We start from the raw sequence: 57,671 nt of genomic DNA, 5'->3' as shown, positions 1-57,671 counted from the left end.
TTTTATTCATCACCAGCAGAGTCGGGATCTCATGCGCATCGATCTCTTCGAGCACCGTGTCGACGGCCTCGATGTTTTCCTGCACACGAAAATCTGCAGCATCAATAACATGCAGCAGCAATGTCGCCTGACGCGTTTCCTGCAGGGTGGCCTTAAACGCCGCCACCAGGTCGTGCGGCAAATGACGGATAAACCCTACGGTATCCGCCAGCACGGTTTCACCGACGTCCGCTACGTCTATACGGCGCAGCGTTGGGTCCAGGGTTGCAAACAGCTGATCCGCTGCGTAAACCCGGGCTTCGGTGATCTGGTTGAACAGGGTGGATTTTCCGGCGTTGGTATATCCCACCAGTGATACGGTTGGGACATCCGCTTTCTTGCGCGACTGTCGCCCCTGCTCACGTTGCTTTTCAACTTTTTCCAGGCGCGACTGTATTTGCAAAATGCGATTACGCAGCAAACGACGGTCGGTTTCGAGCTGGGTTTCACCCGGACCGCGCAAACCAATCCCGCCCTTTTGCCTTTCAAGGTGGGTCCAGCCACGGACCAGACGAGTAGCCATATGGCGCAACTGCGCCAGCTCAACCTGCAACTTACCCTCATGGGTGCGCGCACGCTGGGCAAAAATATCTAAAATAAGACCTGTCCTGTCGATAACAAGACACTGGCACAACTGTTCCAGGTTACGTTCCTGGGCGGGGCTTAGAGCATGATCAAAAATCACCACCGCAGCGCCAGTCGCTTTTACGGCTTCCGCAATTTCGATTGCCTTACCTTCACCAACAAAATACTTCGGGTGCGGTGCTTTACGGCTCCCGGTAATCACCTGCATTGCTTCGACACCGGCGGAAGAAACCAGAGATTCAAACTCCTGGAGGTCTTCCATATCTTTGTCTTGCGAAAAATAGATGTGTACCAGTACCGCCTGCTCACCGGCATCATAACGGTCAAACAAGCGTCAACCCCTTAATATATATCAACGGGGAACGCAGGATCGCTGGCTCCCCGTGTGTAAAACAGCTAACAACCTTATTCGGTTTCTTCGCTGTCCTGTTGCGCAGATGAACCTTGCGCGTTGCTACCGTGATGGTAGTTGCTGCCAGTGCCGCCGGTGGCATTATTGCTGTGATGAGAAACCGGGCGAGACGGGACAACAGTAGAAATCGCGTGCTTATAAACCATCTGGCTGACCGTGTTTTTCAACAGGATCACGAACTGATCAAAAGACTCGATTTGACCTTGCAGCTTAATACCATTCACCAAATAAATAGAAACTGGAACACGTTCCCGACGCAGTGCGTTCAGGAACGGATCTTGTAAAGATTGCCCCTTAGCCATTCTCTCTTTTCCTTATATGCTTATTTGTACTTTGAACCTTTCGATTCTGAAAAATTGCGCACGATACGTTTCAATTGTACACATTCAGTTCGCGATAGCACCAACAACCTGTAATACTTCGTTTCGCGCCTGGTCAGGCTTTTCACTGTCAAGCCAGTGCACCCCTTCCCAACCACGCAACCAGGTTACCTGTCGCTTCGCCAACTGCCTCGTGGCGCAAACACCTCTATAAACCATTTCATCGTATGAAATTTCGCCTTCAATGTATGACCACATCTGGCGATACCCTACACAACGAATGGAAGGCAAATCCGTATGCAAATCTCCACGGGCAAATAGCGCCCGGACTTCTGCTTCAAAACCTGAAGCCAACATCTGATGAAAACGCTGCTCAATTCGCTGATGGAGCAGTTCACGGCTCGCCGGGGCGATAGCAAACTGATGCACCTGATACGGCAAAGCATCTCCTGACGTTTGCGTCAGCTCCGTTAAAGTTTTACCCGAAATGAAAAAAACTTCCAGTGCCCGGGAAAGTCTTTGCGGATCATTTGGATGAATACGCGCCGCAGCCACCGGATCTATTTCCTGAAGCTGTCGGTGTAACACGTCCCACCCATGCTCTGCCGCCTGCTGCTCAATTCTGGCCCTGACTTCCGGATCTGCCGACGGTAACGGCGACAGCCCTTCAAGCAAGGCTTTGAAATATAACATTGTGCCGCCCACCAGCAGCGGAATACGCCCCGCGGCGGTGATATCGGCCATCTCGGCTAACGCATCGCGGCGAAAATCCGCAGCAGAGTACGCCTGGGACGGATCGCGGATATCCAGCAACCGGTGCGGCGCGGCCTGTAATTCATCTGCATCAGGCTTGGCTGTACCGATATCCATCCCCTTGTAAATAAGGGCGGAATCAACGCTTATCAACTCTACAGGCAAAACTTTACGCAATTCAATTGCCAGTGCCGTTTTACCGGAGGCCGTCGGCCCCATCAAAAAAATCGCCTTTGGCAGGCTCGCCTTACGGGTATCACTCATGTTTCAGGGCATTCATTACCGAATGTAAATCAACAGGTTGTAACAAACCACCCGGCGGCGCCTTCACGAGTTGTGGACAAAGCCGCTCAACATCCGCTAACAGCGTAATCGCCTGAGCCATGCTCCACTGCGGATGCTCGCTAATCAGATTACGTGCAATCCACTGTGCAATATTGCCCGGTTCGAATTCGGACTGCTGCGCCAGGTAGCCTATCAGTTCAGGAATCAAGATTTGTAAATTTTGTTGGCGTAAGGGTAAAGGCACCGCCCGGATGGTCACATGCTGTGCATCCAGTTGAAATTCAATACCCAACTCAGCCAGTTGGCTCTGCCCTTTTTGCAGCGCCGCTTTTTCATCAGCGGTCACTTTTAGACGTAAAGGGATCAGTAACGGCTGAGCGCAAACGACGCCCTGGTCCGGCGTTAACTGCGCCTGACGTAGCCAACGTTCCGCCACCGGCAATGCCAGCAACCGAATATGACCATCGCATTCGAGTAATGCGCAGTCCGTACCGACAATGGTTAGCACCCGCCCAAAGCCCTGACCGTTGCCGGTCAGAGGTGCTGATGGCGTTTCAGAAACCGGCGTTTTACGCGGCGGAACCGGCGTCTGTAGCAGTTGCTGATAAATCTCACTCTGCTGCTTTTGATATCCAGGTTGGGCATGAGGCCAGCTGGCCCCCGTCTGACGGCCACCACTACTGCCAGCGCCAGCAGATGCTGAGTAATGCGGCGTCGCAGGTTCACGCGCCGGGGCCGGTTCGGCAAAATGGTTACGCCCGGCCGCGACGCGGTTTTCCGGGATGTGCCTTGGCGCGGGCTCGTCGTCATCAGCCAACGGCAGCGGCGTTTCAAGCTGCTGTTGCAGGACGCTCAACACGCCCTGGTAAATAAAATCATGCACCAGGCGGGACTGATGAAAACGGACCTCATGTTTGGCGGGATGTACGTTAACATCCACCTGATGCGGGTCGATTTCCAGATACAACACAAAAGCGGGCTGCTGATCGGCTCCCAGCTTATCTTCACAGGCCTGACGAATAGCATGATTGATCAACCGGTCGCGCATCATCCGGCCATTCACATAGCAGTACTGGATTTCCGCCAGTGCCGCCGTTGTGTGGTTCGGATCGGCCACCCAGCCGCGCAGCGTTAAATCGCCATGCTGCCATTCAATCGCCAGCGCATGTTCCAGAAATGGCGTGCCGCAAATCGCGCCCAGTCGGCGCTCCTGCTGCCCATCCGCAGCCACTGCCCGGTACTGACGCACCACTTTGCCGTTGTGCGACAAATTAATCGTCACATCAAAACGTGCCAGCGCAATGCGGCGGATTATTTCGTCGATATGATTAAATTCAGTTTTCTCGGTGCGCATAAACTTGCGCCGCGCCGGAGTGTTGTAGAACAGATCTAACACCTCCAGCGTGGTTCCCACCGGATGCGCAGCGGGTTTAACCGTCACATCCATGTCGCGCCCTTCGGCATAGGCTTGCCAGGCTTCAGGTTGTTCTTGCGTACGCGACGTCAGGGTTAAACGAGAAACGGAGCTGATACTGGCCAGCGCTTCGCCGCGAAACCCGAGGCTCACGATGGCTTCGAGATCGTCAAGCGAGGAAATTTTACTGGTGGCATGACGTGCCAGCGCCAACGCCAGCTCGTCTTTTTTAATCCCGCAGCCGTTGTCACGAATACGGATAAGCTTCGCGCCGCCGCGCTCAATATCAATATCAATGCGCGTCGCACCGGCATCGATACTGTTTTCCACCAGCTCCTTCACCACTGACGCAGGCCGTTCTACCACCTCGCCTGCGGCAATCTGGTTCGCCAGCTGTGTCGGTAGAACCTGAATCGGCATGGCTAATCCTTAATTTGTTAACGTGTTACCAGGCGATACCGCACTGGCGGTTTGCGCCTGTGTGCCCTGAGGCCCGGTTTGCATCGGGTGCGCCTGGAAATAGTTACGCAATCCTTTGTAAATTGCCTCGGCCAGCTGCTGCTGGTAGTCATCACTCGCCAACAGACGCTCTTCGCTGTTGTTACTGATAAAGCCGGTTTCAACCAGCACTGACGGGATATCAGGCGAACGTAATACCCCAAGGCTGGCGTGTTCCGGACGACGCTTATGCATCGAGCCAATACGTTCTAACTGGCCGATCATGCTGGTCGCTACATCATACCCAACGCGTTGCGAATGACCGAACTGCAGATCCAACACGGCCTGGCTGAGATAAGGATCGGACTGGCTGTTTGCCAGCACATCGCCCGCCCCCCCCAACAGTTCCGATTGCTTTTCGTGCTGTTCCAGCCAGCCGGCCATTTCACTGTTTGCCCGACGGTTTGACAGTACCCAGACGGAAGCACCTGTGGCATCCCGGTTTGGTGCGGCATCTGCATGTATAGAGACCAGGAAGTTGGCGTTTTGTTTACGCGCAACGTCTGAACGCCCCATCACCGAGATAAAGTAATCGCCATCACGGGTGAGTACGCCTTTAAACATCGGGTCATCATTGAGCAAACTGCGCAGTTTGCGCGCCACGGCAATCGTGACGTTTTTCTCACGTGTGCCACCGGGACCAATAGCGCCAGGATCCTGCCCGCCGTGTCCGGCATCAATGGCGATAACTACTTTTTCGCCGTTACTGGTACTGGCGCGCGCCGCAGGTCGTGTGGAGGTATTACTGTTGGTTACCATCGTGGTGCGATCGTTTTCCGCTTTAAACGGATTACGCGCAGGCTCGGCAGGGCGCGGGGCGATAACCGGCGCTTCAACACGCTTCGCAACCACTGGAGGTGGTGGAGGCGGCGGAGGCGCATCAGCTTTGATGGTAAACACGACGGTATAATTGCCGCCGTTCTGGCGTTTTACGGCTTCGGCTTTGCCGTTCTCGGTTAAATCCACCACCAGGCGCAGAGACTGCGCATCTTTTGGCGTGCCGGAACGGATAGATTTCACCAGATTATTGCCGCTAAACAGCAGCGGTAACCCCTGAATCACACCGGTTTGTTTAATATCCAACGCGACGGTTCGTTTCCCGTCCTGCGAAACTGCGTATTCAGGATCGCCAATAAAGCTCAGCGTAATCCGCGCTTGTTGATCGCCATTGGACACCTGAAGATCGGAGAGGCTGGCGGCTCCTGCCTGCGCGCACAGCAGGACCAGTGTTGCCATCAGCCAGTTTCTGATGCGATAAATCATCCCGCCACCCTTAAGGTTAATCGGCTAAACGCGCCAGCAATAAATCACCCGATGAGGAGACTGCGCTTATGCGCGCCTCTCGACCTTGCGCCTGATATTCAATGTGTATTTCGACGTCCGGGTCTGGCAGTACACCTTTACCTTGTTGCGGCCATTCCACCAGACAGATGGCGTCATTGGCAAAATAATCGCGGATCCCCATAAATTCCAGCTCCTCTGGGTCCGCAAGTCGGTACAGATCGAAGTGATATACCATCAAATTATCGAGCGAATAGGGTTCAACCAGCGTATAGGTGGGGCTTTTTACATTTCCTTTGTGACCTAACGCCTGCAGGAATCCCCGGCTGAAAGTGGTTTTACCCGCCCCCAGGTCGCCGTACAAATAAATTACCGTCGCGCCATCACAGGCTTTGGCTACCCGCAGTCCCAGGTCTAAAGTCGCCTGCTCATCAGGTAGTGGAATTACTCGATTCATCATGATAAACGTCAATCACATCAGGGTTAACAATACGCTGTAGCGTGGTAAAGAGATCTGTTGCCAGCATGCCGCGCGTACCAAAACGCGCCGCCAGCACATCCGCCGCCGCACCGTGCGCGACACATCCCGCACATGCCGCATCATACGGGGTAAGCTTCTGTCCGAGCAATGCGCCAATAATACCGGAAAGCACATCACCCATTCCGCCGCTGGCCATTCCAGCATTGCCGGTATCAATAATACCCAATTCGGCCTGTTCGGCAGCAACAACCGTACCCGCGCCTTTCAGCACGACGACGCCTCCGTACCGTTTTACCAGACGTTGTGCGCAAAGTAATCGATCGTCTTCAATTTCTGCAATGGAACAGCCCAGAAGTCGCGCGGCTTCACCAGGATGCGGCGTGATCACGCGATTGTGACGTTTATCGGGGTTGATTGCCAGCAGGTTCAGCGCATCCGCATCCCAGAGCATCGGTTTGCGAAAATTCTCTACCTTTTGCAGCGCTTTTTTACCCCATTCCTGCTGACCAAGCCCTGGTCCTATCACCACAACATCCGCCCACGCCAGGCTCTCTTCCAGAGTCTGCGGCGTCAGCGCATCGACCATCAGTTCCGGTCTGGCAGTCAGAATAGGCGCAATATTTTCACTTCGGGTTAGCACTTTGACCAACCCGGCTCCTGCACGCAGCGCCGCTTCACCGGCCATGCGTATTGCGCCAGCCGTGCCGTGGTCACCACCGATGATCACCAGCCGACCGTGGGAGCCTTTGTGCGAGGTGGGTCGACGCGGCGTTAACCAGTGTACAAGCTGTTGAGCATCAAACCGTTGCAGCGGCGCGTTCTGCCCCGCCAGCCAGTCGTCCAGACCGAGTGCGTTAACATGCAGGCGTCCGGTGACATCGCGCGCTTTACCGGTTAGCAGACCTGGCTTCAACGCAATAAAGGTCACGGTGTGCGCAGCATTGATAACCGCACCCGGCGCCGCGCCCGTCTGCGCCAGCAGGCCGGATGGAATGTCTATCGCCACGACAGGGGCAGGATGGTGATTGGCACGTTCGATCAATGCCGAGAGAGGCTCACGCGGCGCGTGTTTTAAGCCCGTGCCTGACAGCGCATCAATAATGACATCCACGCGATCTGGCCAATTGATATCCGCAGCATGAATGACGCCACTGGCGTTAAGCCAGGCGTCGCGCGCCTGCTGTGCTTCCTCGGGGAGCGCTTTATCACTCTCCTGCGCCAGCAACGTAATATCAAGCCCCTGAGCTTTGGCAAGCCTTGCCACCACGTAACCATCACCACCGTTGTTGCCATGGCCACATAGCACCAGCCAGTGCTGAGCGTTTGGATATGTCTCGCGGGTGACCTGAAACGCCGCCTCTCCCGCCCGTTGCATCAGCTCGTACAGCGTCAGTCCTAAACTGTCTGCCGCCTCTCGCTCCATCCGCCTGATGTCATCGGCGTGCCAAATGGAGTGTGGTATACTTGCGGGGTTTTTCTTCATTGTATGGTCCGTCATGTCAGAGCCCCTCGATCTCAATCAGTTAGCGCAAAATATTAAGCAGTGGGGGCTGGAGCTTGGCTTTCAGCAGGTCGGTATTGCCGATACCGACCTCAGCGAAGCGGAGCCCAAACTGCAGGCCTGGCTGGATAAACACTATCACGGCGAGATGGACTGGATGGCCCGTCACGGCATGATGCGCGCCCGACCTCACGAATTATTACCCGGTACGTTACGTGTCATCAGCGTACGTATGAACTATCTTCCTGCCAATGCGGCCTTTGCCAGCACGTTAAAAAACCCCTCTCTGGGTTACGTCAGCCGTTACGCGCTTGGGCGCGACTACCATAAACTGCTGCGTAACCGCTTAAAAAAGCTGGGGGAGAGGATTCAACAGCACTGCGTTTCGCTGAATTTTAGACCTTTTGTCGATTCTGCGCCCATTCTTGAGCGTCCATTAGCGGAAAAAGCCGGGCTTGGCTGGACAGGTAAGCACTCACTTATCCTCAATCGCGAAGCTGGTTCATTTTTCTTCCTCGGGGAATTACTGATCGATTTGCCCCTGCCGGTCGACAACCCAGTAGAAGAAGGATGCGGGAAATGCGTCGCCTGTATGACCATCTGTCCCACCGGGGCCATCGTTGAACCCTACACGGTAGATGCGCGCCGCTGTATCTCTTATCTCACTATCGAACTGGAAGGCCCGATCCCGGAAGAATTTCGTCCTCTGTTGGGGAATCGAATTTACGGCTGCGATGATTGCCAACTCATTTGCCCGTGGAACCGTTACTCTCAGTTGACGACAGAGGATGACTTCAACACACGCAAACAGCTTCATGCTCCGGAGTTAATAGAGCTGTTTAGCTGGAGCGAAGCGTGGTTTTTAAAAGTCACGGAGGGGTCTGCTATTCGTCGTATTGGTCACCTGCGCTGGCTGCGAAATATCGCCGTTGCGCTGGGTAATGCCCCATGGGATGAAGCCGTTATTCACGCGCTGGAAAGTCGCAGAGGTGAGCACCCACTTCTCGACGAACACATAGAGTGGGCGGTTGCTCAGCAAATCGAGAAGCGAAATGCCTGCGTAGTTGAAGTGCAGTTACCGAAGAAACAACGTTTGGTCAGGGTCATTGAAAAGGGTCTGCCGCGTGACGCTTAAGTCATCCACAGCTTGTGTATAAAAATAAAAACACATTGATATTCAAGAGGGAAAAAATCGTCAAGTGATCGTATTAACAATTTGAAATGATAATTAATTCAATATTTTCAAAGAGTTAAAATGATACTATTCACCCGACTAAGTTTTTTGCATTCCAGGAATAATACCCGAACCTGTGGATAAGTCTGTTTACAAGAGTATGTCAATGACGAAACAAAACTTCCCCAACGTATTTATTCGCTGTGGATATTTTTATTGGGGTAAGAATTTGGAGCGGGAAACGAGACTCGAACTCGCGACCCCGACCTTGGCAAGGTCGTGCTCTACCAACTGAGCTATTCCCGCTTGGGTGTGTCTGTGCTTTGTAGACATAAGCACTTTCAAATTTTGGAGCGGGAAACGAGACTCGAACTCGCGACCCCGACCTTGGCAAGGTCGTGCTCTACCAACTGAGCTATTCCCGCTTAATCTTCGTCTTTCGAACCGCTACTGCGTTGGCTGCCTTCATTCGCCTAAGTCACTTACTTTAGTAAGCTTCTAAGGACTCATTCAGTTGCCGCCTTGTCGCAATTCGAAATTCTGCGATTGGTGGTCTGTGCTTTACAAGCACTTTCAAATTTTGGAGCGGGAAACGAGACTCGAACTCGCGACCCCGACCTTGGCAAGGTCGTGCTCTACCAACTGAGCTATTCCCGCAAATTTGTACTGCTTTTGCTGCTGCCGTAACGTGTAATTCTCTGTCGTTACGGGAGGCGCATTATACGAGAAATCCGTTTAGCTGCAACCCCCTTAAAAGCGATTTTTTCGTTTTTCTGTTTAAGTGCTGAATTTATCGGCAAGTCGTCTAATTTAGCGACAATCCTACCTCAGTGCAAGCACGCAGGAACGATATTCGTAGGTCGGGTAAGCCACAGCGCCGCCCGACCATCCACAAAATCAAAGCTTAATAAAATGTTCGCGATAGTAAGCAAGCTCAGCAACAGATTCACGAATATCGTCCATCGCCTGATGCGTTCCCTGCTTGGTGAAGCCAGCAAGAATTTCCGGCTTCCAACGACGCGCCAGTTCTTTCAGCGTACTGACGTCAAGATAGCGATAATGGAAATACGCCTCCAGCTCCGGCATGTATTTAAACAGGAAACGACGATCCTGACCGATGCTGTTGCCGCAGATAGGTGATTTCCCTTCTGGAACCCACTCTTTCAAAAAAGCCAGCGTAGCCAGTTCAGCTTCACGATCCCCCATGGTGCTCGCCTTCACGCGATCCACTAGCCCACTACCGGTATGCGTACGTACGTTCCAGTCATCCATTAATGCCAGCTGTTCGTCGGACTGGTGCACCGCAATTGTCGGTCCTTCAGCCAGAATATTCAGGTTGGCATCCGTCACCAGCGTGGCTATCTCAATTATGCGATCGCGCTCGGGATCCAGACCTGTCATCTCCAGATCGATCCAAATCAGGTTGTTTTCATTGGCACTCATGCTATTTTCCACCCTTCAGCGTCACATTCAGTGTGACTATATTCATCTAAAATTGCGTGTATCATAAATGTTTTGCCCATTATGGGCGACCAGGAGTCAGTCCGATTGAGTAAGAATAAACTCTCCAAAGGCCAACAGCGCCGTGTGAACGCCAATCACCAGCGTCGTCTGAAAACGTCCACGGAGAAGCCAGACTACGACGACAACCTGTTTGGCGAAACCGCTGAAGGCATCGTTATCAGCCGTTTTGGCATGCATGCCGACGTGGAATCTACTGACGGTGAGATTCACCGCTGCAACATCCGCCGTACAATTCGCTCGCTGGTGACCGGCGATCGCGTTGTCTGGCGCCCGGGAAAAGCAGCAGCAGAAGGCGTGAATGTCAAAGGCATCGTTGAGGCGGTACACGAGCGTACCTCGGTACTGACACGTCCCGACTTTTACGACGGGGTAAAACCCATTGCCGCCAACATCAACCAGATCGTTATTGTCTCAGCCATCTTACCCGAGCTGTCACTCAATATTATCGACCGGTATCTGGTAGCCTGTGAAACGCTACACGTTGAACCGATTATCGTATTGAATAAGATCGATCTGCTGGATGACGAAGGCATGGCCTTTGTTAACGAACAGATGGATATTTATCGCCACATTGGCTATCGCGTGTTGATGGTATCAAGCCGCACTAAAGACGGCCTGAAACCGCTTGAAGAAGCATTAACCGATCGCATCAGCATTTTTGCCGGTCAGTCGGGCGTTGGTAAATCTAGCCTGCTCAATAATCTTCTCGGCCTGCAGGAAGAGATCCTGACCAACGATGTCTCCGACAACTCTGGCCTTGGACAGCACACCACCACTGCCTCTCGCCTGTATCATTTCCCGCACGGTGGTGACGTTATCGACTCCCCTGGCGTACGTGAGTTCGGGTTGTGGCATCTGGAGCCGGAACAAATCACACATGGTTTTGTCGAATTCCATGACTACCTGGGCCACTGCAAATACCGCGACTGCAAGCATGATACCGATCCAGGCTGCGCTATCCGTGAGGCCGTAGAAAAAGAGGCAATAGCCGAAACTCGGTTTGAAAATTATCACCGCATCCTGGAAAGCATGGCGCAGGTAAAAACACGTAAAAACTTTTCTGATACAGACAACTGACAACTAAGCTAAGCATCGCTAGAATCGTCCCCCTTTTTTCAGGATCCGGCCCATATGCCGGATCGGGAACAAATTATGGCCTGGAGGCTACCTTGTTAAACTCATTTAAGCTTTCGCTACAATACATTCTGCCGAAACTATGGCTCACTCGCCTAGCGGGTTGGGGTGCGAGCAAACGAGCAGGATGGCTGACTAAACTGGTTATCGATCTGTTCGTGAAATATTACAAGGTCGATATGAAAGAGGCGCAAAAGCCGGACACCGCCAGCTATCGTACCTTTAACGACTTCTTTGTTCGCCCACTGCGCGACGACGTTCGCCCGATTAACACCGATCCAAACGTACTGGTCATGCCTGCTGACGGCGTGATTAACCAGTTAGGAAACATCGAAGAAGACAAACTGCTGCAGGCCAAAGGACACAGCTATACCCTTGAAGCACTGCTGGCCGGCAACTACCAGATGGCGGACAAATTCCGCAACGGTACGTTTGTGACCACTTACTTATCTCCACGCGATTACCACCGTGTACATATGCCGTGTAACGGTATCCTGCGTGAAATGATGTACGTGCCAGGCGATCTCTTCTCTGTAAATATCCTGACTGCGCAAAACGTTCCAAACCTGTTTGCACGCAACGAACGCGTAATCTGTCTGTTTGATACCGAATTTGGCCCGATGGTGCAGATTCTGGTCGGCGCGACCATCGTCGGCAGTATTGAAACCGCATGGGCTGGCACCATTACCCCACCGCGTGAAGGCGTCATCAAACGCTGGACCTGGCCGGAAGGTGAAAGCGAAGGGTCGGTGGCGCTGCTGAAAGGTCAGGAAATGGGCCGCTTTAAGCTCGGTTCCACCGTTATCAACCTGTTCGCGCCTGGCAAAGTTAACCTGGTTGAGCAGTTGCAGGACCTTTCAGTGACCAAAATCGGCCAGCCAATGGCCATCTCGACCGAGACATTCGTGACGCCAGAGGCAGAACCAGCCCCGCTTGCGAAAGAAGAGATTGAAGCAGAACACGACGCCAGCCCGCTGGTTGACGACAAAAAAGACGAAAGTTAAACATAGGAATCGCTGCTGTGCGCCTGATTATCACTTTTCTGATGGCCTGGTGCCTCAGCCTGGGGGCGTACGCTGCGACGGCCCCCGATGCCAAACAACTCACCCAGGAACTGGAGCAGGCAAAAGCGGCGAAACCTGCTCAGCCAGAAACCGTTGAGGCTCTCCAGTCCGCGCTGAATGCCCTCGAGGAGCGTAAAGGTTCTCTCGAGCGTGCCCAGCAATATCAGCAGGTTATTGATAACTTCCCCAAGCTGTCCGCAACATTACGCGCGCAGCTTAGCAACCTGCGCGACGAACCGCGCAATGTGCCAACCGGACTCACCACCGATGCGTTAAACCAGGAGATCCTCCAGGTCAGCAGCCAACTGTTGGAAAAGAGTCGTCAGGCCCAGCAGGAGCAGGATCGCGCCCGGGAAATCGCCGACTCGTTAAGCCAGCTTCCTCAACAGCAAACCGATGCTCGCCGCCAGCTAAATGAGCTTGAGCGACGTATCGGTACCGCCAACTCTAATCCCGCGCAGAATCAGGCGATGCAGGCTGAATCCGCCAAACTCAAAGCCCTGGTCGATGAACTGGAGCTGGCGCAGCTTTCCGCTAATAACCGCCAGGAACTGGCGCGTATGCGCTCAGAGCTGGCGGAAAAACAGAGCCAGCAACTCGATACTTACCTGCAGGCTTTGCGCAACCAGCTCAACAGTCAACGTCAGCGTGAGGCAGAGCGAGCGCTGGAAAGCACCGAACTGTTGGCGGAAAACAGCGCGGGACTGCCGGAAGGTATTGTCGACCAGTTCAAGGTTAACCGCGAACTGTCTCAGGCATTAAACCAGCAGGCGCAACGTATGGACCTGGTCGCCTCGCAACAGCGTCAAGCCGCCAGCCAAACGCTACAGGTGCGCCAGGCATTGAATACGCTGAGAGAGCAGTCTCAGTGGCTTGGGGTCTCAAATATGCTGGGAGAAGCGCTGCGCGCGCAGGTATCCCGTTTACCGGAAATGCCCAAGCCTCAGCAGTTGGATACCGAAATGGCGCAGCTTCGCGTGCACCGTATGCGCTATGAGGATCTCCTCAACAAACAGCCGCAGTTGCGTCAGATTCATCAGGCCGATGGACAACCGCTGACCGCTGAACAGAGCAGCATTCTCAACGCCCAGTTACGCACCCAACGTGAGCTGCTGAACTCTTTGTTACAGGGTGGCGATACGCTGATCCTTGAGCTGACCAAGCTCAAAGTCTCTAATAGCCAACTGGAAGATGCGCTAAAAGAGGTCAACGAAGCAACGCACCGCTATCTGTTCTGGACCTCGGACGTTAGCCCCATCTCCCTCTCCTGGCCTGTCGACATCGTCCAGGATCTGCGGCGTCTGATCTCATTAGATACGTTTAATCAGTTGGGCAAAGCCAGCATCATGATGCTGACCAGCAAAGAAACGCTGCTGCCGCTTTTCGCGGCATTGGTGCTGGTTGGCTTTAGCCTCTCTTCGCGCAAACACTTCACCCGTTTTCTGGAGCGTTCATCTGCGCGGGTCGGGAAAGTCACCCAGGACCACTTCTGGCTGACGATACGCACGGTGTTCTGGTCGATACTCGTCGCTTCTCCGTTGCCGGTGCTGTGGGCAACGCTCGGTTACGGATTGCAGGAAGCCTGGCCTTATCCATTAGCTGTCGCTATCGGGGATGGCGTTACCGCCACGGTGCCCATGCTGTGGGCAGTAATGATTTGCGCCACCTTTGCGCGCCCCAACGGTCTGTTCATTGCCCACTTTGGCTGGCCGCGTAACCGCGTCGCGAAAGCCATGCACTATTACCTGATGAGTATCGGGCTGATTGTGCCGCTGATCATGGCGGTGATTATGTTTGATAATCTCAATGACCGGGAATTCTCCGCCTCACTGGGGCGTCTGTGCTTTATTCTGATTTGCGGTGCGCTGGCGGTCGTGACCCTGAGCCTGAAACGCGCCGGGATACCGCTGTACCTCGATAAAGAAGGCAACAGCGATAACATGGTCAACAGCATGCTGTGGAATATGCTGATGGGCGCACCGCTGATTGCCATTCTCGCTGCGGCAGTGGGCTATCTCGCCACGTCGCAAGCTTTACTGGCGCGTCTGGAAACGTCCGTAGCTATCTGGTTCTTGTTACTGGTGGTGTATCACGTTATCCGCCGCTGGATGCTGATCCAGCGCCGCCGACTGGCGTTTGACCGCGCCAAGCATCGACGTGCCGAAATGCTGGCGCAGCGCGCACGGGGTGAAGAAGAACCAGCGCATTCCACCAGCCTTGAAGGCACGATTGATGTTGATGAAAGCGAAGTGGATCTGGATGCTATCAGCGCGCAATCACTGCGCCTGGTGCGCTCTATCCTGATGCTTATCGCCCTGCTCTCGGTCATTGTGCTGTGGTCAGAAATTCATTCCGCTTTCGGCTTCCTGGAAAACATCTCGTTGTGGGATGTCACCTCCACGGTGCAGGGTGTGGAAAGTTTAGAGCCGATAACGCTGGGTGCGGTGCTTATCGCAATCCTGGTGTTTATCATCACTACCCAGTTAGTGCGCAACCTGCCCGCGCTGCTGGAGCTGGCGCTGCTGCAACATCTCGATTTAACCCCCGGCACCGGTTACGCCATCACCACCATCACCAAGTACCTGCTGATGCTGATTGGCGGTCTGGTTGGCTTCTCAATGATCGGTATTGAGTGGTCCAAACTGCAATGGCTGGTAGCGGCTCTCGGTGTCGGTCTGGGCTTTGGTTTGCAGGAGATCTTCGCCAACTTTATTTCCGGCCTGATTATCCTCTTTGAAAAGCCAATCCGCATTGGCGACACGGTGACGATTCGCGATCTTACCGGTAGCGTGACGAAAATTAATACCCGCGCCACGACCATCAGCGACTGGGACCGCAAAGAGATCATCGTGCCCAACAAAGCCTTTATCACCGAGCAGTTTATCAACTGGTCGTTATCTGATTCGGTCACCCGTGTGGTATTAACCATCCCGGCACCGTCGGAGGCTAACAGCGAGGAGGTTACGCAGATCCTGCTTACTGCCGCACAACGCTGCTCGCTGGTTATCGATAACCCGGCGCCAGAAGTCTTCCTGGTTGACCTGCAGCAAGGGATTCAAATCTTCGAACTGCGTATTTATGCCGCTGAGATGGGGCATCGTATGCCGCTGCGCCACGAAATCCACCAGCTGATTCTGGCTGGCTTCCGTGAGCACGGTATCGATATGCCGTTCCCACCGTTCCAGATGCGTCTGGAGAGCCTCGGCGGTAAGCAAACGGGAAGAACCTTAAGTTCTGCGGGCAGAAGCAGTCGCCCGGCGGGGAGTTTGTAAACAAAAATGATGCCGGATGGCAGCTTCGCCGAATCCGGCCTACGAAGAATCATTTTTGTAGGCCGGATTCAGCAGGAAGTTTACTCCACCGCCCACTCAGGCTCGTTGGCCGTGCGGCGGCTGTAGTTCTGATAAATCGCCATTGCCAACAGCGAGAAGAAGATCGGGCCTCCGGTCATCCACAATGCGCTGTTCCAGTCCCCAGCTTCAATCACCGGCTGGATGATGGTGAACAAATTGGCAAACGTCACCACCAGCACAACCACAGATGTGGCCAGTAACGTCGCCGCTCGGGTTTTAAAGACAACAAACGGTCTTTCCAGGCCCGTACGGGCTTTAAAGAACGGAAACGCCAGCGCGAGGAACAGATACGGTAGCGTCATCGAGACGTTCGCCATCAGCGTCAGTTTGTTATAGAACGCTGAAGCCGTATCGCCGCCAAACGAAACCAGCAGGATAAACAGGCTCACCAGCAGGCACTGCAACCACATTGCCGTCGTCGGCATCCCCACGGCATTCAGTTTGGTCATCGGCGCTGGCCACAGCGCCTTCGGCGTTCCCTGAATAATCGCTTTTAGTGGCGAATAGCTGAGCGTGAAAAAAGCGCCGGTATAGGCGAGAAACATAGAAAGCCCGGTGATACGCGCGAACCACACCCCCGTCACCATCGCGGTTTCAGGAGAAACATGCAGCGCGTTACCTAACGTCATCCCGAGGCTTTTCATCAGGATATACGTTATATTGCCGAGGTTGACCGAGCTATTGCTTAATACTTGCTGCCAGTTGGTGCTAACGCCCCATAAAAATATGGCCAGTGAATAACCGACAGAAATGACAATCGCGGCAAAGACAATGCCTTTCGCAAAGTTCTTTTCTGGCTTTTCTGTTTTATCAACTAATCCACCCACGGCTTCTATTCCGCCGTAAGCAAAAATAGCAAACACAACAAATGACAACATGGCCAGACCGGACTGATATCCCGGATTAGGCGAGGAGATGAAATTAATATCCTGCGCAAAGTGACCACCAGTTAATAACAAAATAGCGACACTCACTAACAACAGAACTAAATTAAGACACATTACGGCAATTCCGCCTACTGCCGTAATACGAGCAATCTTATTAATACCCCGGGAGGCCACGCAGGTTACCAGAATCATCCAACCGACGGCGAGCAACCCGACGACCTGCGTAGGCTCAAGCCCCGCAAAACGCCAGTGCTGCGTCATGTCTGCGCCAAATAAGAAGGTTGAAAAAGGTACCCAAACTTTCGCTGCGGTGCTTACCATCCATATCACATAGGAAGAAAATCACATAAACGTGCCGATAAACGCATAGCGTGGCCCAACGCTATTATTCATCCACGAATAGATTCCGCCCTCTTCTTTCCGATAGGCAGCCCCCATTTCCGCCATCATTAAAGCAAATGGGATAAAGAATAATAATGCAGAAAATATATACCACGGAATCGCGCTATACCCCATTAGATAGAATGCGGAGGGGCTATTCGCAAAACCGAAAACAGACGTAAATATCATGAGGATGAGACCTATAAGGCTCATCTTTTTTATTGTTTGGGTCATTAAACCATCCCTTACTCTGGCAAGCGTTTAACAAACGCCACTCACCGGTTGGCACTGCCCTCTTTTCAGAGTTCAGCGATAGAAAAATCAACACAGAATTGATACCTGAACGATATCAAATATCCAGGAGTAAATTGTGGCTATTAGAGGGTAAATGAAAAAATATGCTACAAAGTGGCTATTTCACCGCCACTTTGTATTGAAGGAGAGACGTTACGCGCGATCGACGGTAAATGCGATAACCTCGGCCAGGCTCTCTGCACCCAGCGCCAGCATCACCAGACGGTCAACGCCCAGCGCCACGCCAGAGCAATCCGGCATACCCACTTTTAACGCTTCAAGCAGGTTGGAGTCGATAGGCTGCTGCGGCAAGCCACGCGCGGCACGTTTGCGGTTATCCTGTTCAAACCGCTGCTGCTGTTCGCGCGCGTCGGTCAATTCATGGAAACCATTCGCCAGCTCAATACCTTTGTAGTAAACCTCGAAACGTTCAGCCACGCGGTGATCTTCGGTACTGATTTGCGCCAGTGATGCCTGGCTGGCCGGGAAATGATACACAAACGTCGGTTTGTCTTTGCCAATATGCGGCTCAACGCCCATCGTAAACAGCAACTGCAGTAAGGTGTCCCGGTCTTCTTCGGTATCGGCGATATTACTGAGATCCAATTTCGCCGCCACTTCCCGCAGTTGGGTTTTATCAGCAGACAGCGGGTCTATCTCCAGATGGCGCTGGAAGGCTTGCTGGTAAGAGAGACTTTCCGCAGGTGAGCAGTCCAGCACCTGCTGGAGCAAATCATCCACTTCATTCATCAGGCGATACATATCGTAGTGCGGACGATACCACTCGAGCATGGTGAATTCAGGGTTATGATGACGCCCCATCTCTTCATTACGGAAGCTGCGGCACAATTGATACACCGGGCCGCATCCTGCCACCAGCAGGCGCTTCATATGGTATTCCGGGCTGGTCATTAAATAGAGATTCATTCCCTGGGCGTGTCCAGGGCCGACGAAACGCGTTTCGAACGGGAACAGATGGATGTCCGTTACCGTTGCCTGACTCATACAAGGGGTCTCAACCTCAAGCACGCCACGATCGGCAAAAAAGCGGCGAATCTCCGCTATAATTGCTGCACGTTTTAACAGATTGGGGATGGACGCGCTCGGCTGCCAGGTTGCCGTTTCGCTCATGGTTGTTTCTCCGATTTAAGACAAGGGCACGAAGTCTACTCGTATCGCGTTAACGAGACAAATTTCGCGCGCCAATAATCCACACTGGCAATTGGATAAAAAAAGCGACATGGGGTGGTTTAGTAATTAAATTAATCAAATTCAATGATAATTCCCCCCTTTGACACGCTAAAAAAATCGAACACGTCAAATTTCCCGCACATCCCTGAGACTATACTATTGTACCTATAAAGGAGCAGTGGAAACGCGTTCATAACCTGTTTGAAGCCGATGAAGCATCTGATTTCAGGCAGGAATGAAATAACAACAATCTGGAGGAATGTCGTGCAAACCTTTCAAGCCGATCTTGCCATTATAGGCGCCGGTGGCGCGGGATTACGTGCTGCAATTGCTGCCGCACAAGCAAATCCCAACGCTAAAATCGCACTGATCTCAAAAGTGTACCCAATGCGCAGCCATACCGTTGCTGCCGAAGGCGGCTCTGCTGCTGTCGCGCAGGATCATGACAGCTTTGACTACCATTTTCACGATACGGTAGCAGGCGGAGACTGGCTGTGTGAGCAGGATGTCGTGGATTACTTTGTCCACCACTGCCCAACTGAAATGACGCAACTGGAACAATGGGGCTGCCCATGGAGCCGCCGTGAAGACGGTAGCGTCAACGTACGTCGCTTCGGCGGTATGAAAATCGAGCGTACCTGGTTTGCCGCGGATAAAACCGGCTTCCACATGTTGCATACGCTGTTCCAAACATCTTTGCAGTTCCCGCAGATTCAGCGCTTTGACGAACACTTCGTTCTGGATATCCTGGTTGATGATGGCCATGCTCGCGGCCTGGTTGCCATGAACATGATGGAAGGCACGCTGATGCAGATCCGTGCTAATGCTGTTGTGATGGCAACGGGCGGCGCAGGTCGTGTTTACCGTTACAACACCAACGGCGGCATCGTAACTGGCGACGGTATGGGCATGGCGCTGAGCCATGGCGTTCCGCTGCGTGATATGGAATTCGTTCAGTATCACCCGACGGGTCTGCCAGGCTCTGGTATCCTGATGACCGAAGGCTGCCGTGGTGAAGGCGGTATCCTGGTCAACAAAAACGGCTACCGTTATCTGCAAGACTACGGCATGGGTCCGGAAACCCCGCTGGGCGAACCGAAAAACAAATACATGGAACTCGGTCCGCGCGACAAAGTTTCTCAGGCTTTCTGGCACGAATGGCGTAAAGGCAACACCATTTCCACCCCGCGTGGCGATGTGGTTCACCTCGACCTGCGTCACCTCGGCGAGAAAAAACTGCTCGAACGTTTACCGTTCATCTGCGAACTGGCGAAAGCCTACGTGGGTGTCGATCCGGTTAAAGAGCCGATCCCGGTACGTCCTACCGCGCACTACACCATGGGCGGTATCGAAACCGATCAGCACTGTGAAACCCGCATTAAAGGTCTGTTCGCTGTGGGCGAATGTTCCTCTGTTGGTCTGCATGGCGCTAACCGTCTGGGTTCTAACTCCCTGGCGGAACTGGTGGTCTTCGGTCGTATGGCCGGTGAACAGGCTGCAGAACGTGCTGCAACGGCTGGCGCTGCAAACAGTGCCGCGCTCGATGCGCAGGTTGCTGGCGTTGAAAAACGTCTGAAAGATCTGGTTAACCAGGAAGGTAACGAAAACTGGTCTAAGATCCGTGACGAAATGGGCCTGTCCATGGAAGAAGGTTGCGGTATCTACCGTACACCGGAACTCATGCAGAAAACCGTTGATAAACTGGCGGAGCTGCAGGAACGCTTCAAGCGCGTACGTATCACTGATACCTCCAGCGTCTTCAACACCGACCTACTGTACACCATCGAACTGGGTCACGGTCTGAACGTTGCTGAATGTATGGCGCACTCTGCTCTGGCGCGTAAAGAATCCCGCGGCGCGCATCAGCGTCTGGATGAAGGCTGCACCGAGCGTGACGATGTGAACTTCCTCAAACACACCCTCGCCTTCCGCGATGCTGACGGCACGACTCGCCTGGAATACAGCGACGTGAAAATCACCACTCTGCCACCGGCTAAACGTGTTTACGGTGGCGAAGCGGAAGCAGCCGATAAGAAGGAGAAGGCGAATGGCTGAGATGAAAAACCTGAAAGTTGAGGTGGTGCGCTATAACCCGGAAACCGATACCGCGCCGCACAGTGCTTTCTACGAAGTTCCTTATGATGAAACCACGTCATTGCTGGATGCGTTGGGCTACATCAAGGATAACCTGGCACCGGACCTGAGCTACCGCTGGTCCTGCCGTATGGCGATCTGCGGCTCCTGCGGCATGATGGTCAACAATGTACCTAAACTGGCGTGCAAAACCTTCCTGCGTGATTACACCAACGGCATGAAGGTTGAAGCGCTGGGCAACTTCCCGATTGAGCGCGATCTGGTCGTTGACATGACGCACTTTATCGAAAGCCTGGAAGCGATCAAACCGTACATCATCGGTAACCCGCGTACACCGGATCAGGGTCCAAACACCCAGACTCCGGCGCAAATGGCGAAGTATCATCAGTTCTCCGGTTGCATCAACTGTGGTCTGTGCTACGCCGCGTGCCCGCAGTTCGGCCTGAACCCAGAGTTCATTGGACCGGCTGCGATTACGCTGGCGCATCGTTACAACGAAGATAGCCGCGACCACGGTAAGAAGGAGCGTATGGCTCAGTTGAACAGCCCGAACGGTGTCTGGTCCTGTACTTTTGTGGGCTACTGCTCCGAAGTCTGCCCGAAACACGTCGATCCGGCTGCGGCCATTCAGCAGGGTAAAGTTGAAAGTTCAAAAGACTTTCTTATCGCTACCCTGAAACCACGCTAAGGAGTGCACGATGACGACTAAACGCAAACCCTATGTGCGACCAATGACGTCCACCTGGTGGAAAAAGCTGCCATTTTATCGTTTTTACATGCTGCGCGAAGGCACGGCGGTTCCGGCAGTCTGGTTCAGCATTGAACTGATTATCGGCCTGTTTGCACTCAAGCATGGTGCAGAGTCCTGGATGGGCTTTGTCGCCTTTTTGCAAAACCCGGTGGTGGTGATCCTGAATATTATCGCCCTGGCAGCAGCGCTGCTGCATACCAAAACCTGGTTTGAGCTGGCGCCAAAAGCTGCCAACATCATCGTAAAAGACGAAAAAATGGGGCCAGAGCCGATCATCAAAGGTCTCTGGGCAGTTACTGTGGTTGCGACAGTAGTAATACTGTTTGTTGCCCTGTTCTGGTAAGGAGTCCGGAATGATTAATCCAAATCCAAAACGCTCTGACGAACCCGTATTCTGGGGCCTGTTTGGTGCAGGCGGTATGTGGAGCGCAATCATTGCGCCGGTGATGATCCTGCTGGTTGGCATTATGCTGCCGCTGGGCTTTGTTCCTGATGCTTTCAGCTATGAACGCGTACTGGCATTCGCTCAGAGCTTCATCGGACGTGCGTTTCTGTTCCTGATGATCGTTCTGCCGCTGTGGTGTGGTTTACACCGTATGCACCACGCGATGCATGACCTGAAAATCCATGTGCCTGCGGGCAAATGGGTATTCTACGGACTGGCAGCTATCCTGACCGTTGTAACGGCTATTGGGATCCTGACCATCTAATCGCATGCGTTAATTATCAGGCCCGCCAATGGCGGGCCTTTTTATTAGTGCAGCATCCCGGTCAACCAGCGGGAAAACTCACGCATCGCGGACGTCTCCGGACGAGATTGTAAACGCGTTATCCAGTAACTCCCCAGATCAATCTGCGTTAGAAAAGGCTGCACGATACGTTCACTACTGAGCAAATGCGTGAACATTCTTACCGGTGCAATTGCCACACCAATCCCCGCCTGCGCGGCTTCCAGCATTGAGACGGACGAGTCAAACACCACCACGTTGTGCGTCGGTGACGGAGGCGCTTCTCCGGCGGCCTGCATCCAAAGCGTCCATTCATCACGCCGATACGATCGTAATAACGGAAATTTCAGGATGTCCACAGGTGCTTTAATCTGCGAGGCCAATGTCGGTGAACACAGCGGAGACATCAGCGCGCTACACAAATATTGCGCATCGGTATCGTGCCAGGCTCCTCCTCCGTAGCGAATAGTATAATCCAGCCCTTCGGCGGCGGGATCCACACGGTTATTGTGGGTGGAGATATGCAAATCAATATGCGGACAGTGGCGCTTAAAGTCGCTCAACAGAGGGAAAAGACAGCCGACCGCAAAGGTCCCCACCACGCCAATTTTTAGTTTTTCCTGAGTCTGTTTAGTGGCAAAACGATCCAGCATCCCCGCCATACGATCGAAAGAGTCATTAAGTACAGGTAACAGACTTTCCCCTTCAGTCGTCAACATTAACCCTCGAGAACCACGCACAAAAAGCTGACAATTCAGCTGTTGCTCCAGCGCTTTCACATGTTGGCTTATTGCAGAATGCGTCACGTTGAGCTCAATTGCAGCGCGGGTAAAGCTGAGATGTCTGGCCGCTGCTTCAAAAGCCCGCAGCGAGTTAAGAGGGATATAGCTACGCGTCATTATCTGGCCTGTTAGAAAAACTTATATCTGCTGCTAAATTTAACCGTTTGTCAACACGGTGCAAATCAAACACACTGATTACGTCTGACGGGCCCGGACACCCTTTCGCTTTTAATTACGGAACTGATTTCATGATGAAAAAATCGATATGCTGCGCGCTGCTGCTGACAGCTTCTTTCTCCACGTTTGCCGCCGCAAAAACAGAACAACAAATTGCCGATATCGTTAACCGCACCATCACACCGCTGATGCAGGAGCAGGCAATTCCGGGCATGGCCGTTGCGATTATCTATCAGGGGAAACCTTATTACTTTACCTGGGGTAAAGCCGATATCGCCAATAACCGTCCAGTCACTCAACAAACGCTGTTTGAACTCGGTTCGGTCAGTAAAACGTTCAACGGCGTGCTGGGCGGCGATGCTATCGCCCGCGGCGAAATTAAGCTCAGCGATCCGGTCACGCAGTACTGGCCTGAACTGACTGGTAAGCAGTGGCAGGGTATCAGCCTGCTGCACTTAGCCACCTACACGGCAGGCGGCCTGCCGCTTCAGGTTCCGGACGACGTTACGGATAAAGCCGCGTTACTACGCTTTTATCAAAACTGGCAGCCGCAATGGGCCCCAGGCGCTAAACGTCTTTATGCTAACTCCAGCATTGGTCTGTTTGGCGCCCTGGCGGTGAAACCCTCGGGCATGAGCTACGAAGAGGCGATGACCAAACGCGTCCTGCACCCCTTAAAACTGGCGCATACCTGGATTACGGTTCCGCAGAGCGAACAAAAAGATTATGCCTGGGGTTATCGCGAAGGAAAACCTGTGCATGTATCCCCTGGCCAACTTGATGCTGAAGCCTACGGGGTGAAATCGAGCGTTATCGATATGACCCGTTGGGTTCAGGCCAACATGGACGCCAGCCAGGTTCAGGAGAAAACGCTCCAGCAGGGCATCGAGCTTGCGCAGTCACGTTACTGGCGTGTTGGCGATATGTACCAGGGCCTGGGTTGGGAGATGCTGAACTGGCCGGTGAAGGCCGATTCGATAATTAGCGGTAGCGACAGCAAAGTGGCACTGGCAGCGCTTCCTGCCGTTGAGGTAAACCCGCCCGCGCCTGCCATGAAAGCCTCATGGGTGCATAAAACGGGCTCCACTGGCGGATTCGGCAGCTATGTTGCTTTCGTTCCAGAAAAAAACCTTGGCATCGTGATGCTGGCAAACAAGAGCTACCCAAACCCTGTTCGCGTCGAGGCCGCCTGGCGCATTCTTGAAAAACTGCAGTAACGGACAAGGAGGCCCTGGATATTGGGCTTCCTTTCTTTCTCTCTTTTTCCTGCTGTCATCTACACTTAACAAAAATCCAGCAAGGAAAATCCCATGCGCATTCTGCCCGTCGTTGCTGCAGTTACGGCTGCATTTCTGGTTGTCGCTTGCAGCACCCCAACCCCCCCGAAAGGTGTTACCGTAGTAAATAACTTTGATGCCAAACGCTATCTGGGCACCTGGTATGAAATTGCGCGTTTCGACCATCGATTCGAGCGCGGACTGGAAAAAGTGACTGCTACCTACAGCCTGCGCGACGACGGCGGTATCAATGTTATTAACAAGGGCTATAACCCGGACAGAGGAATGTGGCAGAAAACGGAGGGGAAAGCCTACTTCACTGGCGACCCAAACCGCGCTGCGCTCAAGGTCTCGTTTTTTGGCCCCTTTTATGGCGGGTATAACGTGATTGCCCTCGACAGGGAATATCGTCACGCGCTGGTTTGCGGGCCGGATCGCGACTACCTGTGGATCCTTTCACGGACCCCTACTATTTCAGATGAAATGAAACAGCAAATGCTGGCCATCGCGACCCGGGAAGGGTTTGAGGTGAATAAGCTGATTTGGGTAAAACAGCCTGGCGCTTAGTGGGTGCTCAGCTTGAGGCCAATAATACCGGCAACAATCAGCCCGAGGCTCAGTAACCGCGCCGGGCTGGCAGATTCACCCAGCAGCAGAATCCCTGTAATGGCCGCCCCGACTGCGCCGATACCGGTCCATACTGCATAGGCGGTTCCTACAGGCAACGTACGCATTGCCCAGGAGAGCATGGCGATACTGACAATCATTGCCACAATAGTGATAATGCTTGGCGTCAAACGCGTAAAACCGTGGGTATATTTCAGGCCAATCGCCCAGACAACTTCGAGCAGACCTGCAATTAATAAAAAGATCCAGGACATATCAGGCTCCAGAACAATGGGGCCGTCCCCGGTGAAAGAAGCGTTTGCAGGTCGTCCTGCAAAGCTGATGTGTGAAATGGCATTTTTGCCCGAGAGAAAATGAATTTCAACCTTTTTATTCGCTGCCCGCTAAAAGCAAGAATTAAGCATAATTAGCGGCGTAGTTCCCGCATTTGGCACTCATCGGAGTTCTCTATGATGAAGGGCTTTCTGAATCCAGAAAGTCGATTGCCTCTCTTCTGAATGCGAAAAAGTTATGCTTAAAATTTTAGTGATTGACCGGTGCCACTTTACCCGCACAGGGATTGAGGCCTTGCTTAATCATTCTGGCAGGTTCAGCTCCTCATTTCTTGTGTCAGGGATCAATAATCTCCTGTTAGCAAAAGAGCATATTTTGCAGTGGAAGCCGCATCTGGTGATCGCGGATTTATACAGTTTTATTAGCGAGACGCATACCAGTCCGCCAATTAAACCCTTTTTCATGAGCTGCGGCGTCATCCCGCTGATTTTACTGCAATCAGTTGAAAGACAGCACACCTCAATGGCTTCCTCTCAATCCGTCGCCTATTCGGTCTTAACCAAGCACACCACGCTGAACGCGCTCTCACACACGATTCAGGAGGCGCTACAGCTTCGCCCCACATTAGAAATAGCCGAAAACGCGACTCCGCTGCTTACGCCGCAGGAGGAGAAAGTATTGTCGATGTGGATGGATGGTGTGAGTAACAATGCGATAGCCGCCGCACTCAGCATTCATGGCAAGACGGTCTACACCTATAAACGGAATATCCGCATGAAACTGCACATGGGGAACCGCTTCTCGCCGTTTCTCTCACTCCCCGGGAAGGGGAATTAACGGTACGACGTGACGTCGTACCGTTCATGATTATTGTTGAGCTTTTGTCGCTGCACCAGAGATTGCGCTACCGCCTTCAGAGATATCCTGCCCAACACCTTTCGTGGTATTGCACGCAGTCAACACTGAAGAAAGAACCAACACAGAAAAGATCGCAGCAATTGTCTTTTTAACCATAACGTCTTCCTTTTCTAGCCAATATTGTTTGTGTATAGCTCATTAATAATAGACAAGATCCGCAAGTGTGATGGATAAACAACCGTTTTTAAGACTATGAGAGAGTGTTAGCTGGCGGCGTGAGAGATTGAATTGCCAAGATGTTTGATGTCTTCACCGAAGCCGCGCGCGGTATTACAACCCGCCAGGAGAGTGCTGGTGAAAAGGATGAGCATTACAAGACTGAGAAGACGTTTCATCATTCCTGCCCTGGAAAAAGTATGGCGCAGCAACCTGCGCCATAAGATCAAATAGATATCTTATTTTACGCGAGAAACGTATTCGCCGGAGCGAGTATCCACTTTGATCACTTCACCGATCTGTACGAACAGCGGAACTTTAACGACTGCGCCAGTAGACAGAGTAGCCGGTTTGCCGCCAGTACCAGCGGTATCGCCTTTCAGACCTGGGTCAGTTTCAACGACTTCCAGCTCAACGAAGTTTGGCGGAGTGACGGAGATCGGCTGACCGTTCCACAGGGTCACGATGCATTCAGCCTGGTCCAGCAGCCATTTAGCGTTATCGCCTACCGCTTTCTCGTCTGCAGCCAGCTGTTCGAAAGTGGTGTTATTCATAAAGTGCCAGAACTCACCGTCGCTATACAGGAAGGTCAGGTTCATGTCGGCTACGTCTGCGCCTTCAGCGGAATCGGTAGACTTGAAGGTTTTCTCTACGCGAGTACCGGTCAGCAGGCGACGCAGCTTAACGCGCGCAAATGCCTGGCCTTTACCTGGTTTAACGAATTCGCTGGCTTCAACCGCATAAGGTTCGCCGTCCAACATGATTTTAAGACCAGCACGAAAATCGTTGCTATAGTACGTTGCCATAAGGCCCTCTGAAAATTGTTAACTGGTAGCTAAGCCACAAAATGGCGCATATTGTAACCCTAAATACCCCATCCAGAGAAGATTGGTTATCGCAACTTGCCGATGTTGTGACCGATCCTGATGAACTTCTGCATCTTTTGAATATAGACGCAGATGAAAAACTGTTGGCCGGACGCGACGCGAGACGACTTTTCGCCCTGCGCGTACCGCGCGCCTTTATTGCTCGTATGGAAAAAGGCAATCCGGACGATCCGCTTTTGCGTCAGGTAATTACTTCCCAGGAAGAGTTTGTTGCTGCACCTGGCTACTCGACCGATCCGCTGGAAGAACAGCACAGCGTGGTCCCCGGTTTGCTGCATAAATATCGCAATCGGGCGCTGTTGTTGGTTAAAGGCGGTTGCGCGGTAAATTGTCGCTATTGCTTCCGCCGACACTTCCCGTATGCCGAAAACCAGGGCAATAAGCGCAACTGGCAGGTCGCCCTGGACTACATTAGCGCGCATCCTGAGCTGGATGAGATTATCTTCTCCGGTGGTGATCCGCTAATGGCCAAGGACCATGAACTGGACTGGTTACTCACGCAACTGGAAGCCATCCCGCACATTAAGCGTCTGCGCATTCACAGCCGTTTGCCGATTGTGATCCCCGCGCGCATTACTGAAGGACTGGTCCAGCGCTTTGCGCGCTCCTCCCTGCAGGTTCTGCTGGTCAACCACATTAACCACGCCAATGAGGTCGATGAGGCGTTTCACCAGGCGATGGTCCGACTGCGTACCGCTGGCGTCACGCTACTCAACCAAAGCGTTTTGCTGCGTGGCGTGAACGATAACGCACAAACGCTGGCGAACCTGAGCAACGCCCTGTTTGATGCGGGGGTGATGCCCTATTACCTGCACGTGCTGGACAAAGTGCAAGGTGCCGCCCACTTTATGGTCAGCGACGATGAGGCACGTCACATTATGCGTGAACTGCTGACGTTGGTTTCCGGCTATATGGTCCCCAAACTGGCGCGTGAAATTGGCGGAGAGCCAAGTAAAACGCCGTTGGATCTGCAACTACGCCAACAATAACCATTATTGAGTGTCCGATTCCGGACACTCACCACGATTACTTATTATTTAAATCCTCACAAGTGGAGCCACGCTTTTAATCTGTGCTATTTTAATTAGCGCTATAAAGTCATTAATTCATAATTTGTATAATTAGAGCAAAATCCAGAATATTAATAAATATATGGTTAGGGAGAACCTTTTATGGCTATAAGTATTAAGGGCATCAATACCGGTGTTATTCGTCAAAAGAATGAATTTATTGCTTTAGCATTAAAGATAAAAGAACCAAGGAATAAAGCGTCGTTATTTTTTCTTTCTCCGCTTGGGCTAAGAGATCTGCTTATCGCCCTGGAAAGCAGGCTATCCGTCAAACATAAGCTTAGCGAAGCAGAGCATGCGCAATATGAGAAGGAATGCGATAAAGTCAGCCAAAAGATGCACGAAAATATTCCTTTGATTCAGGAAGATGAGCTAAAAAATGCCGACATTAATCGTCGCATAAATTCGCTGATGTTAGTGGATGACAAAGGCGAAAACTTAACATTTTCTCTGACACTGCATGATGGACAAACGTGTGAATTACTGATTAATGAACTACAGATTCGGGTGCTGATCCATGCTGTTATTCATGCAATAAATAATGCTGGCATGCGGGAATTAGCGCTACGAATTACATCGCTGCTGGATTTCCTGCCGCTGTACGATGTTGATTGCCGGGCAAACGACAATCTGGAATACGACTCTTATACGCACCCGGAATGGAAACAAAGCCTGTTTAATCATTATCTGGCGATTATTTACCGCTATACGGATGATCAAGGAAAAGCCCAGTTCTGTGGTTCGGTAGTAAAAACTCGCGCCCCTTCCGGCAGCAAAGAGGCCGAAGCCATTACTCGCCGTCTTCTCGATTTCAGCCCACGGCTGAAAAAGCTTGCTGGTGTACCGTGCCAGGTGTTTGTCAGAACGTTGACGGGTGATAAGGCGCAAAAGCTCAATCAGGATCAGTGCCTGCGCGCGCTGCATCATTTACGCGCTCAGTCTGTGCATAACGCTCAAAATGCCTGATGTTTCTGCGCTTATCAGGCCGACGAATTTGTATCGTAGGCCTGATAAGACGTTGTAGCGTCGCCATCAGGCATCAACAGTATTTATCAATTTGGGCACTTATAAACCTGCCCAGTCATTTCACTGGCAGTAGGAACAAAGCTGGACAGCATTCCCTGTGATGGGCTGCTGACGCCATAAATCACGTTACCACCCATTGCCGCAGCCTGGTTACGCAGATCGTTTGCTGCGCCACGCATAGAGCCACCCTCTTCGCCGTGCTGGCCAGAAAGCCAGTTGCTTTGCGTACCGGTTGCAGTGCCAATCAGTTGACACTCTGCGCCAGGCTTCTCTTCGACGAAGCGTACGCTTTGCCCGGCTGAACTCAGTTCGTTGCTGGAGCTACAACCCGCCATCAGTAGCGCGGCACCAACGATCCCTGCTAAATATTTCACGTGCATGTCATTCCCCATAATCAATGAGCTGGACGTTATGTCCGTAGCTGAATCATATACTAAAAAGATGACCAAAAGAAAAACCCCCGGACATTTCTGCCCGAGGGTTTCTCATTTTTCGCGAGATACGTATTTAATCAAATAATTCAAGTTGCAGGCAGGCGGCAGGTTCTGAATCCCCCAGTGCTTACATGAGTAAGTGACTGGGGTAAACGAACGCAGCCAATGAACCTGCGGCTTGAAGTATGAAGATTAAATTACATCATGCCGCCCATTCCACCCATGCCGCCCATACCACCAGCAGCACCTAAGTCAGGCGCATCGCCTTTCGGCAGGTCAGTAACCATGCACTCGGTGGTGATCATCAGACCCGCAACAGAAGCCGCGTACTGCAGAGCTGAACGCGTTACTTTGGTTGGATCCAGGATACCCATGTCGATCATGTTACCGTATTCTTCAGTTGCAGCGTTGTAACCGTAGTTACCGTCACCCGCTTTCACGGTGTTAGCCACTACAGACGGCTCTTCGCCGCAGTTCAGTACGATTTGACGCAGCGGAGATTCCATTGCGCGCAGCGCAACTTTGATACCTACGTTCTGGTCTTCGTTCTGACCTTTCAGACCGGCAATCTTAGACGCTACGCGAATCAGCGCAACACCACCACCAGCAACCACGCCTTCTTCTACCGCAGCACGAGTCGCGTGCAGGGCATCTTCAACGCGGGCTTTCTTCTCTTTCATTTCAACTTCAGTCGCAGCACCAACTTTGATAACCGCAACGCCGCCTGCCAGTTTCGCTACGCGCTCCTGCAGTTTTTCACGGTCGTAGTCGGAAGTTGCTTCTTCGATCTGCTGACGAATCTGAGTCACGCGACCCTGGATTGCAGCTTCGTCACCCACGCCATCAATGATGGTGGTGGTGTCTTTGTTGATAACAACGCGTTTCGCCTGACCCAGATCTTCCAGAGTTGCTTTTTCCAGCTCCATACCGATCTCTTCAGAGATAACAGTACCACCGGTCAGGGTAGCGATATCCTGCAGCATCGCTTTACGACGGTCGCCGAAGCCAGGCGCTTTAACCGCCGCGACTTTCACGATACCGCGCATAGTGTTAACAACCAGAGTTGCCAGCGCTTCGCCTTCAACATCTTCAGCGATGATCAGCAGTGGTTTACCGGCTTTTGCTACTGCTTCCAGCACCGGCAGCATTTCGCGGATGTTGGAGATTTTCTTGTCAGCCAGCAGGATGAACGGGCTTTCCAGTTCTACTGCGCCAGTTTCCGGCTTGTTGATGAAGTAAGGAGACAGGTAACCACGGTCGAACTGCATACCTTCAACCACGTCCAGTTCGTCCTGCAGACCGGTACCGTCTTCAACGGTGATCACGCCTTCTTTACCGACTTTGTCCATCGCTTCAGCGATCAGTTTACCTACGGTTTCGTCGGAGTTAGCGGAGATAGTACCAACCTGAGCAATAGCTTTAGAGTCAGAGCACGGTACGGACAGTGCTTTCAGTTCTTCAACGGCAGCAGCGACAGCTTTGTCGATACCACGTTTCAGATCCATCGGGTTCATGCCCGCAGCAACGGCTTTCAGACCTTCAGTGATGATAGACTGCGCCAGTACGGTTGCGGTGGTGGTACCGTCGCCTGCAGCGTCGTTCGCTTTAGAGGCAACTTCTTTCACCATCTGCGCCCCCATGTTTTCGAACTTGTCTTCCAGTTCGATTTCACGGGCTACGGAAACACCATCTTTAGTGATGGTCGGTGCACCGAAAGATTTATCCAGAACTACGTTACGGCCTTTTGGACCGAGGGTAACTTTCACTGCATCTGCCAGTACGTTTACGCCGCGCAGCATTTTCACACGAGCGTCGTTACCGAATTTTACGTCTTTAGCTGCCATTTTCTCTTTCCCTTAAATTCGTATGTTCAGTGTCGTTCGCGGATTAGGCTTCAACAATTGCCAGGATGTCACTTTCAGACATGATCAACACTTCTTCATTGTCGATCTTCTCAGATTTAACACCGTAGCCATCGTTGAAAATAACGATATCGCCGACTTTAACGTCCAGCGGCTGTACGGTACCGTTGTCCAGGATGCGGCCCTTACCGACAGCGATGATTTCGCCACGAGTTGATTTACCTGCTGCAGAACCGGTCAGTACGATGCCGCCAGCAGATTTAGATTCAACTTCTTTACGTTTGACGATCACACGATCATGTAACGGACGAATACTCATTGATAGCTCTCCTTTGAGAAAGTCTTTATCAGTTATGGGTGACGCCGGCCCGTGAACGGTTTCCCGGCTAGTGACCAGAGAAATGGGGATGGGGCTTTGTACCTTCAAGGGGGCAAGCGAAAAAAAATTTATATCAGCAGAAAATTCCGTCAAAACGCCGACGCGCATCACATTTTATAACGATTTCAGTCACGTCGTCATAAGCAAATACGATTGTGATACCATCAAAAATCTGCGCTGTAGCCCGGTCAATGGGCATAACCGGATAACAACTTATGAGCGGACTGAAACAAGAGCTGGGACTGGCTCAGGGCATTGGCCTGTTGTCGACATCATTGCTAGGTACAGGCGTTTTCGCCGTCCCTGCGCTAGCCGCGCTGGTGGCTGGCAACAACAGCCTGTGGGCCTGGCCGGTGCTGATTGTTTTAGTCTTTCCCGTGGCGATTGTCTTTGCCGTACTGGGTCGTCATTTTCCCAGCGCGGGTGGCGTGGCGCATTTTGTTGGTATGGCCTTTGGCTCACGCCTGGAGCGCGTCACCGGATGGCTATTTTTGTCGGTGATTCCCGTCGGCTTGCCTGCGGCATTACATATTGCCGCCGGATTTGGTCAGGCGATGTTTGGCTGGCATGACGAACAGCTTCTGTTGGCAGAGCTCGGTACGCTGGCATTGGTTTGGTATATCGGCTCCCACGGTGCCAGCTCTAGCGCTAATCTGCAAACGGTCATTGCCGGATTGATTGTTGCCCTCATTGTCGCCATCTGGTGGGCAGGCGATGTGAAACCTGGCGAAATCCCCTTCCCTGCGATAACCGAGATTGAGCTCCCCGGACTGTTCGCCGCGCTGTCGGTGATGTTCTGGTGTTTTGTTGGCCTTGAAGCGTTTGCCCATCTGGCATCTGAATTCAAAAACCCGGAGCGGGATTTCCCGCGCGCGCTGATGATCGGCTTGCTGTTGGCGGGCTCTGTTTATTGGGCATGCACCGTCGTCGTGCTTCATTTTGGCGCCTACGGTGAGCAAATGGCGGCGGCGGCCTCACTGCCAGAGATCGTCGTGCAGTTATTTGGCGTACAGGCACTGTGGGTCGCCTGCATCATTGGTTATCTGGCCTGTTTTGCCAGTCTCAACATTTATATTCAAAGTTTCGCCCGGCTGGTCTGGTCGCAAGCGCAATATAAGCCGGAAAGTCATCTGGCGCGTCTGTCACCCCGTCACCTTCCGCGCAATGCGCTAAACGCCGTATTGGGCTGCTGCGTGATCAGTACGTTGTGCATCTATATGCTGAAAATCAATCTCGATGCGTTAATCATCTATGCTAACGGCATCTTTATTATGATTTATTTGCTGTGCATGCTGGCGGGATGTCGATTACTGAAAGGGCATTATCGCATGCTGGCGGTCATTGGCGGTCTACTGTGTCTGCTGCTGTTGGCAATGGTTGGCTGGAAGAGCCTGTATGCGCTGATTATGCTGGCAGGGCTGTGGCTGTTTTTACCCCGCAGGCCGGATAAGGCGACGTTGACGCCGTCATCCGGCAGATAAGCATTTTGCCGGATGGTGCTCACGCTTATCCGGCCCGCATACTGATGCTTAATCCCGAGGATCGTCTTTATGATCAATACGGTTGCGATCGTCGTCTTTGCGCTGAAATTCGCCATCAAAGGTCTCACCGCCACCGGTTCCGGCGCTAAAACCACCGCCCGGCATACGCGAAAAACGCAAATGCGGCAGCAGTTTCATCGTCAGATGTTTTTGCACCGGGGGTAATAAAAGAAGAAGACCGAGGAAATCGGTGAAAAAACCGGGCAGTACCAACAGCAGACCAGCAATGATCAGCGACACGCTCTTGATCATTTCTGCAGCCGGACTTTCACCAGCCGCCATTTTTTGTTGCATCAGTAAAAAGTTTTTAAATCCCTGGTTACGAACCAGAGACATACCGATAACCGACGTAAAAATAACCAAAATCAGCGTCATCAGGACACCCAGGACATGGGCAACCTGAATAAAAATAGATATCTCTATGTAAACATAGAGAAAAATGGCAAGTAATGGTATCCAGCGCAAAGGGTTCTCCTGTCAATAACAGTCGTTTTTTTCAACGCCTGCCCGATGAATTATGTGACTCGCATCAATTAGATGTTGAGGTGGTTAGCAAAATTTCAAGTCGCTTGTACACTTATTTTTAGTATTAATCCTAAAGGGGTGATCCATTTCACAGAATAATAAATAAGGGGTAAATTCCACGCTTTAAGTGATCCAGATTACGGTAGAAATCCTGAACCAGCATATGATCTCGAGTATCAGACCGATGCAGGGGATAATCGTCGGTCGAGAAACAATCGAAATCACATATATCCTGTGTGTTTAGTCAAATCATTGGCAGCTTGAAAAAGAAGGTTCACATGTTAAACAACATTCGTATCGAAGAAGACTTGTTGGGTACCAGGGAAGTTCCAGCGGACGCCTACTACGGTGTTCACACTCTGAGAGCGATTGAAAACTTCTACATTAGCAACAACAAAATCAGCGACATTCCTGAATTTGTTCGCGGTATGGTAATGGTTAAAAAGGCAGCGGCAATGGCCAACAAAGAGCTGCAAACCATTCCTAAGAGTGTGGCAAATGCCATCATCGCGGCGTGTGATGAAGTCCTGAATAACGGAAAATGCATGGATCAATTCCCGGTAGATGTTTACCAGGGTGGTGCGGGTACCTCCGTCAACATGAACACCAACGAAGTGCTGGCCAATATCGGTCTGGAACTGATGGGTCACCAGAAAGGTGAATATCAGTACCTGAACCCGAACGACCACGTTAACAAATGTCAGTCTACCAACGACGCTTACCCAACTGGCTTCCGTATCGCGGTATACGCATCCATCATCAAACTGATCGATGCCCTGAACCAGCTGCGTGAAGGCTTCGAACAAAAAGCTGTTGAATTCCAGGACATCCTGAAAATGGGCCGTACCCAGCTGCAGGATGCTGTACCGATGACCCTCGGTCAGGAATTCCATGCTTTCAGCGTACTGTTGAAAGAAGAAGTGAAAAACATTAGCCGTACCGCTGAGCTGCTGCTGGAAGTTAACCTCGGTGCAACTGCAATCGGTACGGGTCTGAACACGCCGAAAGAATACTCCCCGCTGGCAGTACAGAAACTGGCTGAAGTCACTGGCTTCGCCTGTGTTCCGGCAGAAGACCTGATTGAAGCAACTTCTGACTGCGGCGCATACGTTATGGTTCACGGCGCACTGAAACGTCTGGCTGTTAAGATGTCCAAAATCTGTAACGACCTGCGTTTGCTCTCCTCTGGCCCACGTGCTGGTCTGAACGAGATCAACCTGCCGGAACTGCAGGCTGGTTCTTCTATCATGCCAGCAAAAGTGAACCCAGTTGTTCCAGAAGTCGTAAACCAGGTTTGCTTTAAAGTCATCGGTAACGACATCACCGTTACTATGGCATCTGAAGCTGGTCAGCTGCAGCTGAACGTAATGGAGCCGGTCATTGGCCAGGCAATGTTTGAATCCATTCACATTCTGAGCAATGCTTGCTACAACCTGCTGGAAAAATGCGTTAGTGGTATCACTGCTAACAAAGAAGTCTGTGAAGCGTTTGTATTCAACTCCATCGGCATCGTTACTTACCTCAACCCGTTCATCGGTCACCACAACGGCGACATCGTCGGTAAAATTTGTGCCGAAACCGGTAAGAGCGTACGTGAAGTTGTCCTGGAACGCGGTCTGTTGACCGAGTCTGAACTGGACGATATCTTCTCTGCACAGAACCTGATGCACCCTGCTTATAAAGCAAAACGTTATACTGATGAAAGCGAACAGTAATCGTGTAGGGTAGTACCAGAGAAGGCACGTCATGATGACGTGCCTTTTTTCTTACTCGAAGTTACTTAAAAACAACAATTTAATATCAACTTGTTAAACAACAAGGAAGGCTAATATGATAGTTTTAGAACTTATCATCGTTTTGCTGGCAATCTTTTTAGGTGCCAGACTTGGGGGTATCGGTATTGGATTTGCAGGTGGGCTGGGTGTTCTGGTTCTTGCCGCTATTGGCGTAAAACCAGGTAATATTCCGTTCGATGTTATTTCCATTATCATGGCGGTTATCGCTGCCATCTCTGCCATGCAGATTGCCGGTGGTCTGGACTATCTGGTTCATCAAACTGAAAAACTGCTGCGTAAAAACCCGAAATACATCACGATCCTTGCACCAATCGTGACCTATTTCCTGACTATCTTTGCCGGTACCGGCAACATCTCTCTGGCAACTCTGCCGGTTATCGCTGAAGTCGCGAAGGAACAAGGTATCAAACCTTGCCGTCCGCTCTCTACCGCAGTGGTTTCTGCACAGATTGCGATTACGGCGTCGCCAATCTCCGCAGCTGTGGTTTACATGTCTTCCGTAATGGAAGGTCATGGCATCAGCTACATTCACCTGCTGTCCGTGGTCATTCCGTCCACTCTGCTGGCCGTTCTGGTGATGTCCTTCCTGGTAACGATGCTGTTCAACTCCAAACTGTCTGACGACCCGATTTACCGTAAGCGTCTGGAAGAAGGTTTGGTTGAACTGCGTGGTGAAAGACAAGTTGAAATCAAAGCTGGCGCGAAAACCTCCGTTTGGTTGTTCCTGCTGGGCGTGATTTGCGTAGTTGTATACGCCATCATCAACAGCCCAAGCCTCGGCCTGGTCGCTAAACCGCTGATGAACACCACCAACGCAATCCTGATCATCATGCTGAGCGTCGCGACGCTGACTACGATCGTCTGCCGCGTTGAAACTGACTCCATCCTGAACTCCAGCACCTTTAAAGCGGGTATGAGCGCCTGTATTTGTATCCTGGGTGTTGCATGGCTGGGTGATACCTTCGTATCTCACAACATTGACTGGATCAAAGATACTGCAGGTAGCGTAATTCAGGGTCATCCGTGGTTGCTGGCTGTCATCTTCTTCTTTGCTTCTGCGCTGCTGTACTCTCAGGCTGCAACTGCTAAAGCACTGATGCCGATGGCTCTGGCTCTGAACGTTTCCCCACTGACTGCTGTTGCGTCTTTCGCAGCTGTTTCTGGCCTGTTCATTCTGCCAACCTACCCAACGCTGGTTGCGGCGGTGCAGATGGATGACACCGGTACAACCCGCATCGGTAAATTCGTCTTTAACCATCCGTTCTTCATCCCGGGTACTCTGGGCGTGCTTTTGGCTGTCTGCTTCGGCTTCTTGCTGGGCAGCTTCATGCTGTAAAACTTTACTGCAGGGTGCCTTCGCGCCCTGCAGTTCCTCCTCCTCATCATCCCGCTTTAACTAACATCCTTCCCTCGTCCGTTGTATAGTGACCACTCTTTAGCTGGTTACTCTGTTCTTTCGAGGTGTTTATGCTTGATGTAAAGAGTCAGGATATTTCCATCCCCGATACCGTTGTGGTGCTCTGTACCGCCCCGGATGAAGCAACCGCCCAGGATCTGGCCGCCAAAGTGCTGGCGGAAAAGCTGGCTGCCTGCGTGACGCTGCTGCCTGGCGCGACCTCCCTCTATTATTGGGAAGGTAAGCTGGAGCAGGAATATGAAGTCCAGATGATTTTAAAAACCACCGTCACACACCAGCAAGCCCTTCTCGATTGCCTGAAGTCACATCATCCATACCAAACGCCTGAACTTCTGGTTTTACCCGTCACTCACGGAGACTTTGATTACCGCTCATGGCTCAACGCATCCTTACGCTGATCCTGCTGCTGTGCAGCACATCTACCTTTGCCGGATTATTTGACGCGCCTGGCCGCTCGCAGTTTGTTCCTGCCGATCGGGCGTTTGTTTTTGATTTTCAGCAAAACCAACACGATCTGAACCTCTCATGGCAGGTTAAAGATGGCTACTATCTGTATCGCAAACAGATAAGCATTACGCCATCTCAGGCCGATATCGCCGAGGTAAAACTACCGCCAGGCGTCTGGCATGAAGATGAGTTTTATGGCAAAAGTGAGATTTACCGTAAACAATTGACTATCCCGGTCACGGTCAATCAGGCTAAATCTGGCGCAACATTAACGGTCACATACCAAGGCTGTGCCGACGCCGGTTTTTGCTATCCGCCTGAAACTAAAACGGTGCCATTAAGTGAAGTGTCTGCCAATACCAGGGCGACACCTGCGCCAGTGCCTGCCACCGATACTTTGCAAGAGAGACCACAACCTGCAACCCAGCTTCCCTTCTCTGCGCTGTGGGCATTGCTAATCGGAATTGGCATCGCATTTACACCTTGCGTATTGCCGATGTATCCGCTGATTTCCGGTATCGTGCTGGGCGGCAAACAACGCTTATCAACCGGACGCGCGCTGCTGCTGACGTTTATCTACGTCCAGGGAATGGCGCTCACTTATACCGCGCTGGGTCTGGTTGTTGCGGCCGCCGGATTGCAGTTCCAGGCTGCGCTACAGCATCCTTACGTCCTGATTGGCCTTGCCGTGGTCTTTACGCTGCTGGCCCTTTCGATGTTTGGCTTGTTCACGCTGCAGCTCCCTTCATCGCTGCAAACACGCCTTACATTGATGAGTAACCGTCAACAAGGCGGTTCCCCCGGTAGCGTCTTTGCGATGGGGGCGATTGCCGGCCTCATCTGTTCTCCTTGTACAACAGCCCCGCTAAGCGCGATTTTGCTGTATATCGCTCAGAGCGGGAACATGTGGCTGGGAGGCGGCACGCTGTATCTGTACGCGCTGGGGATGGGATTACCTCTGATGCTAATTACCGTATTCGGTAATCGTCTGTTACCTAAAAGCGGCCCATGGATGGAACATGTCAAAACCGCTTTTGGCTTTGTCATTCTGGCGCTCCCCGTCTTCTTACTCGAACGCATCATTGGCGACGACTGGGGCGTTCGCCTGTGGTCGCTGTTGGGCGTCGCATTCTTTAGCTGGGCATTTATCACCAGCCTCCAGGCAAAGCACGCCTGGATGCGCATCGTGCAAATTATCCTGTTAGCTGCAGCGCTGGTAAGCGTACGGCCATTGCAGGACTGGGCGTTCGGCGTGCCGCAAGCTCAAACCCAGACACACCTTAACTTCACGCCTGTGGCTTCGGTAGATGCGCTAAATCAGGCGCTGGCACAAGCTAAAGGCAAGCCCGTGATGTTGGATCTGTATGCTGACTGGTGCGTGGCCTGTAAGGAGTTTGAGAAGTATACGTTTAGCAATCAGCAGGTTCAGCAAGCGCTAGGCGACACGGTGCTTTTGCAGGCGGATGTGACTGCAAATAATGCCCAGGATGTCGCTCTGCTGAAACATCTACAAGTTTTAGGTTTGCCGACTATTTTGTTCTTTGACGCCGAGGGGAAAGAGCATCCGGAGGCTCGGGTAACCGGCTTTATGGATGCCGCGACCTTCAGCGCACATTTGCGCGATCGCCAACCGTGAGCGACACTTGCAACAAGAAATACGGAGGAGAATACCGTGCAACGTGAAGATGTCCTGGGAGAAGCCCTGAAATTACTTGAGGTTCAAGGGATAGCCAATACCACACTGGAAATGGTGGCCGAACGTATCGATTATCCTCTTGATGAACTACAACGCTTTTGGCCCGACAAAGAGGCCATTCTGTACGATGCGTTACGTTACCTCAGCCAGCGGGTGGATATCTGGCGGCGTCAACTTTTGCTGGATGACACCCTGAGCGCTGAACAGAAATTACTGGCACGCTACACCGCGCTGTCCGAATGCGTGAGCAATAATCGCTATCCAGGCTGCCTGTTTATCGCCTCCTGTACGTTTTACCCCGATCCCGGGCATCCGATCCATCAGTTAGCCGATCAGCAAAAAAAGGCGGCACATGACTTCACCCATGAGCTGCTGACGACGCTGGAAGTTGACGACCCAGCAATGGTCGCCAAACAGATGGAACTGGTGCTGGAGGGCTGTCTGAGCCGCATGCTGGTGAATCGTAGCCATGCTGATGTCGAAACGGCACACCGTCTGGCTGAAGATATCCTGCGCTTTGCTCAGTGCCGTATGGGCGGTGCGCTGACTTAATTCGGATTTCGTAACTTTTGTGAACCGCATATAATTTCGGCAATACCGACATATTAAAAGGAATTATATGCGTCTCGCGCACTGCATTCTCCTCGCAGGTTTTATCTCTGCCCCCCTGTATGCCAATCCATTAAACGGTTTTTCGTTTGCACATAAAGACTGGGAAGTTGCGTGTGATAATACGGGTACCTGTCGGGCAGCAGGTTATAGTGACCATGCGGTAAGCGTACTGCTCACACGTGCGGCTGGCCCCGACACCAGCGTGTATGTCGAGGTTGCTTTTGCACAGCGTACGGCGAATCAACCCTCCCTGAAAGACGCCACGCTTTTTATTGATGGTCAAAAGCAAGGCGCGCTAACGTTTTCCGCAGAGGGATATTTTAAACTCAACTACCAACAGCGAAAGGTGTTTCTGGACGCCTTACGTCAGGACAATACCATTGAGTTTGCAGCAGATGGCGAACGATTACTGCTTTCTAATGCAGGTTCGAGCGCTGTGCTGCTGAAAATGGATGAATTCCAGAAACGCATCAATACCCAAAGCGCTGTGCTGCATCCAGGAGATAAAACCAGTAATGATGTGCTTAACGATGAGCCTGCCCCACTTATCATCACCCAACCCGTCATCCGCACGCCGGACGTGGAACCATTAACGACCGCGCAGCGACAAAAAATAGAACCCCAAATTAGGGTCACTCCCGAGATGAATTGCCGCGAACTGGAAGAGGGTCAGGAACGCATTTATTACCGCATTCCGGTGGATAAACAACATGTACTCATTCAAACCGAATGCTTTGATAGCTCACGTACCATCCTCTGGCTAACCAATACTGAACTAACTTCTTCGCCTAAACTAATCACGAGTGATGCCAGTGAATATGAGAACGGTGAGATAGCCCGTTTCAGCGATCCCATTCAGCTCTGGGTCTGGGAGGGTAACAACTTCACCTTGCGCGACGAATACCGCAGCGGCGGACAAGGAAACCTTTCTGTTGGCGGTGTCTGGACGCTCCCTACGTTCGTTAGCATCGTACGTTCTCAGTCTGATGTAGACACGGATAACACGGCCCTAAAAACGCTACGTAGCGCCGTAGAGAGCATGCAAAAAAGCGATCCGGGCTTAGAACTGAGCAAAATCGCCAGTCAGTTTCCATTAATCGGTCAAATCACTGATTTCAGGATCTCTTACGCTGAAGACTCAACAGAACCAACCGCGAAACCCTCCCCTGAGATTAGCGATGATGAGTGGCAGGCATTTTCCCGCACAACGTTTAGTGTCGATTCGGAAAATGGAGGCGTGAACTTTACGCTCATTGATCTGGATGACGACGGTAAACGCGATCTCATCATCAACAGCTACGTTGGTGGCACAGGATTATTCAGCTACACCGGCGTACTCAAACGCGGTGATAATGCCTTCGTCGTCGTTAATGGCAAACAGGATGACGATAACTTTGGCGTACCCGGGGCGCTATTTTCGGAGAATGGGCGCGGCGCCAACCAGTGGAGCCAATGGGTGCGCATCAACGGTAAGGTTTACGCTCTCTGGTACAACGGCTTATATAATGAAGATAAGCTATATCTGTTGCGTCCATTTAGCCCAGACGAGAAGGCTCCCGTCGTAGCCGTCCACTATCGCTATGAATACGATATGAATTCAATCGAACCACGGGAAGAAGGACAACCCCTACTCCCGAAATTGAATACCAAAGACAAAACAAAGCTCATTACCGAACTGAACAAAATGCAAAGCATTCTTTTACAAAACCAACAGGCAAGCGACGGCGTTTCCCCAATCTGCCCAATCCCTGCCGGTACGTTGCAGGAAGACGCGGACAATTACAGTTCAGGGATTGCAGGGAACTATACGTCTGAACCTGTCGCAGCCATTCCTGTCTGGGTAAATGGGGAGTGCCTTATCGGTTCTGTCGAGAGTTATTTTGGTAGAGGAGAGTTCATCACTCTCGTTTCGCCAAAAGATCAGGATATTGTCGGAGAGTATTCAGTTACCGGCACACGCCATGTAACATCCATTAAAAGTGAATGGGTTCCCCGCGAAGGCGATAACGGTGGGCTGTAATTTTGAGCAAAACCCTCGAGAAAACAGCGAAATCGCTGCATAGTTAAGCAACCGACAGAAAAAGCGAGAAATTTGGTTGACGGGGTGTCCGGATTACGGTTTAATGCGCCCCGTTGCCCGGATAGCTCAGTCGGTAGAGCAGGGGATTGAAAATCCCCGTGTCCTTGGTTCGATTCCGAGTCCGGGCACCACTATTCATAAGGCCTCGCTGAAAAGCGAGGCTTTTTCCTTTTCTGGCTACGGTAAATTTCTGGTCGTTACGGCACGTTAATTGTTTGCTGGATTTCTCGCCATTTTCGCAGATGTTCGTTACTTTTAGACACCTCAACACCCTCTGATGTGTCTCTTCCTTACCCCACTGCTACGGTCTTTCTACGGTCCTCTACGGTTCCTTTCTCTAAGATTATTCATAATGAAGCAGAGAATACTGGGAAATGGGGGATTTCATAATTTACCTTATTTAACAACAAATTACCTGACCCTGCCCCCGGGGGAAGACCGGGGAGACTCCTCTTCAGGCAAGGGGGAAAAACTCAGCGTCATCAACCCCCCTTGTCAGTCGGGTGTTTCCACCATTTACTCCACCTGTAATATTCCTATTTCCCCTTACGATTCTTCGCATCAGCAAAATTCCCCGCTTTCCACGTCATAGTATGATGATTTACCAGTAGAACTGGTAATTGAGTTATGGAGTGACCCCGGGCCCATAGACAAATCTGCCCTATAGAGGTGTAGCAGGAGGGAAAGGGGGGACGGGCTAAACCGCCAGAAAGGTAAAAATAAGGTGCCGCTGGAGCTGCAGCTTTGGTCTGGGGTATGGGACCCCATTAGCAAGTTATCACTTTTATAAAAAATGAAATATATATTGAACGTGGGCCGGGTAATTGAATTATAGCGTAATGCCGGGTGCGAAATTCTTTACGTTATGCTTACATTTTATGACTAAACTTGCAGATACAGAAAGTTAGTTTATATGGCAACCATTACCAGAGAGAGGATTTCCGGATAAATAGAATATAAAATACGACTTGTTTAGCATTCGTTTAGAAATGAAAAGCTTGTATTTTTATGAAATATGAACCAGAAATCTCGCGTTACGAAAAAGAGTGCCACTAAGCGAGATAATATATCGCATAAAATAATAAACATTGTATTTTCTCGTTGATTTAACATATATAGACAAAAATAGTGATTTGTAATTTTCCGTTCTTATAATGGTGGTACAGAAAGACGAAGGACATTTCATATGGTTACTGTAGATGACTGCAACGATAGCGACCTTAATTTAGACAACAAAAATGTGTATCTCAAAGGTGAAATGATCGCTTTACGGGCGAAGGAAAAATGTCTTCTGGAGATTCTTTTAAATACATCTCCGGCCTGTATCTCACGCCAGAAAATTGCAGAGGAAGTATGGAATGGGCGATTTGTAAGTGATTTTACAATAAATCAAACGATCAACTCGCTACGTAGGAAAATTAAGGACAATGATAGGCAATTGATAAAGACGAAGCCTCGGGAAGGTTATGTTATTGATAAGGATATTGCAGCTCTGTTTACGTTCGATAGCGACATCGGTCCCACGTGTGAACCTGAGGATTTAGCATCCAGCGAAGCTAATGCGTTGATCGTCATTACCGACCACTCTGTAAAGCATGAAATGTTAAATAATCATAAAAAAAGTATCAGGGCGCGTAAAAAGCTATCATTAAGGGTCATTGTATTGATGTCACTGTTGTTGGCCTGCAGTATGGCGGGAGTCGGTGTTGGTGTCATAAGGGAATATTCGAAAGATGAAATTAATCAGTTTTATCTTGATGGTGTGAAATTCACTTTTCATAAAGAACGCATAGATTATCAGTTGAACAAAAGGAATGTGAATTGTCATTTAGTCAGAAGGACGCTTGATGATGGCGAAATTGTCGATACCAATACAACGCTCTGCAATACATCGCTTTAAATACTTGATACTACTTGCTGCACTGATCTTTTTTGCTGTTGGCCTTGCCTGGTTTGACGGTAAACGTGAGCAGAGCATTTTTACATCAAGCTACCATGGAATATTGCGGTCAAATGAAAACAATTATGTTGTCAAAGTGAATGTAACCTTTGATATCGACGATAAAATGACTTTTATAAAGGTTACCAGAGATAAAAGCAAACTGGCTGTATCTGAAAATACGTATCGTGCGGAAAGCTATGTTGAATTCAAAACATTATCATTGCAAAAACAGTCTTTTACAAAAGCCACTATCTCAGGAAGAGCTCAGACGACGAGCGGAATGAAAAAATTTGAAGAGACACGTTTTATCCCGGTAGCCATGCATCAGAGTCGGGGGCAGTTTGTACTCATCATGAACAATGAAGATATCTTTCCGATTGAAGCTATAAACGAACAGATAAATGATAAACTGGTCTTTATACTTAAAAGAGATCGCTAGTGATTTTATTTATAGAATAAGGTATTTTATTTATATATTTTTTTTGATATGACAAAGGAAGTTCAGCGTCTTACTATGCCGTAATCAAGTTAACGCTTGGTGTAAACAAATAACATATTCTTGCTTGTGTCTACTTGATCCTTGAAATAGACCGACTGAATGTTCTAAGTAACCCATTGTTCATAATTGGAATTGACGATGTTAAACAACATGATTATTAAAGCATACACTGCCGCTCACATTCATATGGCACATAAAGTAAATCACCTAGTCGGTGAGAAGGGAATTACTGCGATTGAATATGCCATTATTGGTGTGGCAATGGCTTCTGGTCTGTTCTACATCTTTGATGAGGGTGGATTCCTCGCCTCCTTGGAAGCCGCATGGAAAACAATGTCTACGAAAATCACAGGTGCGGGCAACATTCTGAATAAGTAATTACGCGGTCATAATGAATAACACTGACCAAATTACAGGTCAGTGTTATATGGCCATGTTATATTCTTCATTTGCAGGTTTGATAATTACGTGATCTATGAAATTCTTCTTAAGTTGTATATCGGTATAAAGCTTGTAGCATTGCCACAGACCGTTAACCATTTCTCCCGTGATGCAGGTGTTACTGCGATTGAATATGCCATTATTGGTGTGGCGATGTCAGCAGGATTATATTTCATTTTTTCCCGGGAGGGTGGGGATTTCTTGATCGCCCTTGTATACGCATGGAAAATTATGGAAGTCAAAATAACATATGCTGAAACTATCTTGACAAGAGGAACTTAAAGAATTTTGTTATTATTGTTGGCACTTGAGATAGCGCAGAAGGAAATCTAAAGGTTTATATCTATTTAAAATTAACTTTATTTGCCAAAGGCAGCAAATCATCTTGTCCAAGATACAGATGTAGCAGCGACTGAATACGCTATTATTGGCGTAGCGACGTCTGCATGAGAGTATTATATCTTTGACGTTCATGGAGGCTCTAATGAAAATTTCTATTATATGGGTAGATTGTATGATGCGTGTACGAAAATGGTATTAGTGATGGGTATAATGGGGTGATTACCTCCCGTCATAGGTACTGAACAAGTATGATTCTTTATATTCTGATTGTTTTAACATCCATATATATTATGTGGATGGATATTCGATACCGGCGCATCCCCAACAAAGCCCTGGTTGTACTGCTTTTCATTGGATTTGCTTACTTACTTGGTTTAGATGAAAGCAATTGCTATGTTAGAGGGGGATATATTATCCCAGCGATCACGTTGTCTTGCGGCATTGCATTATCATATAAAAATATTATCGGGATGGGAGATGTAAAGTTTCTTTTTCTGACCTTGTTATTATGTCCTGAGCAATGGCACATAGCTATTCTCTATGTGGTGATTTTTATTGGTGGATGCTGGTCCCTGCTGTGGCATTTTGTCTTGTGCAAAATACCGCCATTGGGAAAAGTTGATATGATTAAAAAAGGTATTCCTTACGGTATACCTATAGCATTAGCTTTATGCACGTTTACTTTTATCGGTTGAATGAAAGGCGAATTATATGCGCTATAGATATATAGCAATTCTGGCTATTGTCGTGATGTTGGTTGGCGTAATGGGTATTTATAAAAAAGGGGCTGATGATAAGCAACCCATCATTGACGAACGCATCGAAAGCGTATATTTCGTGGCGCAGAAAGATATGCAAAGAGGTGAAATTCCTGAAGGTGACTTTTATACCCGAAAAACGATTAAATTTAACCCTGGGCAACGTCCTGATGAACTGGCAGAAGCGCTGGATGAAAAAAAGATGGATGTTTTGCTTAGCGAAGGTGCAATTGCCGAAACTGAAATCAGTGCAGGGCAGGTTTTGACTCTGGAAAATCTTAAGAATTTGCCAGAAAAAATAGATTCTGAACTTATTGCCTTTCCATTATCGGTAAGTGCTGAAAGTATTCTAAATCCCAAAGTAGCTGACTACGGTTTTGTAGACCTTTATTTGATCTCTAACGATAACAAGATCTATCGTGAAGATTTCTACCAGAAGAGAGGTGGCTCAACAGGTAAAGATTACAAAGATACGCGCGTGAAGAAGTTTGCCAGTAATGTCTGGATTGTTAAAAATGCCAAAGACCGGGCTGGGAAAGAAAAAAAATCTAGTCTGCTGGATATTTCTAAGGGTGATACTATTGATAGAAGTTCCAGTAAATTAGATAAAAGCGGCAATGCGCCCGATACCAGAATTGTTTATGCCTATTTTAACAAGGATGACATTGATAGCGTTATTCAGGCCCAGGTTCTGGGGATGTTCTTTGTTTCACCTGTGACAGTGACCATGCTTAACAAGCCGTTAGCAAGTATCAGCGTCGACTCAAGAGAAATAACCGCTGCGGATATTGTTTCTGGTGCGCCACTGGCAGAGAAGAAAATTAAAGTCATCGAGATTCGAGGAGCAAAAAGTTCAAATGGACGTAATTAATAAAACTCTTGGCGGTTTACTGTTGCTCATGTTCAGTCATGCATGCCTTGCACTTGATATTGATGTTAATAAAACGAAAGAGTACAGAGTTGATTTCGACATTGATACAGTTGTTATTGGTTCTCCCGATGTTGCAGATTTCAGAGTGGTGGATGAACATAACATTTATATTTTTGGCAAAACCAGCGGCCAGACCAATATTATTATCAATGGTAAACAAGGGGAAGCGCGTACGCTTCCGATTTCCGTAAATGATTTTCGTGGTCAGGCTACCGTCATCAATACTTTGCTAGCCAATGAAGGTTTCAAAGAAGTTAAAGCTATCGACATGGGAAATTCTTTAACCATCAGCGGCACCGTCAGCACCAGTGAAGATATTGATTATATAAAAGATCTCGTCCAGGAATACTTTAGTGAGGAGCAAATAAAGTACTCACTGTTCACGCAGAAGAATCAACAGATTAAAATACGTGTTACCGTCGCCGAAGTGTCTAAAGAGGTTACCGAGACGCTGGGAATTGATTGGGGCCAGGGGGCTGTCTCCAGTAACGGAAGCGATTTAACCATCAGTGGTGGGCTTTACAGTTCCATGGTAAAAGGAATGAGTTTCAACTCATTAGGCATTGCAATCAATGCACTTGCAAAAAATAATCTTGCCAATGTTCTCACCACACCCAGTCTGACCGTGACGAATGGCAAGACGGCAAGCTTTCATGGCGGCGGCCAGATTCCTATATTTCAACGTAGTGAAAATGGCTCAACGGTTGAATGGAAAGACTATGGTGTTAAACTTAATTTTGCCCCGGTGATAAATACAGACGCATCTATCAGCATGGATGTAACCGTTGAGTCATCACAAATTGGTGGCTATTACAAATATGAAAACACAGAGTTGCCGACCATTAATACCCGAAATGTCGCGACCTCGGTGCGCATGCGCGATGGGGAAAGCTTTGTTCTTGGTGGATTAATTGATAATAACCAAGCTCAATATGTCAACAAGGTGCCTGGCCTGAGTGATATTCCCATGTTTGGTGCATTATTTAAATCTATAGGTTTTAACAGTGGTAGAAGTGAATTGGTGATTTTTGCGACGGTAGAATATATCAAGCCTACCGAAAAAAATACTATTAGTCTCCCACTTGCCAGTTTTTCCAGTCCATGGGAAACTTTTTTCAATATCAATAAAGTGACCCATAAGTCCACGATGGAATTGTTGAAAGAGGCCGATTATGTCATTGAGTAAAAGATTAATAATTGTGCTTGTTAGCCTGGCTGTCAGCGCATGTAGCGTGCCTGATAACTGGTTAAATACCGTGGATGATAATGTTATCATTATCAAGATTACTACCCAACCAGATGCATATACATTTTTAAAACTAGAGCAAATAATTCTTGAGAACGCCGCCAATGGGTTTGTTAATGCGACGGTTTTCAGTAAAAATGAAAATATAAATGCGGCACATGCAATAGCTGTTAACCTTGTAAACACTTATGCTATTAAATCTGAAGTGGTGGTTAGCGATGCAATCCATGATATACAACTACAGCTTAACAAGTACAATCCAAAAGCCTGCTATGTTAATCAGTTGGATGATTTTAACTGGTATAAAAGTAGCACTCGTGAAATACGTGAATACAATCAATCTGAAATTTGTGCTACCAGCATTAACGATCGGCAATTGAGGATTTAGCATGAATTTTGATAAGTTTAAAAAACGTTTTTCTCCAGCTAAAAAGAAAGATTTAGTTATTTATTTTAGTTCCACTAACAAACAAACATCCGAACTAGAAGAAGCGCTTCGTGTCTATGGCATTGGACTGGAATACCATACTGCCACACCAAAGGATACGATCACGATCATTGAAGACTGGGTGTCAACGTCAAGCCGTCTGTGGTTTATTGTAGATGGTACGTCGTACTCCAGCAGCGATATAGAAGAGTTTGCCATGATTCTTCGCGGGCGCTATCCGGCGGTACTGCTTGGTGATAATAATTCCCTAGATGCATCGTGGAACGCAGAAGAACAAGGTTATGCCGCATACTTTATTAATAATGTTGATTTACCCAGACTAACTAAAACCATTCTTAAAGGATTTGGCTATGTCCGGTCGCGAACCTCGATGACGATTGCGATCTGCAATACAACCCCAGATATTAATTTGAGTTATTACGCCTTCAGAGACTTAAAAAAGAATAAAACGCTTAAATCTTACTCAACATTGTTTATTAACTGTGATCTGGCTAATATTTATTATGATGCCGATCTGGGCGTACGCGCGAATAAGCAAGCGCTACAACATATAACCCGGGATGGTGAAGAATTAGATTCGCTGTCATCCCGTAAGCTTATTAATGCATTTGATGAGCATTTTGACTACATTTCATTCAATTTATTAATGGATGACATATCTATGAGTGATTCAGATGCGCTGGTTAAAGGCATTGATAACTTTATTGATTCTGTCTCAGATATCTACGGGTTTATTTTTATCAATGTACCCTATTATCTAATGACATCCTCAGCAGGAATGAATTTACTGGATAATAGTGATATACGAGTGTTGCTCACCAATGGTCAAATAGAGTCCATTTATAATCTAAACTTTTTACGTAACAAAATATCTTTTAAGCAAGAAAGCAATGGTAAAGGTAAAGACAAATTGTTCTGCTTACGGCAACCTTTGCACCATGCCGGGTTGCGTATAACCGATAATGATATTCATTCCAAACTTGGGGTTAAGGTTGACTTCTCTACCACCATGTTAAGAGAGGAATCTTTTTTAAGTCGATTCAAAAAAGATAACACCATAAATATCATTGACTTTATTTTCAGGTAAGTTATGCAAATCAAAGAATATGAGAAAGTACGCAGCCTTTTGGTGGAGCGACTAAAAATAGATGGAAATAATGTTGTTGATATTGTTGAAACACTGGATTCAATTGAGACTCAACTGATTTCAATTCTCGATAGTGAAAATATCATTATCACCAGACGCAATATAGATAAGCTGGTAAAAAGTTACTATGATGATATATTTGGCCTTGGCCCATTGCAGGAGTTGTTAAATGACACCTCGGTAAATGATATTATGGTAAACGGGACATCTTCACTTTATATTGAAAGAGCGGGGAAGTTGATTCGGCTGGAATCTATCTTTAAAAACAACGATCAGATAATGCGCGTTGCACAAAGAATCGTGGCAGCGATAGGCAGACGAGTGGATGAAAGTTCACCGATGGTGGATGCACGCTTACAAGATGGTAGCCGCGTAAATATTATTGTTCCGCCGATAGCTCTGGATGGCTGTACTATCTCAATCCGTAAGTTTAAAGAAGATAAGCTGGGTCTGATGGAACTGATAAATTTTTCTTCCATGACCCCGGAGATGGCGCATTATCTGAGTCTGATGGTGCGCGTTAAAGCGAATATTATTATCTCTGGCGGCACAGGCTCGGGTAAAACGACGTTGTTAAATGCACTCTCCAATGAAATTAACGATGGCGACAGGGTAGTGACAATAGAAGATGCGGCGGAATTACAGATCCAAAAGGCGCATGTTGTCAGACTGGAATCCCGCCCGAAAGGTGTTGACGGTGAGGGCAATATCAGCATACGTGACTTGGTGATTAACTCACTCCGTATGCGCCCGGACCGCATTATTATTGGTGAGTGCCGTGGTGAAGAAGCCTTTGAAATGTTGCAGGCAATGAATACCGGGCACGATGGGTCATTCTCAACCATTCACGCCAATACGCCAAAGGATGCGTTGGTTCGTCTGGAAAGTATGCTGTCGATGGCCAATCCCAATATTCCTACCAGAACATTAAAAGGACAGATCTCTCAGGCTGTAGACATTATTGTACAATGTGCTCGTTTGTCGAACGGTGAACGTAAGGTTACCTGTATCAGCGAGATCGGTGGTATTGAAGGGGATGTGATACAAAGCCAGGATGTTTTCGTCCTTAACAGCGTTAAAAAAAATGATGGTACACAGGTGTATCAGCAACAACGTAATTTTTCGCATTCTCTTCTGGATCGTAAAGTCGCATTTTATGGTTTGCAGCAGGAGTTGAAGGAAATTATCAATGACTAGCTTTTTTGCTTTCATATTTTTTTGTCTCCTGCCTGGCTGGGTTATTTTTAAACGAGTTAAGACTCAATATCTCAATCGCAAGCTTGCTGCGATCATGGGCGATGATTTTATAGAAAGCAAGGCGAAAACAGTGTCTAAAAAGACATTGGGGTCGTATTTTAGTGGCAGTTCGTCACCGGATTTTATTCTTATTTATGGCATTAAGAATGTTGTCACGGCATCTATTCTGACGTTCGGCTACGTATGTTTTGTGGGGTTTTGTTGCATAACGTTTAAGACTTCGCCTTTGACGTATGCGCTGTCTGTTGGGACGACGTTTGCCATTGCAGTTTATGTCGTACGTAAAAAATACCAGAAAGCATTCAGTGACTACTTTGAAGTTCATTTTCCGTATGCGCTGCGATTGATTAGCCGTAACCTCGCCGTGGGCCAAACGCTTTATGCTTCCGTCGATTCAGTTTCGATTAACCTGGCTGGCATTATGCAGAGAGAGTTTAAGCGAATTTCATTGCAGCTAAAAAGCGGAGTCAGTTTCGAAGAAATACTGGATAAGGGCGAAGAAATCTATCCTTACAAGGGATACTATGTTTTTAGCTCTTACCTGAAAATTTCTGTGCAGAAAGGCAGCAGTTTAAAGGACACATTGATGGCTCTGGCGGATGACTTAATTGCCGCACAGATAATCAAAAAGAAGACCAGAGCGCTGACTTCTGAATCGCGTGGGGCTGCTTTTATTCTAGCAACCTTGCCTGCGATAATGCTCGGTGTGATGTATTCTTTTGCACATGCGAATTTTATTTATTTGTTTAATGAACTTTATGGGCGCTATGTTCTGATTTATGTGGTCATTAGCGTTTCGCTAGGTTTTGTAATTATATCGCGGATGATTCAAAAGGTTGAACTGTGATCCAGATAGTTTCCATTATCCTTTTTGCTTTTGGTGTTGTTGTATTCTTCTTTGTTATAAGAAAACAAAAAAAAGAAGAGGAATATTACGATAGATTTTATTTTATCGTTTCTAAACATAATACCATCACAGAGTATTTAAGTTTTTCTAACAGAGCGAAGTATATATTTAACCACCTGAAAGAAAAGATATATAAATTTAACGAAAAGTATCTGAGCCAGACTCAGTTTCATGAGTTGGTAAGGAATGCTGGCTACTATAACCATGAGCAAAGCACCCTGTTCTATCTTGGTGTATTTGCTGCATATTTGGTCTTGCTGGCAATGTTGGTGGTTAAGGCAACGTTTGGTGATATACCTTTCTATGCGTTTCCGGTGTGGAGTACGATTTTTTATATTGGTTTAAAGATACATCTTGAGCGTAAACATAAAAAACAACTTCTGAAGTTCAGAACAAACTTTGTCTATTTTCTTGATCTCATGTCAACCTGCATCAAAACCGGGATGACGTTAACCTCTTCGGTAGATGCTATATCACCCTTGCTTCATCGCTTTTCTCCGTTACTGGGACAAAGTATATCTAACTTTGGTAATACCATAAAATATGCTTCACTGAATGAGGCCTGCGATCGTCTTTACCTAGAAGTTCCCCTTTCTGAAGTTCAGGAGTTTAATTCTACGGTGAAGAACTCGGCGCAGTTTGGGGCGGGCATGCACAGCAGTCTGCAAAACCTTGCGCAAGAGATACGGCAGTTTCATTTTATTGAAACGGAAGAAAAAATTGGTGCAGTGAATGCAAAGATGGGTATTCCATTAATTTTGTTTATCATGTTTCCTATTATTGTGGAAATTATTTTACCTGGCCTATTACGCTCCATGCAAAATCTCTCGTTGGATATGATTTCATGAAAAAGTTTCTTGTTTTATTTGTTCTACTGGCCTGTTCTTGCTCGCAGGTTAATAGTTCCAAGGATACCAGACTAACTGCCGCGCTAGCGGTAGAAGTCGGTGCGCTTGAAAAGGCCCTGGAACTTACTCGGGTGGAGGCTCAAAATAATATTTATGATGTTGATGTTCGCTTCCGCCTTGCTGATATCTATCATCAGCTTAATCGTTACGACATGGAAAATAGCGAGCTGACCGCGCTGAGCAAAATGGTTGATGCCAGTAGCCGACATTATTCCCGTCTGAAAATTGCGCTATTGCGGAACAATTTGTTACGTAATGAGCTGGATAGCGCAATTGAACATTATGAAGATCTCAATCAGTCGAGTTCGGTTCTGGCCGATGAAGATAAAGGGAAAGGTATGATGTATGTAGCCATCGCCTATTGTAAAAAAAATGCTTTTAATACCTGCATAGCACTTCTGGAGAAGGCAAAGCAATTTTTGCCTGGCAATGACGCCCTCGCGCAGAATATCAATCTGGCAAAGTGGATGAAGAAGACTAAAGCCGGTAATGCGACGCCAGTCGCAGATGTTTTTTATCAGGCCTATCAGGAGCAAGATAGTGAACAAATTTTCTCAAATCTGATCCTTAGTCTCGTCAGCGAAGGTAGCACTGGACGGGCTTATGATCTACTTTTAACCCGTTATTCTATCGACGACGCCAATATTATTATGAAAGAACTTAAAGCCAGTAAAATATAAAATATGACCCAGCTTTTAAACGATTTCGAATCTGAGTCAGGAGTTGCATCAATAGAAACCTCTATGGTTTTTTTGATTATCTTTATGTTTATCATGTTTACCTATGAGATATTGAAATTTCAAAATGATATGGCAATGATCGCCTTGAATGAATCCCTGGCCACCGAAAGAAGCGATCTTGCCTTGCTTAAGAGTGAACCAGACAAGTTATCTTTTGATTTTGACGAACAGATAAAATCTCTGGGAACAGGAAACTATTTTAATTCATTGAAATATAAGCCATCTGCCGTCGAGTGTTATAGTGATATTTCAAAAACAACGGCCGAAAAATGTAGTGAAAAAAGTAAAATAATCAAATTTAGTTATGAGGTCAAACGCTTGGCATCCAGTGATGAAATATGCGAGTTATTTGGCCTTCCTGTTGTTCTGATAAGAGAGACTATCGCTGTTAATGACTACTATAGGTGAACGACTTAACTGTGAAAAAGGCAGTGTCGCAGTTGAGGCCGCCTTTGTATTTTTGTTTTTTTCCGGACTTTTTATTTACGCTCTGCAGCAAACTTACGTGATGGTATTAAGTTATAGTGCTGAAAAAACTTCGGCCCAGGTCGCCAGTCTGATTGCGCAGCGATCCACATTATTTAGTAATAAAAATTTGCAGGCAAAAGATATTGAGCTTTTAAGGCATCATATTCAGGCTCTTGGGGAATCGTCGAAAGAGTTTTTCGATCTTTATGTCGAAGAGGTTGCCTATCAGACAGATGCCTATCAGGTAATCCATATTCCTTCAAAGGACGGGACACAATGTTCTTTGAAAAAAAAGCTATCGGCTTATAGCTTCAATGTTCAAACTTCTTTTGCCAAAAATAACGGAATGTATAGAGTTACCGTCTGCCGTAAAATAAGTAATATGTTTTATTCTGATGGTGATCTCGTTATTGGCAGCAGTTCGGTGATGCCTGGACATCATCATTGATAGAGAATCATAAATGAAATTACAAACGCATTTTTTCTCTGAAAAGGGAAGCTTAATGCCGCTATGGGCTATTGGTGGCATGATGGTGATGATCTCAATATTCTGGGTAGAAAACACTTCATTTTCTATCCTGGATAAACTAAGAAATATCCATATTACCAGCGCTGTCGCTCGGACTTCCCTGATCGATCATGGTCGTTCGCAGACAGCGCTTAATGAGATTGTCAGCGCATCGGGTACAAGCCCCTTTAAGTATACGCAGAAGTTCAAGTATGCTTCCGTAGAGGATATGGAGGAGTTGAAAGATAATGATCGGCTGCAGGAAATTATTTCAGCAAGAACAAATACTTCGCAAACCACCACTGTCCCCTTTGAAACATTGAATGATTCGCTGCACTTAAGCAAACATCTCAATATTACTTCTCTGGATAATACGGTTAAGGTCCTTCATCCTTTAAATATACATCTGGCCGTTGAAAGTACTCCTGAAAATAAACCGAATATGAGCCGCGTTAGTCAGCCCCTTTATAATGCCATAAAACGGTTAACGGGTGATGCTGCGGATACCAGGGTCAATATTATTCCCTATTCTTATCGCGTCAATAATGCCGGTAGATGTTATACGGGAATTAACCGTGGTGACGACTTTAGTTTTGTCTGGTGGGAGAACGCTTTTAGGGAGGAAGATCTTCTGACATCCTATAAGTCGCAACTTACCTCTGCAAAAAATAACTTTTCCAGTACCAATAGTTCTATCGTTACTCTGGACAGAAAGTTAGCCGATCTTAAGAAAGAACAGACTAAGTATAAACCGGGCACCGAAGAGTATGCTGAGTTGCAAAAGCAAATTGATTCAGTTAATAACCAGTTGACTTCGCTTACCAATAGCCTGCCGCAGCTTGAGGCTAGCATTGATAATGCTCAGGAAAAGGTAGATAAACAAACCAAGGTTGTTGAAGACCTCCAGGCAAGTGAAAACTATATAAAATTCCTGCCGTTGGCGCAGCACTATGCAAAGCGCTACCAGAATTATCGCTATTTCGAAGATTACACAGATGAGGTAGCAAATCAGGGTGATTTTTCCATGCCCGAAGAAAACTATTCTCAGTCTGCGTCGAAAATCACGTTATCGCCAACGGTTCACTATGCACTTTCTGTCTCCAGAAATAATTATTTTGGCGACACGAATACCTGCCCATCGACTGTGGTTAGCAGCAATATGTCCTCACCGGAAAGCGTTAAATCCGCGCTTAACTCAATAGACTATTCCGGGAAAGATCTGTTGGCGCTGGAAGGGTTGCTTTGGGCCGGAAGAAGTTTTTTTTCGGGGAGTTCAAGCCTTACCCGCAATGTGGTGATTATGTTTATCTCAGGGAAAGATGATTCCATCGATCCAGAAACCTTAGCTGGCGTTCAGGAAGCTTGTACAACCATTAAGAATACCTTCTCTTCAGGAAAGGTAAGTAAACTCGTGGTGGTGGCACCGGATGCGGATGCTGCTGATAACTATGTGGCTTTGCAATGCGCCACGAGCTGGAATAACGATACCGGCTTTATTTTTCTTGATAATTATGTCGATGATTTCGACAAAGAAATCGAAACGCGTTTTATACATTATTTTTCCCAGGAGTCGACGACCCGTAATGTCAATGGTTAAATATTATTTCATCTGCTTCTCGTTTATATCGGGTATATCCTTTGCAAAGCCGATGGAGGGAATGACGACTTTTAACTGTGAAAACCGCAGTGTGACTCATTCCAACTCTCTAATAAAAAACAAAAAAAATGACGCCTTGAATTATGATGGTACAACGCGCACCGTCATTTCCCAGGAGGCTATTGCGCGAGCGAAGAAAACACGTTTGTTTTTGGATCATCTTGATAAACTCTGTTCGCCCCGTCTTGCGGGCGAGCAAAGTAACTATATGGAAATCCTTCAAAACCAGCTGAAAGTGAGTCCGCAGCTGATTGGCAGCGTGTACTTTTCTCCTGCTAGCGCGCATGCGAATCGAAACCGGCAAGACCTCAGCAATATACGTAATGCCATTGCGCAATATTCGGCTGAGGATTATATACTGTTGATTGTCGGTAGTACGGATGCTACAGGGGAAGATTCTTTTAATGACTGGCTGTCTTTAAGGCGAGCACAGTACCTTGCTCATCAAGTAGTGGCAAAGAATTTTGATACCTTTCTTATTCCCTTGGGCAAAAAGGGAGCAACCGATGAGCGTCTAGAGAGCAATCCACGCTTCAGACGTGCTGACCTTTATTTGCTGAAAAAAGGTATTTAACTTCATACTTAATGCAAGTATCGTCTGACAAAACTGTAGTGGTCAAGTAGTATTGGCCACGGTTTACAGTAAAAATGGCATCTGTTCTCTGATTCTTCTGGGGGCAGCCCATCACTATAATGGTGAGGTCGGAATCGCCAGGAATCAGATCAGATATTGCTGGGGATGTAATTACTTTGCTTGCTCTGGATGAGGTTCTTTCATCTAATTCAACATAGATGTCAGACCTACGAAGCTACACTGTAATAAGCCATCCATGCTCAATGGTAGATATCTGGTAGCTCCGAAACGCCTCATTTGAACCTCATTTAAGGCTTGTAGCGCCCAACTGAAACATTTTACTTAAGGTAAACCAGTAAAGGGCTGTCAGTTCTACTAGATCGTTTGGTATTTTTTTAAGGGATTGAAAATCCCCGTGTCCTTGGTTCGATTCCGAGTCCGGGCACCACTATTCTAAAGAACCCGCCCTAGAGGCGGGTTTTTGCTTTTATAGTTTCTGATACTTTCCAACCGATCATCTCTCAATATCTTTACTGCTCTACCCCTCACAAAATCCATACGTAAGATTAGTCGTGCCTTTTAACAAGCTGACATCTGGCTTCTATAAGAAGATGGGGTTTAACGTGACGGGACGTACAGAAGTGGACGATCTCGAGCGACAGTACCTGTTACTCAACCCCGTGCACGGATAGCAGGCAATGTGCTGCCGGGAGAGCCTGGTGTGCTGCGCTTCTCAGGCCAACACACCGGTTACAACAGTATGGGCTGGATA

The 57,671-nt window shown here is 48.9% G+C and carries 55 protein-coding genes, 4 tRNA genes and 2 pseudogenes (1 of these 61 running past the window's edge); 39 read left to right on the top strand and 22 right to left on the bottom strand.

The genetic code is table 11. The features are described from left to right. The 7 genes from hflX to nnr form a co-directional block, all read right to left on the bottom strand. Positions 1 to 955, bottom strand: partial view of a ribosome rescue GTPase HflX gene (hflX, locus tag OGV75_RS09420; RefSeq protein WP_016151415.1) — the 5' portion only. Its footprint begins 326 nt before the window's first position; only the first 955 of its 1,281 coding nucleotides appear in the window; the start codon lies at positions 953 to 955; its stop codon lies off the left edge, out of view. 74 nt (positions 956 to 1,029) lie between these two features. Further along, positions 1,030 to 1,338 (bottom strand): RNA chaperone Hfq, encoded by a 309-nt coding sequence (gene hfq, locus OGV75_RS09415; RefSeq protein ID WP_003025584.1) that lies wholly within the window; start codon positions 1,336 to 1,338, stop codon positions 1,030 to 1,032. Between the two features lie 84 nt (positions 1,339 to 1,422). Continuing rightward, entirely contained in the window at positions 1,423 to 2,373 is a 951-nt protein-coding gene (miaA, locus tag OGV75_RS09410) for a tRNA (adenosine(37)-N6)-dimethylallyltransferase MiaA (protein WP_047358898.1), read from the bottom strand. Beyond that, complete coding sequence (gene mutL / locus OGV75_RS09405) at positions 2,366 to 4,228, bottom strand: DNA mismatch repair endonuclease MutL (protein WP_286480593.1); 1,863 nt, start codon at positions 4,226 to 4,228, stop codon at positions 2,366 to 2,368. The genes miaA and mutL overlap by 8 nt, the downstream gene beginning before the upstream one ends. Before the next feature lie 9 nt (positions 4,229 to 4,237). Then, positions 4,238 to 5,569 (bottom strand): N-acetylmuramoyl-L-alanine amidase AmiB, encoded by a 1,332-nt coding sequence (amiB, locus tag OGV75_RS09400; protein WP_065554875.1) that lies wholly within the window; start codon positions 5,567 to 5,569, stop codon positions 4,238 to 4,240. 16 nt (positions 5,570 to 5,585) lie between these two features. Then, complete coding sequence (gene tsaE / locus OGV75_RS09395; RefSeq protein WP_016151410.1) at positions 5,586 to 6,047, bottom strand: tRNA (adenosine(37)-N6)-threonylcarbamoyltransferase complex ATPase subunit type 1 TsaE; 462 nt, start codon at positions 6,045 to 6,047, stop codon at positions 5,586 to 5,588. After that, positions 6,019 to 7,566, bottom strand: coding sequence for a bifunctional ADP-dependent NAD(P)H-hydrate dehydratase/NAD(P)H-hydrate epimerase (gene nnr, locus OGV75_RS09390; protein WP_286480591.1), 1,548 nt, complete (start codon positions 7,564 to 7,566; stop codon positions 6,019 to 6,021). The genes tsaE and nnr overlap by 29 nt, the downstream gene beginning before the upstream one ends. Between nnr and queG the strand changes: the two genes are divergently transcribed. After that, a complete protein-coding gene (gene queG, locus OGV75_RS09385; RefSeq protein WP_047414961.1) occupies positions 7,565 to 8,704 on the top strand; it encodes a tRNA epoxyqueuosine(34) reductase QueG in 1,140 nt (379 codons plus the stop codon). The genes nnr and queG overlap by 2 nt on opposite strands. A 269-nt stretch (positions 8,705 to 8,973) precedes the next feature. Here queG and OGV75_RS09380 read toward each other — a convergent pair. The 4 genes from OGV75_RS09380 to orn form a co-directional block, all read right to left on the bottom strand. Then, a tRNA-Gly gene (locus tag OGV75_RS09380) sits at positions 8,974 to 9,049 on the bottom strand. Between the two features lie 43 nt (positions 9,050 to 9,092). Continuing rightward, positions 9,093 to 9,168: transfer RNA gene (locus OGV75_RS09375), tRNA-Gly, on the bottom strand. 156 nt (positions 9,169 to 9,324) lie between these two features. Beyond that, a tRNA-Gly gene (locus OGV75_RS09370) sits at positions 9,325 to 9,400 on the bottom strand. A gap of 240 nt (positions 9,401 to 9,640) precedes the next feature. Further along, positions 9,641 to 10,186 carry an oligoribonuclease gene (gene orn / locus OGV75_RS09365; protein WP_016151407.1) on the bottom strand — a complete coding sequence of 182 codons (546 nt, stop codon included), beginning with the start codon at positions 10,184 to 10,186 and terminating at the stop codon, positions 9,641 to 9,643. 105 nt (positions 10,187 to 10,291) lie between these two features. On the opposite strand from orn, the gene rsgA reads away from it, so the two are divergent. From rsgA to mscM, 3 genes are all read left to right on the top strand, one after another. After that, entirely contained in the window at positions 10,292 to 11,344 is a 1,053-nt protein-coding gene (gene rsgA, locus OGV75_RS09360) for a small ribosomal subunit biogenesis GTPase RsgA (protein WP_200014284.1), read from the top strand. Positions 11,345 to 11,436: 92 nt separating this feature from the next. Next, positions 11,437 to 12,405, top strand: coding sequence for an archaetidylserine decarboxylase (gene asd, locus OGV75_RS09355; protein WP_016155504.1), 969 nt, complete (start codon positions 11,437 to 11,439; stop codon positions 12,403 to 12,405). 17 nt (positions 12,406 to 12,422) lie between these two features. Next, the gene (mscM, locus tag OGV75_RS09350; protein WP_016151404.1) at positions 12,423 to 15,737 is read left to right on the top strand and encodes a miniconductance mechanosensitive channel MscM; all 3,315 of its coding nucleotides are present in this window, start codon (positions 12,423 to 12,425) and stop codon (positions 15,735 to 15,737) included. An 80-nt stretch (positions 15,738 to 15,817) separates the two neighbouring features. Here the strand turns inward: mscM and yjeM are convergent. Next, positions 15,818 to 17,320, bottom strand: a pseudogene (gene yjeM / locus OGV75_RS09345) (glutamate/gamma-aminobutyrate family transporter YjeM). A 213-nt stretch (positions 17,321 to 17,533) separates the two neighbouring features. Beyond that, entirely contained in the window at positions 17,534 to 18,511 is a 978-nt protein-coding gene (epmA, locus tag OGV75_RS09340; RefSeq protein ID WP_286480589.1) for an elongation factor P--(R)-beta-lysine ligase, read from the bottom strand. Between the two features lie 324 nt (positions 18,512 to 18,835). Between epmA and frdA the strand changes: the two genes are divergently transcribed. Genes frdA through frdD form a run of 4 tightly spaced genes read left to right on the top strand, consistent with a single transcriptional unit; the run spans position 18,836 to position 22,126 of the window. Next, positions 18,836 to 20,626: a fumarate reductase (quinol) flavoprotein subunit gene (gene frdA / locus OGV75_RS09335; RefSeq protein ID WP_016151402.1), complete on the top strand. Its 1,791-nt coding sequence runs from the start codon at positions 18,836 to 18,838 to the stop codon at positions 20,624 to 20,626. Then, on the top strand, positions 20,619 to 21,353 hold the full coding sequence (frdB, locus tag OGV75_RS09330; RefSeq protein ID WP_006686291.1) for a fumarate reductase iron-sulfur protein: 735 nt from the start codon (positions 20,619 to 20,621) through the stop codon (positions 21,351 to 21,353). Before frdA ends, frdB begins: the two co-directional genes overlap by 8 nt. A 10-nt stretch (positions 21,354 to 21,363) precedes the next feature. Further along, positions 21,364 to 21,759 carry a fumarate reductase subunit FrdC gene (gene frdC / locus OGV75_RS09325; protein ID WP_016151401.1) on the top strand — a complete coding sequence of 132 codons (396 nt, stop codon included), beginning with the start codon at positions 21,364 to 21,366 and terminating at the stop codon, positions 21,757 to 21,759. A gap of 10 nt (positions 21,760 to 21,769) precedes the next feature. Beyond that, on the top strand, positions 21,770 to 22,126 hold the full coding sequence (gene frdD / locus OGV75_RS09320; RefSeq protein WP_003025535.1) for a fumarate reductase subunit FrdD: 357 nt from the start codon (positions 21,770 to 21,772) through the stop codon (positions 22,124 to 22,126). Positions 22,127 to 22,170: 44 nt separating this feature from the next. Here the strand turns inward: frdD and ampR are convergent, their stop codons facing one another. Beyond that, complete coding sequence (ampR, locus tag OGV75_RS09315; RefSeq protein WP_016151400.1) at positions 22,171 to 23,043, bottom strand: LysR family transcriptional regulator AmpR; 873 nt, start codon at positions 23,041 to 23,043, stop codon at positions 22,171 to 22,173. A 131-nt stretch (positions 23,044 to 23,174) separates the two neighbouring features. On the opposite strand from ampR, the gene blaCMY reads away from it, so the two are divergent. Together blaCMY and OGV75_RS09305 are read left to right on the top strand one after the other, a co-directional pair. Further along, entirely contained in the window at positions 23,175 to 24,320 is a 1,146-nt protein-coding gene (blaCMY, locus tag OGV75_RS09310; protein WP_210591088.1) for a CMY-2 family class C beta-lactamase, read from the top strand. Between the two features lie 93 nt (positions 24,321 to 24,413). Continuing rightward, entirely contained in the window at positions 24,414 to 24,947 is a 534-nt protein-coding gene (locus tag OGV75_RS09305; RefSeq protein WP_103766922.1) for a lipocalin family protein, read from the top strand. Here OGV75_RS09305 and sugE read toward each other — a convergent pair. Beyond that, positions 24,944 to 25,261: a quaternary ammonium compound efflux SMR transporter SugE gene (gene sugE, locus OGV75_RS09300; RefSeq protein ID WP_286480588.1), complete on the bottom strand. Its 318-nt coding sequence runs from the start codon at positions 25,259 to 25,261 to the stop codon at positions 24,944 to 24,946. The two genes, OGV75_RS09305 and sugE, sit on opposite strands and share 4 nt — an antisense overlap. 256 nt (positions 25,262 to 25,517) lie before the next feature. On the opposite strand from sugE, the gene OGV75_RS09295 reads away from it, so the two are divergent. Next, positions 25,518 to 26,117: a helix-turn-helix transcriptional regulator gene (locus tag OGV75_RS09295; protein ID WP_046275848.1), complete on the top strand. Its 600-nt coding sequence runs from the start codon at positions 25,518 to 25,520 to the stop codon at positions 26,115 to 26,117. A gap of 30 nt (positions 26,118 to 26,147) precedes the next feature. On the opposite strand, the gene ecnB is transcribed toward OGV75_RS09295, so the two are convergent. The 3 genes from ecnB to efp form a co-directional block, all read right to left on the bottom strand. Continuing rightward, entirely contained in the window at positions 26,148 to 26,294 is a 147-nt protein-coding gene (gene ecnB / locus OGV75_RS09290) for a lipoprotein toxin entericidin B (RefSeq protein WP_016151395.1), read from the bottom strand. A gap of 107 nt (positions 26,295 to 26,401) precedes the next feature. Beyond that, the gene (gene ecnA / locus OGV75_RS09285; protein WP_016151394.1) at positions 26,402 to 26,536 is read right to left on the bottom strand and encodes a lipoprotein antitoxin entericidin A; all 135 of its coding nucleotides are present in this window, start codon (positions 26,534 to 26,536) and stop codon (positions 26,402 to 26,404) included. Between the two features lie 57 nt (positions 26,537 to 26,593). Then, positions 26,594 to 27,160 carry an elongation factor P gene (gene efp / locus OGV75_RS09280; protein ID WP_003025478.1) on the bottom strand — a complete coding sequence of 189 codons (567 nt, stop codon included), beginning with the start codon at positions 27,158 to 27,160 and terminating at the stop codon, positions 26,594 to 26,596. A 41-nt stretch (positions 27,161 to 27,201) separates the two neighbouring features. Here efp and epmB point away from each other — a divergent pair, with 41 nt between their 5' ends. Continuing rightward, positions 27,202 to 28,230, top strand: coding sequence for an EF-P beta-lysylation protein EpmB (gene epmB / locus OGV75_RS09275; RefSeq protein ID WP_286480587.1), 1,029 nt, complete (start codon positions 27,202 to 27,204; stop codon positions 28,228 to 28,230). Between the two features lie 183 nt (positions 28,231 to 28,413). Beyond that, complete coding sequence (yjeJ, locus tag OGV75_RS09270) at positions 28,414 to 29,277, top strand: YjeJ family protein (protein WP_286480586.1); 864 nt, start codon at positions 28,414 to 28,416, stop codon at positions 29,275 to 29,277. An 86-nt stretch (positions 29,278 to 29,363) separates the two neighbouring features. On the opposite strand, the gene OGV75_RS09265 is transcribed toward yjeJ, so the two are convergent. From OGV75_RS09265 to OGV75_RS09255, 3 genes are all read right to left on the bottom strand, one after another. Then, positions 29,364 to 29,717, bottom strand: a complete 354-nt coding sequence (locus OGV75_RS09265) for a DUF4156 domain-containing protein (RefSeq protein WP_016151391.1) — start codon at positions 29,715 to 29,717, stop codon at positions 29,364 to 29,366. A gap of 251 nt (positions 29,718 to 29,968) precedes the next feature. Beyond that, positions 29,969 to 31,615, bottom strand: coding sequence for a chaperonin GroEL (groL, locus tag OGV75_RS09260; RefSeq protein WP_003025464.1), 1,647 nt, complete (start codon positions 31,613 to 31,615; stop codon positions 29,969 to 29,971). A 43-nt stretch (positions 31,616 to 31,658) separates the two neighbouring features. After that, complete coding sequence (locus OGV75_RS09255) at positions 31,659 to 31,952, bottom strand: co-chaperone GroES (protein ID WP_000027827.1); 294 nt, start codon at positions 31,950 to 31,952, stop codon at positions 31,659 to 31,661. A 275-nt stretch (positions 31,953 to 32,227) separates the two neighbouring features. Between OGV75_RS09255 and yjeH the strand changes: the two genes are divergently transcribed. After that, positions 32,228 to 33,493, top strand: a complete 1,266-nt coding sequence (gene yjeH / locus OGV75_RS09250; RefSeq protein ID WP_019078188.1) for an L-methionine/branched-chain amino acid transporter — start codon at positions 32,228 to 32,230, stop codon at positions 33,491 to 33,493. A gap of 48 nt (positions 33,494 to 33,541) precedes the next feature. Here yjeH and OGV75_RS09245 read toward each other — a convergent pair whose 3' ends face one another. Then, positions 33,542 to 34,018, bottom strand: coding sequence for an FxsA family protein (locus OGV75_RS09245; RefSeq protein ID WP_016151389.1), 477 nt, complete (start codon positions 34,016 to 34,018; stop codon positions 33,542 to 33,544). A 338-nt stretch (positions 34,019 to 34,356) separates the two neighbouring features. Between OGV75_RS09245 and aspA the strand changes: the two genes are divergently transcribed. The 25 genes and pseudogenes from aspA to OGV75_RS09120 form a co-directional block, all read left to right on the top strand. After that, positions 34,357 to 35,793: an aspartate ammonia-lyase gene (gene aspA / locus OGV75_RS09240; RefSeq protein ID WP_016151388.1), complete on the top strand. Its 1,437-nt coding sequence runs from the start codon at positions 34,357 to 34,359 to the stop codon at positions 35,791 to 35,793. A 115-nt stretch (positions 35,794 to 35,908) separates the two neighbouring features. Further along, positions 35,909 to 37,210 carry an anaerobic C4-dicarboxylate transporter DcuA gene (gene dcuA, locus OGV75_RS09235; RefSeq protein WP_016151387.1) on the top strand — a complete coding sequence of 434 codons (1,302 nt, stop codon included), beginning with the start codon at positions 35,909 to 35,911 and terminating at the stop codon, positions 37,208 to 37,210. 131 nt (positions 37,211 to 37,341) lie between these two features. After that, complete coding sequence (gene cutA, locus OGV75_RS09230; protein ID WP_003025447.1) at positions 37,342 to 37,689, top strand: divalent cation tolerance protein CutA; 348 nt, start codon at positions 37,342 to 37,344, stop codon at positions 37,687 to 37,689. Beyond that, entirely contained in the window at positions 37,665 to 39,374 is a 1,710-nt protein-coding gene (locus OGV75_RS09225) for a protein-disulfide reductase DsbD (RefSeq protein WP_286480584.1), read from the top strand. The genes cutA and OGV75_RS09225 overlap by 25 nt, the downstream gene beginning before the upstream one ends. Before the next feature lie 36 nt (positions 39,375 to 39,410). After that, positions 39,411 to 39,986 (top strand): transcriptional regulator, encoded by a 576-nt coding sequence (locus OGV75_RS09220; protein WP_286480583.1) that lies wholly within the window; start codon positions 39,411 to 39,413, stop codon positions 39,984 to 39,986. 67 nt (positions 39,987 to 40,053) lie between these two features. Beyond that, positions 40,054 to 42,066 carry a DUF1176 domain-containing protein gene (locus OGV75_RS09215; protein ID WP_286480582.1) on the top strand — a complete coding sequence of 671 codons (2,013 nt, stop codon included), beginning with the start codon at positions 40,054 to 40,056 and terminating at the stop codon, positions 42,064 to 42,066. 115 nt (positions 42,067 to 42,181) lie between these two features. Then, positions 42,182 to 42,257, top strand: a tRNA-Phe gene (locus OGV75_RS09210). Between the two features lie 1,055 nt (positions 42,258 to 43,312). Then, positions 43,313 to 44,026 carry a winged helix-turn-helix domain-containing protein gene (locus OGV75_RS09205; RefSeq protein ID WP_053390126.1) on the top strand — a complete coding sequence of 238 codons (714 nt, stop codon included), beginning with the start codon at positions 43,313 to 43,315 and terminating at the stop codon, positions 44,024 to 44,026. Next, positions 43,974 to 44,507 carry a hypothetical protein gene (locus OGV75_RS09200; protein WP_053390127.1) on the top strand — a complete coding sequence of 178 codons (534 nt, stop codon included), beginning with the start codon at positions 43,974 to 43,976 and terminating at the stop codon, positions 44,505 to 44,507. The genes OGV75_RS09205 and OGV75_RS09200 overlap by 53 nt, the downstream gene beginning before the upstream one ends. 198 nt (positions 44,508 to 44,705) lie before the next feature. Next, positions 44,706 to 44,945: a Flp family type IVb pilin gene (locus OGV75_RS09195; protein ID WP_053390128.1), complete on the top strand. Its 240-nt coding sequence runs from the start codon at positions 44,706 to 44,708 to the stop codon at positions 44,943 to 44,945. A gap of 90 nt (positions 44,946 to 45,035) precedes the next feature. Next, positions 45,036 to 45,290, top strand: coding sequence for a hypothetical protein (locus OGV75_RS09190; protein ID WP_053390129.1), 255 nt, complete (start codon positions 45,036 to 45,038; stop codon positions 45,288 to 45,290). Between the two features lie 308 nt (positions 45,291 to 45,598). Continuing rightward, positions 45,599 to 46,045, top strand: a complete 447-nt coding sequence (locus OGV75_RS09185) for an A24 family peptidase (RefSeq protein WP_053390130.1) — start codon at positions 45,599 to 45,601, stop codon at positions 46,043 to 46,045. A gap of 16 nt (positions 46,046 to 46,061) precedes the next feature. Continuing rightward, entirely contained in the window at positions 46,062 to 46,979 is a 918-nt protein-coding gene (locus OGV75_RS09180) for a hypothetical protein (RefSeq protein WP_053390131.1), read from the top strand. Then, the gene (locus tag OGV75_RS09175; RefSeq protein WP_053390132.1) at positions 46,966 to 48,225 is read left to right on the top strand and encodes a type II and III secretion system protein family protein; all 1,260 of its coding nucleotides are present in this window, start codon (positions 46,966 to 46,968) and stop codon (positions 48,223 to 48,225) included. Before OGV75_RS09180 ends, OGV75_RS09175 begins: the two co-directional genes overlap by 14 nt. Further along, positions 48,212 to 48,673, top strand: coding sequence for a hypothetical protein (locus OGV75_RS09170; RefSeq protein ID WP_053390133.1), 462 nt, complete (start codon positions 48,212 to 48,214; stop codon positions 48,671 to 48,673). The genes OGV75_RS09175 and OGV75_RS09170 overlap by 14 nt, the downstream gene beginning before the upstream one ends. 1 nt (position 48,674) lies before the next feature. Further along, positions 48,675 to 49,820, top strand: coding sequence for a hypothetical protein (locus tag OGV75_RS09165; RefSeq protein WP_053390134.1), 1,146 nt, complete (start codon positions 48,675 to 48,677; stop codon positions 49,818 to 49,820). A gap of 3 nt (positions 49,821 to 49,823) precedes the next feature. After that, on the top strand, positions 49,824 to 51,077 hold the full coding sequence (locus OGV75_RS09160; protein WP_053390135.1) for a TadA family conjugal transfer-associated ATPase: 1,254 nt from the start codon (positions 49,824 to 49,826) through the stop codon (positions 51,075 to 51,077). Continuing rightward, a complete protein-coding gene (locus tag OGV75_RS09155; RefSeq protein ID WP_065554869.1) occupies positions 51,070 to 51,984 on the top strand; it encodes a type II secretion system F family protein in 915 nt (304 codons plus the stop codon). The genes OGV75_RS09160 and OGV75_RS09155 overlap by 8 nt, the downstream gene beginning before the upstream one ends. Continuing rightward, positions 51,981 to 52,892 carry a type II secretion system F family protein gene (locus OGV75_RS09150; RefSeq protein WP_065554868.1) on the top strand — a complete coding sequence of 304 codons (912 nt, stop codon included), beginning with the start codon at positions 51,981 to 51,983 and terminating at the stop codon, positions 52,890 to 52,892. Before OGV75_RS09155 ends, OGV75_RS09150 begins: the two co-directional genes overlap by 4 nt. Next, positions 52,889 to 53,632, top strand: a complete 744-nt coding sequence (locus tag OGV75_RS09145) for a tetratricopeptide repeat protein (protein ID WP_053390202.1) — start codon at positions 52,889 to 52,891, stop codon at positions 53,630 to 53,632. The genes OGV75_RS09150 and OGV75_RS09145 overlap by 4 nt, the downstream gene beginning before the upstream one ends. Positions 53,633 to 53,635: 3 nt before the next feature. Beyond that, entirely contained in the window at positions 53,636 to 54,100 is a 465-nt protein-coding gene (locus OGV75_RS09140; RefSeq protein WP_131351696.1) for a hypothetical protein, read from the top strand. Next, positions 54,084 to 54,608, top strand: coding sequence for a tight adherence pilus pseudopilin TadF (gene tadF, locus OGV75_RS09135; protein WP_286480580.1), 525 nt, complete (start codon positions 54,084 to 54,086; stop codon positions 54,606 to 54,608). The genes OGV75_RS09140 and tadF overlap by 17 nt, the downstream gene beginning before the upstream one ends. 13 nt (positions 54,609 to 54,621) lie before the next feature. Next, positions 54,622 to 56,265 carry a hypothetical protein gene (locus OGV75_RS09130; protein ID WP_217124788.1) on the top strand — a complete coding sequence of 548 codons (1,644 nt, stop codon included), beginning with the start codon at positions 54,622 to 54,624 and terminating at the stop codon, positions 56,263 to 56,265. Then, positions 56,252 to 56,899, top strand: coding sequence for an OmpA family protein (locus OGV75_RS09125; RefSeq protein ID WP_158083363.1), 648 nt, complete (start codon positions 56,252 to 56,254; stop codon positions 56,897 to 56,899). The genes OGV75_RS09130 and OGV75_RS09125 overlap by 14 nt, the downstream gene beginning before the upstream one ends. A 581-nt stretch (positions 56,900 to 57,480) precedes the next feature. Beyond that, positions 57,481 to 57,591, top strand: a pseudogene (locus OGV75_RS09120) (acetyltransferase); the annotation flags it as partial. Positions 57,592 to 57,671: the final 80 nt, after the last annotated feature.

This window comes from Citrobacter sp. Cb028 (assembly GCF_030336705.1).
Classification (GTDB): Bacteria; Pseudomonadota; Gammaproteobacteria; order Enterobacterales; family Enterobacteriaceae; genus Citrobacter; species Citrobacter braakii.
Note: the sequence above shows the minus strand (reverse complement) of the source record. Positions and strands in the feature narration are given on the sequence as shown.

Bases quoted from the DNA above. Each gene is read 5' to 3' on its own strand.
- hfq (WP_003025584.1), bottom strand. From the start codon at position 1,338: ATGGCTAAGGGGCAATCTTTACAAGATCCGTTCCTGAACGCACTGCGT.
- miaA (WP_047358898.1), bottom strand. From the start codon at position 2,373: ATGAGTGATACCCGTAAGGCGAGCCTGCCAAAGGCGATTTTTTTGATG.
- mutL (WP_286480593.1), bottom strand. From the start codon at position 4,228: ATGCCGATTCAGGTTCTACCGACACAGCTGGCGAACCAGATTGCCGCA.
- amiB (WP_065554875.1), bottom strand. From the start codon at position 5,569: ATGATTTATCGCATCAGAAACTGGCTGATGGCAACACTGGTCCTGCTG.
- tsaE (WP_016151410.1), bottom strand. From the start codon at position 6,047: ATGATGAATCGAGTAATTCCACTACCTGATGAGCAGGCGACTTTAGAC.
- queG (WP_047414961.1), top strand. From the start codon at position 7,565: ATGTCAGAGCCCCTCGATCTCAATCAGTTAGCGCAAAATATTAAGCAG.
- nnr (WP_286480591.1), bottom strand. From the start codon at position 7,566: ATGACGGACCATACAATGAAGAAAAACCCCGCAAGTATACCACACTCC.
- orn (WP_016151407.1), bottom strand. From the start codon at position 10,186: ATGAGTGCCAATGAAAACAACCTGATTTGGATCGATCTGGAGATGACA.
- epmA (WP_286480589.1), bottom strand. From the start codon at position 18,511: ATGAGCGAAACGGCAACCTGGCAGCCGAGCGCGTCCATCCCCAATCTG.
- frdB (WP_006686291.1), top strand. From the start codon at position 20,619: ATGGCTGAGATGAAAAACCTGAAAGTTGAGGTGGTGCGCTATAACCCG.
- frdC (WP_016151401.1), top strand. From the start codon at position 21,364: ATGACGACTAAACGCAAACCCTATGTGCGACCAATGACGTCCACCTGG.
- frdD (WP_003025535.1), top strand. From the start codon at position 21,770: ATGATTAATCCAAATCCAAAACGCTCTGACGAACCCGTATTCTGGGGC.
- ampR (WP_016151400.1), bottom strand. From the start codon at position 23,043: ATGACGCGTAGCTATATCCCTCTTAACTCGCTGCGGGCTTTTGAAGCA.
- blaCMY (WP_210591088.1), top strand. From the start codon at position 23,175: ATGATGAAAAAATCGATATGCTGCGCGCTGCTGCTGACAGCTTCTTTC.
- OGV75_RS09305 (WP_103766922.1), top strand. From the start codon at position 24,414: ATGCGCATTCTGCCCGTCGTTGCTGCAGTTACGGCTGCATTTCTGGTT.
- sugE (WP_286480588.1), bottom strand. From the start codon at position 25,261: ATGTCCTGGATCTTTTTATTAATTGCAGGTCTGCTCGAAGTTGTCTGG.
- OGV75_RS09295 (WP_046275848.1), top strand. From the start codon at position 25,518: ATGCTTAAAATTTTAGTGATTGACCGGTGCCACTTTACCCGCACAGGG.
- ecnB (WP_016151395.1), bottom strand. From the start codon at position 26,294: ATGGTTAAAAAGACAATTGCTGCGATCTTTTCTGTGTTGGTTCTTTCT.
- ecnA (WP_016151394.1), bottom strand. From the start codon at position 26,536: ATGATGAAACGTCTTCTCAGTCTTGTAATGCTCATCCTTTTCACCAGC.
- efp (WP_003025478.1), bottom strand. From the start codon at position 27,160: ATGGCAACGTACTATAGCAACGATTTTCGTGCTGGTCTTAAAATCATG.
- epmB (WP_286480587.1), top strand. From the start codon at position 27,202: ATGGCGCATATTGTAACCCTAAATACCCCATCCAGAGAAGATTGGTTA.
- yjeJ (WP_286480586.1), top strand. From the start codon at position 28,414: ATGGCTATAAGTATTAAGGGCATCAATACCGGTGTTATTCGTCAAAAG.
- OGV75_RS09265 (WP_016151391.1), bottom strand. From the start codon at position 29,717: ATGCACGTGAAATATTTAGCAGGGATCGTTGGTGCCGCGCTACTGATG.
- groL (WP_003025464.1), bottom strand. From the start codon at position 31,615: ATGGCAGCTAAAGACGTAAAATTCGGTAACGACGCTCGTGTGAAAATG.
- OGV75_RS09255 (WP_000027827.1), bottom strand. From the start codon at position 31,952: ATGAGTATTCGTCCGTTACATGATCGTGTGATCGTCAAACGTAAAGAA.
- yjeH (WP_019078188.1), top strand. From the start codon at position 32,228: ATGAGCGGACTGAAACAAGAGCTGGGACTGGCTCAGGGCATTGGCCTG.
- aspA (WP_016151388.1), top strand. From the start codon at position 34,357: ATGTTAAACAACATTCGTATCGAAGAAGACTTGTTGGGTACCAGGGAA.
- dcuA (WP_016151387.1), top strand. From the start codon at position 35,909: ATGATAGTTTTAGAACTTATCATCGTTTTGCTGGCAATCTTTTTAGGT.
- cutA (WP_003025447.1), top strand. From the start codon at position 37,342: ATGCTTGATGTAAAGAGTCAGGATATTTCCATCCCCGATACCGTTGTG.
- OGV75_RS09225 (WP_286480584.1), top strand. From the start codon at position 37,665: ATGGCTCAACGCATCCTTACGCTGATCCTGCTGCTGTGCAGCACATCT.
- OGV75_RS09215 (WP_286480582.1), top strand. From the start codon at position 40,054: ATGCGTCTCGCGCACTGCATTCTCCTCGCAGGTTTTATCTCTGCCCCC.
- OGV75_RS09205 (WP_053390126.1), top strand. From the start codon at position 43,313: ATGGTTACTGTAGATGACTGCAACGATAGCGACCTTAATTTAGACAAC.
- OGV75_RS09200 (WP_053390127.1), top strand. From the start codon at position 43,974: ATGATGGCGAAATTGTCGATACCAATACAACGCTCTGCAATACATCGC.
- OGV75_RS09195 (WP_053390128.1), top strand. From the start codon at position 44,706: ATGTTAAACAACATGATTATTAAAGCATACACTGCCGCTCACATTCAT.
- OGV75_RS09185 (WP_053390130.1), top strand. From the start codon at position 45,599: ATGATTCTTTATATTCTGATTGTTTTAACATCCATATATATTATGTGG.
- OGV75_RS09180 (WP_053390131.1), top strand. From the start codon at position 46,062: ATGCGCTATAGATATATAGCAATTCTGGCTATTGTCGTGATGTTGGTT.
- OGV75_RS09175 (WP_053390132.1), top strand. From the start codon at position 46,966: ATGGACGTAATTAATAAAACTCTTGGCGGTTTACTGTTGCTCATGTTC.
- OGV75_RS09170 (WP_053390133.1), top strand. From the start codon at position 48,212: ATGTCATTGAGTAAAAGATTAATAATTGTGCTTGTTAGCCTGGCTGTC.
- OGV75_RS09165 (WP_053390134.1), top strand. From the start codon at position 48,675: ATGAATTTTGATAAGTTTAAAAAACGTTTTTCTCCAGCTAAAAAGAAA.
- OGV75_RS09160 (WP_053390135.1), top strand. From the start codon at position 49,824: ATGCAAATCAAAGAATATGAGAAAGTACGCAGCCTTTTGGTGGAGCGA.
- OGV75_RS09155 (WP_065554869.1), top strand. From the start codon at position 51,070: ATGACTAGCTTTTTTGCTTTCATATTTTTTTGTCTCCTGCCTGGCTGG.
- OGV75_RS09145 (WP_053390202.1), top strand. From the start codon at position 52,889: ATGAAAAAGTTTCTTGTTTTATTTGTTCTACTGGCCTGTTCTTGCTCG.
- OGV75_RS09140 (WP_131351696.1), top strand. From the start codon at position 53,636: ATGACCCAGCTTTTAAACGATTTCGAATCTGAGTCAGGAGTTGCATCA.
- tadF (WP_286480580.1), top strand. From the start codon at position 54,084: ATGACTACTATAGGTGAACGACTTAACTGTGAAAAAGGCAGTGTCGCA.
- OGV75_RS09130 (WP_217124788.1), top strand. From the start codon at position 54,622: ATGAAATTACAAACGCATTTTTTCTCTGAAAAGGGAAGCTTAATGCCG.
- OGV75_RS09125 (WP_158083363.1), top strand. From the start codon at position 56,252: ATGTCAATGGTTAAATATTATTTCATCTGCTTCTCGTTTATATCGGGT.